Source organism: Nocardiopsis sp. iso_40 (genome assembly GCF_056173285.1).
In genome coordinates, this window is sequence record NZ_CM149666.1 from 5,329,209 (window position 1) to 5,384,356 (window position 55,148).

Genomic DNA, 55,148 nt, shown 5'->3' on the forward strand with positions numbered 1-55,148 from the left:
CCCCATGAGGAGCGCACCCATCGCGGCACCAGCGACCAGGCCAGCAGCGGTCAGCTTCTTGATCATGTTTCCCCCGGAAATCAGGCGAGGCATTGACAGAAAAAGACGCAGGCGCTTTTGCACCTGTGTCGCGGTGGACTGATGCAATCATCATCCGCCCCCCAGTTTTTGTCAACGCCGAAACCCGGAGTTCAGTTTGTCCAAATTGCCAGAGGAATTCCATTCGTCCCATAAACCAAATAGGACAATCCTGTGATTTATCAGCACGCCCGACGGGCGGGACGACGGGCAGTGCTCACCCAGAGTGATTTTTCTGTGTCCGGAGCGTGACACTCCCGCAATCGCCCGAATCACCTGACTCTCCGTGATGGGGGACACGGAGAGTGAAGAGGGGCGTCGGGTGGTCAGACCGCCCCCGGACACGACGAAGCCCCCGGTACCTCGGGTACCGGGGGCTTCGCTCCCCTGTGGCAGGTCAAGGATTCGAACCTTGGAAGGCTAAGCCGACGGATTTACAGTCCGCTCCCATTGGCCACTCGGGCAACCTGCCTGGGCTGCCGGGACGCTTGGCGTCGCCGTGCATGAACGACCATAGCGGATGATCGGCCCGAACCTGAAATCGATAAACCCGGCGCGTTCCCGGCAGGCTCTCCCGGACGGAGCGGACGGTGCGCAGCTAAGCTCTGAACCCGGCCCGGACCGGGCCGAACGAGACGCGCACGGGCGCCCGTCGGCGCCCGTGACCCATGAGACGTAGCGGGATGTGAGAGTACGTGGCCGCCGAATCCAGTTTCGACGTGGTGTCCAAGCTCGACCGTCAGGAGGTCGACAACGCCCTGAACCAGGCGGGCAAGGAGCTGGCCCAGCGGTTCGACTTCAAGGGCACCGGGACCACCATCGCCTGGCAGGGCGAGAACGGCATCGAGATCAAGAGCGGCTCCGAGGAGCGCGCCGCCGCCGCTCTGGAGGTCTTCAAGGAGAAGCTGATCAAGCGCAAGATCTCCCTGAAGGTCCTGGACGCCGCCGAGGAGCCCAAGCCCTCCGGCAAGGAGTACCGCCTTCCGATCAACCTGAAGGAGGGCATCTCCTCCGAGGACGCCAAGAAGATCTCCAAGCTCATCCGGGACGAGGGGCCCAAGGGCGTCAAGGCCCAGATCCAGGGCGAGGAGCTGCGCGTCAGCTCCAAGAAGAAGGACGACCTCCAGGGCGTGATGAACCTCATCAAGGAGAAGGACTTCGACCTGGCGCTCCAGTTCGTGAACTACCGCTAGCCCTCCCGAAGGACCGAACGGCCGCCCGCCCCCTCCCGGGGCCGGCGGCCGCAGCGCTGTCCGGGGCCGTACCCGCCCGTGCGGGCCCCGCTCGGTTCAACCCATGTCCCACCTGCGACGCAGTTCCCGCAGCCGGTGGATCCTCTCCTGGACCGGCGGGTGCGCGGCGAACAGGCGGCCCACCCCGCCCGGGAAGGGGTTCGTGGTCATCAGGTGCGCGGCGGCCAGCAGGACGCGCTCCCGGGGCAGCGGGTGGGCCCGGTTGCCCGACTCCAGTTTGCGCAGCGCGTCAGCCAGTCCCAGCGGGTCTCCGGTGATCTCGGACGCCCTCTCGTCGGCCCGGAACTCCCGCGCGCGGCCCACCCCGCAGTAGACGACCACCGCCGCCAACGGGGCGAGCAGGACCACCATCAGGCCGCCCAGCAGGTCGGGCAGGTCCGTCTCCTCCGAGTCCCCCAGCGGAATCAGGAAGGAGATCGCGGTCAGGGCCGTGATGAGCGTGGTCAGTGTCGCCGCCACCGAGCTGGTCAGGGTGTCGTGCGCGCGGATGTGCGCCAGCTCGTGGGCCAGGACCCCGCGGAGCTCGCGTTCGTTGAGGGTGCGCAGGAGACCGGTGGTGCAGCACAGGACGGCGCGGCGCGGAGTGCTCCCGGCGGCGAAGGCGTTGGGGGAGCGCACCGGGGACAGGTACAGCTTCGGCATCGGCTGGCGTGCGGTCGTGGCCAGTTCACGGACCATCCGGTAGAGCTCGGGGCGTTCGATCTCGCTGACCGGTCGGGCCCGCATCGCCCGCAGCGCCAGGGTGTCCCCGAAGAGGTAGACCAGGATTCCGGCGCAGGCCACCAGCGCGACCGCGAGCTGGACGCCCTTCCCCGCGCCGCACAGCCAGCCGGCCGCGACGGCGGCCGCCGAGACGCCGGCGAACAGTCCGACCGCGCGGATCGCGTTGACGTGCACACGCCCTCCCTCCGCTGTTCGCCGCTGCCCGGCTTTGGATGCGTACATGGTGACAAACGTGCGGGTCGGCGTCTTGCGTTCCCCATGTGACCAGCTGTCGGTCACATCCCGCTTCCGGGTCGGCGGCGGAACCCGCGGCGGAACCCTCTGTGACAATGGCCACCCGCCCCGCCCCTGACCGGGGCCCACGACCTATAGTGCGAACGTGGCCCTTGTCACTCCGCGTGCCGAGGAGGGGGATACCCCCGCCGAGGTGAGCGGAGGGCCGTGTCGTCGTAGGTTGGCAGCCGCACGGCCCGGTCGCGGTTCCGGACCGCCGAACGCCGCGCTGGGTTGGCGCACCCAGCACGTGCGGGGGGCCACGCCGTCCTCCTGTCCCCGACCCACAACCCGGCTCGCAACGGTGCGGCAGGTCCGGGGGCAGACAACCGAGCGCCGCCGCCCGTCATGACCGGCGGCTCACCAAGGAGGTCGTCGATCTCAGTGGCCAAACAGATCGAACAACTCGACCGGGTCATCATCCGCTTCGCCGGGGACTCCGGCGACGGTATGCAGTTGACCGGTGACCGATTCACCCAGGAGACCGCGTCGTTCGGCAACGACCTGTCGACCCTGCCGAACTTCCCGGCGGAGATCCGCGCCCCCGCGGGCACCCTCCCCGGCGTCTCCAGCTTCCAGTTGCACTTCGCGGACCACGACATCATGACCCCGGGGGACGCTCCGGACGTGCTGGTCGCGATGAACCCCGCCGCCCTCAAGGCCAACCTCGGCGACCTGCCGCGGGGAGCCACGGTCATCGTCAACACCGACGAGTTCACCAAGCGCAGCCTGGCCAAGGTCGGGTACACGGTCGACCCGCTCACCGACGGGACGCTGGACGCGTTCAAGGTCAGCGCGGTGGGTCTGACCTCGATGACGGTGGCGGCCCTGGCCGACTCCGACATCTCCAAGAAGGACGCCCAGCGCGCGAAGAACATGTTCGCCCTGGGGCTGCTGTCCTGGATGTACAACCGGCCGACGGAGGGGACGACCTCGTTCCTGAAGTCGAAGTTCGCCGGAAAGCCGGACATCCTGGCCGCCAACCTCACGGCGTTCCAGGCCGGGTGGAACTTCGGTGAGACCACGGAGGACTTCGCGGTCTCCTACGAGATCAAGCCCGCGCGGCTCCCCGCCGGCACGTACCGGAACATCACCGGGAACCTGGCGACCGCCTACGGGCTGATCGCCGCCTCCCAGCGGTCGGGGCTGCCCCTGTTCCTGGGCTCGTACCCGATCACCCCGGCTTCGGACATCCTGCACGAGCTGTCCCGGCACAAGCGGTTCGGGGTGCGCACCTTCCAGGCCGAGGACGAGATCGCCGGGGTCGGCGCGGCCCTGGGCGCGTCGTTCGGCGGCTCGCTCGGGGTGACGACCACCTCGGGCCCGGGCATGGTCCTCAAGCAGGAGGCCGTCGGCCTGGCCGTGATGACCGAGCTTCCCCTGGTGATCATCGACGTGCAGCGGGCCGGGCCGAGCACCGGCATGCCCACCAAGACCGAGCAGACGGACCTGCTGATGGCGCTCTACGGGCGCAACGGCGAGTCCCCGGTCCCGGTGGTCGCCCCCTCCTCCCCCGCCGACTGCTTCGACGCGACGCTGGAGGCGGCCAGGCTGGCCGTGGAGTACCGGACCCCGGTGGTGGTGCTCTCCGACGGGTACCTGGCCAACGGTTCGGAGCCGTGGCAGCTGCCCCGGGTGTCGGAACTGCCGACGATCGACCCCGCGTTCGCCGACGGGCCCAACGGTCCGGACGGCGAGTTCCTGCCGTACCTGCGCGACGAGCGGACGCTGGCCCGCCCGTGGGCGGTGCCGGGCACCGCGGGGCTGGAGCACCGGATCGGCGGGATCGAGAAGCACGCCGAGAGCGGCGACATCTCGTACACGCCCGGCAACCACGACCTGATGGTCCGGACCCGTCAGGCCAAGGTGGACGCGATCGCCCGGGACATCCCCGAGCTGGAGGTGTCCGACCCCACCGGTGACGCGGGGGTCCTCGTCCTGGGCTGGGGAGGTACCTACGGGTCCATCACCGCCGCGGTGCGCCGGGTGCGGCGCGCGGGCGGCCGGGTGGCCCAGGCGCACCTGCGCCACCTCAACCCCTTCCCGGCCAACCTCGGTGAGGTGCTGCGGAGCTACGACAGGGTCGTGGTCCCGGAGATCAACCTGGGCCAGTTGTCGCTGCTGCTGCGCGGCCGGTTCCTGGTGGACGTCATCGGTTACAACAAGGTCCGCGGACTGCCCTTCAAGGCGGAGGAGCTCGCGGACGTGCTGCAGGAGGTCATCGACCGTGACTGAGAACGCGAGCCGCGAGGGCGAGCTGGCCGGCCTGCGGCTGGTGCCCAAGTCGGACACCGAGTACAGGATGAAGGACTTCAAGTCCGACCAGGAGGTGCGCTGGTGCCCGGGCTGCGGTGACTACGCGATCCTGGCGGCCTTCCAGTCGTTCCTCCCGCAGTTGGGCGTACCGCGGGAGAACATCGTGATGGTGTCCGGGATCGGCTGCTCCTCCCGCTTCCCGTACTACCTGAGCACCTACGGCGTGCACTCCATCCACGGACGCGCCCCGGCGATCGCGACGGGGCTGGCGACCAGCCGCCCCGACCTGTCGGTGTGGGTGATCACCGGGGACGGCGACGGGCTGTCCATCGGCGGCAACCACCTCATCCACGCGCTGCGCCGCAACGTCAACATCAACGTGCTGCTGTTCAACAACCGGATCTACGGGCTGACCAAGGGCCAGTACTCCCCCACCTCGGAGGCGGGGAAGATCACCAAGTCCTCGCCGGTGGGCTCGCTGGACCAGCCGTTCAACCCGGTGTCGTTGGCGCTGGGCGCCGAGGCGGGTTTCGTGGCGCGGACCGTGGACTCCGACCGCAGGCACCTGACGTCGGTGCTGCGGGCGGCGGCGGACCACCCCGGGGCCTCGTTCGTGGAGATCTACCAGAACTGCCCGATCTTCAACGACGACGCCTTCGAGCCGTTGAAGGACCCGACCGCACGCGACCAGCGTCTGCTCCGGATGGAGCACGGCGAGCCGTTGCGGCTGGGCGAGGACCGGGGCGTGGTCGCGGGCGAGTTCGGCGGTCTGGAGGTCGTGGACGTGGACTCGGTCGGCGCGGACCGGCTGATCCGGCACGACGCGCACCGGCAGGACCCGGGGTACGCGTTCGCGCTGTCGCGGCTGGACTACCCGGCCTTCGAGCACGTGCCGGTCGGTGTGTTCCGGGACGTGCGCCGACCCACCTACGACGGTCTGGTGAACGAGCAGATCGCGGACGCGCGGGCCGAGCGCGGTGACGGCGAGCTGGCCGCGCTGCTGGCCAGCGGGGACACCTGGACGGTCGAGTAACCGGACGGTCGGCAGGGGCCCGGCCGGGGCCCCTGCCGGGCCGGGGTATTCCCCCGGGCGGCGTCGTGAAGTTCACCGGCACCGCCCGGGGTTCCTCAGGGGGTCGCCGGGCTCCAGGCAATACGCTTCCCCCATGCGTATCGTCATTGCCGGAGGACACGGGAAGATCGCTCTGCGGCTGGCCAGGCTCCTGGCCGACCGCGGTGACCGGCCCGTCGCCCTCATCCGCAACCCCGACCACAGCCAGGACGTCGTCGACGCGGGGGCCGAGCCGGTCCTCATCGACCTGGAACAGGCGACGGTCACCGAGCTGACCGAGAAGATCATGGACGCTGACGCCGTGGTGTTCGCCGCCGGCGCCGGGCCGGGCAGCGGTGCGGCCCGCAAGACCACCGTGGACCACAAGGCCGCCTCCCTGACGGCCGACGCCGCCGCGCTCGCCGGGGTGCGCCGCCTGGTGCAGATCTCCGCGATCAACGTGGACCGGCCGGTGCCGGAGGGCACCGACGAGGTGTGGGCCGCCTACGTGGCGGCGAAGAAGGCCGCGGACGACGAGCTCCGTGAGCACGACCTCGACCTGGACTGGACGATCCTGCGGCCCGGGCGGCTGACCGACGAGGCCGGAACCGGCCAGGTGGACCTGGGCGAGGAGGTGGAGCGCGACTCGGTGACGCGTGACGACGTGGCCGCCGTGATCGTTGCCCTGTTGGACGAACCGGGTACGGCCAAGCGGGTTCTCAACCTGGTGAACGGTAGGACACCCGTCGTCGAGGCCGTTCGCGCCGTCGCGGGCCGGCCGCGGGCGTAGGCGCACCGACCTGACAGGCAGGGGGTCTGCCCAGCCTTTTCGGGGGTTCCGGTCCTCTGTGGCCAGATACCCCCATAGGAGGCATGATGGGAGCGGAGCCCGGCGGAATCCCGTCACGGTGGACGCGGGCGACCGGGAACGAACCCGACGGGTGAAGCAGCTCCGCAGAGCAGATGGGTACGGTTATTCATGAGCGTCACACAGGTCGTGCGCGACAGCACGGTCGTCGAGCACGCCAAGGTCGCCGCGCAGCAGAAGCGCCGGATGTTCATCATCCAGCTCGAGGTCAACGCCTACGACGAGGCTTCCAGCAAGCTGCGCCCGGGACTGACCCGCATCCTCGAGGGCATCGAGGAGGCGGGGTGGCGCCTGGAACTGACCACCCCGAGTGAGAGCGGTGAGTCCGCGGCCGCCCGCCTGTTCATCTTCCGTCCGGACGAGTCCGCGAAGGGCGGGGGGAACGAGCAGGCCGAGGCCAGGCAGCCCCACCAGCCGGACCAGTCCGGGCAGCAGCAGCCCTACCCGCAGTACCCGACGGGTGCTCAGCAGCAGGACCCGTACGCGGGTTACGGCCAGGGCTACGGACAGCACCAGCAGCCGTACCCCGGTTACGACCCGCAGCAGTACCCGGGATACGGGCAGCAGCAGCCGGGATACGGCCAGCAGCCCGGCTACGGGCAGCCGTACCCGGGTTACGGACAGCAGCAGGGCTGGTAACCGAGCCCGTCCGCGAACGCGGGGCCCGCACGATCACCGTGCGGGCCCTTTTCTATGTCCGCCTTCGTGCGCCCACGGCGAGCCATGTCGGACAGTGTGTGATTCCGATGCATTCGCCAGAAGCGTGTCTGGGACATGCTTTCGGTTGTGTAACTCAGCCAGGAGCGAAGAGACGACATGTCCGTCATGTCTGTCGTGAAGCCGAAGAAATTCCTTGTGATCTCTGGAATCTTCCCCAAAACTACTTCGAGCACGCGCCTAGCTACGCTAAGTTAATTCCGGCGGCCGCAGCCAACCTGTTTTGCACTTCCGAAAGGTAACCACCATGACCCGTATCGCCAAGGTTTCCGGTTTCGTCCTCGCTACCGGTCTCGCCCTGGGCGCCATGACCGGTACCGCCGCCGCGGACAACAACGCCCAGATCCAGAACATCACCGTCCCCGTCTGCCTGGACGTCCTGAAGGCCTCCGGCTTCAGCGCCAGCGGCTGCAACGTCGTCGACTGGAACTCCACCTCGGGTATCTCCGTCCACGACTAGCACCCGGTCGCCGCGGCCGCCCGTCAGACCTGCCAGAACCAAACACACACAACGAATCGAAGAGGAAGCACAACATGAAGCGCATCACCGCCGTCTCCGGCCTCGTCCTCGCCACCGGCCTCGCCCTGGGCGCCATGACCGGCACCGCCGCCGCGGACAACAACGCCCACATCCAGAACATCACCGTGCCGATCTGCGCCGACGTCATCTCCTTCGCGGGCTTCAGCTCCGAGGGCTGCAACGTCATCTCCAGCACCGAGACCTCGGGCATCTCCGTCAAGAACTGGTAGTCCACGCTCCCAGAGCGCGGATGACGCGGGGCACGGTGTTCCTACACCGTGCCCCGCGTTCGTCGTCCCACCCCGGTGGAGCGGGCAGGACCGGGCGTGCACGCCCACCGCACGGTCCTGCGGTCACCCGCCGCAGACACCCTCCGGCACGCCTTCCACCGGGTCCGTCACCAGCCGCGCGTGCATCCCCGTGTCGTAACGGGAGGTCCCGTAGCGGAGCTTGGCCCGCTCGACACCCTCAGGGCGAAAACCCGCCCGCCGCGCGGCCACGCACGACCCCGGGTTGTTCAGCCGGTGGCCCGTCTCCACCCGGAACAGGTCCAGTCGGTCGAAGGCGAACTCCGTGGCAAGCCTGGCCCCGGCCGAGGCCACGCCCCGCCCCTGCTCGGCCGGGTGCGTCCAGTAGGACAGCCAGCCGAATTCGTGCCTGCGGCTGGACACCGAGACCTGCACGTGCCCGAGGGCCCTGTCCTGGCCGTCGACCACCGCGAACCCGTGCACGTCCCGCTCCTTGGCCAGGACCGCCCGCCCGGCGATCCACTCCAGGGCCTCGTCCGGGGTCCGCGGCACGTCGCTCTCCTGCCTGGCCAGCTCCTCCCAGGCGAAGGCCGTCAACAGCCGGTCGGCGTCGCCCCGGTTCCACTCCCGTACTCGGTACAATCACAGCCCCTCTCACTGACAGCTCGGGTCGCGCCAACCTAGAACCGCGCCGGGGGCGGTGCAAGCCGTTTGCCGGTGCCGTCGGCCGCCCTCCGTCCGCCGGACGGCCGCCCCTCCTGGTCACACCCGCCCGATCCCACGCCCCTGGCCGGAACCGGTCAGGGGCATGTCACGCCAGGCGTGCTGTGGTACGTCTTCCCCGACATGACGGCAACAGAGGTCTTCGAGGAACACCGCCCCCTGCTGAACGGGGTCGCCTACCGGATCCTGGGAACGGCGGACGACGCCGAGGACGTGGTCCAGGAGGCGTGGCTGCGCTGGTCCCGGGTGGATCCGGACGGGATCGACAACCCGCGCGCCTACCTGGTGACCGTGGCGTCCCGGCTTTCCATCGACCGGCTGCGCAAAGCCAGTGCCCAGCGCGAGTCCTACGTGGGCGAGTGGTTGCCCGAGCCGGTCAGCGAGCTGCCCGACGCGGCCGAGCGGGCCGAGCTCGCCGACTCCGTGGAGTTCGCGCTCCTGGTGGTGCTGGAGACCCTCAGCCCGCTGGAACGGGCCGTGTTCGTGCTGCACGAGGCCTTCCAACTGCCCTACGCGCACATCGCCCGGGTCATCGACCGGAACGAGGCGGCCACCCGGCAGTTGGCCCGGCGGGCCCGGGACCACGTACGGGAACGCCGCCCCCGTTTCGAGGCCGACCGGGCGGCGCGCCGCCGCATCACCGAACGCTTCCTCCGGGCCTGCGCGGAGGGCGACCTGGACGGGCTCAAGGGACTGCTGGCCGAGGACGCAACCCTGGTCAGTGACAGCGGCGGCAGGGCCCCGGCGCCCCTGCGGGTGATCCGCGGCGCCGACAAGGTGGGCCGTTTCCTGGCCGCGGTGTCCCGGGAACGCAACACCTCGCGCTTCCTGCGGTCCCTGGGCCTGGCGCCCACGGCACCGCTGCACACGGAGGTCACCGAGGTCAACGGCGGCCCCGCCGCGGTCCTGTCGGTGGAGGGGGTCCCGATCACGGTGCTGACCCTGGACGTCTTCGAGGGCCGGGCCCGGCACGTGTACATGGTGGCCAACCCGGACAAGATGTCGCGTCTGCGGACCGCCGGCCCGTCCTAGGGGCGGGGACACCGCCGTCGTGGGCGGGGGCGGCGCGGATCCCGGTGGATCCGGGCCGGTGGAAACCCGTCGGTAACCCAGCGCGACCCCCGACGCCGGTCCTCCTGCGGCCGAGGAGGCGGCACGCCCGCCATGGCCGCCGGGCACCCGGCAGTTCCTCGCCGACCTGGGATAGGGCGTGCGGAGTCGGCGGGTCGGAGGCACCGGGGACGGAGGGAGCGCCCGGACACGGTCCGCCGGAACGAGCCGCGAGGTGGCACGATACCCTCGTCGGACCGGTCGAACCCCACGTCCGTGGGGCAGGGAACCCGGTGCGATTCCGGGACTGACGCGCAGCGGTGAGGATGACGGACGGGCACGTCCGGGGTGGTCCCCCGGGCAGCCACTGGAGTAGAACTCCGGGAAGGCGCCCCGTACCGGTCGATTCCGAGTCCGAAGACCTGCCGGTAGCGGCGGACACCTCCGCCGAGTCATCCGCGGGCCCGCGAACAAGCCCCTGACCCGAAAGACGTGCATGTCCCTGCCCGGCACCCCGCCCTCCGCCCGAACCCCCCACAGCCGTACCCGGCGCGACCGCTGCCCCGGCGCACTGAGGCCCTGGGCCGCCGACGACGGTCTGCTGGTCCGGCTCCGGCTCATCGGCGGCCGGCTCCGCGCCCGCTCACTGCGGGCTCTGGCCTCCGTGGCCGAACGGCACGGCAGCGGCCGCGTCCACGTCACGGGCCGCGCGAACCTGCAACTGCGCGCCCTGCCCGGGAACGCGGGACGGTTGGGGTCCGAGGTGCTCCGGGACCTGGAGGGGACCGGTCTGCTGCCCTCGGCCAGCCACGAACTGGTACGCAACGTGATGGTCTCCCCGTGCACGGGGCCGAAGGACCCGGCACGCCCGGACGGTGCCGTGCCGGGCGGCGGGCGGGCCGACCTGCGGCCCGTCGCCTCGGCCCTGGACACGATGCTGTGCTCCGTGCCGCGCCGCGCGGACCTGCCCGGACGGTTCCTGTTCGTGCTGGACGACGGATCCGGGGACCTGCTCGACCGCCCCTGCGACCTTGGGCTCGTCGCCCTGGACGAGGGGATCGCACAGTTGCGGATCGGCGGGCACTGGGGCCCGGTGGTACCGCTCGACGAGGCGCCCGCCGCACTGCTGCGGTTCGCGGACGAGTTCCTGGAACGCCGCGGTCAGGGCCCCACGGCTCCCTGGCACGTCGCCGAGCTCCCGGCTCCGCTGGCCGCGCCGGCGGCCCCCGACCCTCGGCTGCCACAACCCTCGCCTCCCCTGCCGTACGGGCCGCTGCCCGGGGACGGGCTCCATCTGCGGGTCACCGACCGGGGACTGGACCGCTCCGCCGTCGAGGAGCTCGCCGAGCGGGCGACCGCCGCGGGCCACGGAGAGCTGGTCGTCACGCCCTGGCGCGGGGTTCTGGTGCCCGGGGAGGTCCGATGACCGCCCCCCGCCGACCGAACCGGCACTACGAGTACGTCGACGACGGCCCCGCGATCTACACCGACTCCTTCGCCACCATCCGTCGCGAGGCCCGGCTGGGGCACCTGCCGGACAACGCCGAACGGCTCGCCGTGCGGATGATCCACGGCACCGGTCAGGTCGGCCTCGCCGACGACCTGGTGGTCCACCCCGACCTGGTTCCGGCGGCCCGCGCGGCCCTGGAGGGCGGCGCGCCGATCCTGTGCGACGCACGCATGGTGGCCGCCGGGGTGACCGCGAGCCGCCTGCCCGGCGGCAACGAGGTGCTCTGCTTCCTCGGCGACGCACGCGTCCCCGAACTGGCACGGGAGTGGGGAACCACCCGCACGGCGGCCGCGGTGTCCCTGTGGGAACCCCTGCTGGAGGGTGCCGTGGTCGCTGTCGGCAACGCGCCCACCGCCCTCTTCCACCTGTTGGAGATGCTGGTCGACGGGGCGCCGAGACCGGCCGCGATCGTCGGCTGCCCGGTCGGTTTCATCGGTGCCGCCGAGTCCAAACAGGCGCTCACCGAGTTCGCCGACCGGCACGGGACCGACATCCCGTACGTGACGGTCCGCGGCCGTCGCGGAGGGTCCGCGATGACCTCGTCAGCTCTGAACGCACTCGCCAAGGAGGAGGAGTGAGAGGACGTTTCCACGGGGTCGGTGTGGGTCCGGGCGACCCCGAACTGATCACGCTCAAGGCGGCCCGCCTCATCCGCGCGGCCGACGTCGTCGCCTACCACGCCGGGGTCGGCAAGCGGTCGAACGCCCACCGCATCGCCGAGGACCTGGTCCCGGCCTCCGCGGTCGAGGAGCAGCTCACCTACCCGGTGACCACCGGCACGACCGACCACCCGGGCGGGTACGCGGGTGCGCTGGCCGACTTCTACGAGGAGTCCGCCGCACGGCTGGCCGTCCACCTGGACGCCGGACGCGACGTCGTCCTGCTCTCCGAGGGCGACCCGCTGTTCTACGGCTCGTACATGTACATGCACGACCGGCTGTCCGAACGGTACGAGACCGAGATCGTCCCCGGGGTCCCGGCGTTCGGCGCGGCCGCCGCAGCGGCGGCGGCACCGCTGGTCCGACAGACCGACGTGCTCACCGTGCTGCCCGGGACCCTCCCCGAGCCGGAGCTGGCCCGCCGTCTGGCGGACACCGACGCCGCGGTGATCATGAAGCTGGGCCGGACCTTCCCCGCGGTGTGCCGCGCCCTGGAGGCGGCCGGGCGGTCGGAGCACGCGGTGTACGTGGAGCGCGCCTCCATGACCGGGGAGCGGCGGCTGCCTGTCGCCGAGGTCGACCCGGCGACGGTGCCGTACTTCTCACTGATCCTGGTCACCGGGGACAGCCGCAACGGCAGGAGGTCCCGGGACCGGGCGGTGCCGGATCCCGTGTCGGGGCCGGAGCCCGCGGCCGCTGCGGCCGGGGGCACGGCGGCCGAACTGCTGGTCGTCGGCCTGGGCCCCGGCCCCGACCACTGGCTCACCCCCGAGGCCTCCGCCGCGCTGGCCGAGGTGGACCACGTGGTGGGTTACGGCCCCTACGTCGACCGCGTCCCGCAGCGCCCCGGCCTGACCAGGCACGCCTCCGGCAACACCGTCGAGATCGACCGCGCCCGCCTCGCGCTCGGGCTCGCCCGTGACGGTGAGCGCGTGGCCGTGGTCTCCGGCGGGGACGCCGGTGTGTTCGGCATGGCCACCGCCGTGTTCGAGGCGGCCGAGGACCCCGCCTACTCGGATGTTCCGGTCCGGGTGCTGCCGGGTGTCAGCGCCGTTCAGGCGGTCGCGGCCCGGGCGGGCGCCCCCGTCGGCGGTGACTTCGCGGTGCTGAGCCTGTCGGACCGGCTCAAGCCCTGGGAGGTGATCGAGCGCCGTCTGCGCGCCGTCGCAGAGGCGGACATGGTGCTCGCGGTCTACAACCCGGCCTCGCGTTCGCGGACCGAGCAGGTCGCCACCGCCCGCGAGGTCCTGTTGGAGCACCGCAAACGCGAAACCGTGGTGGTCGTCGGCCGCAACGTCGGCAGGGAGGGCGAGTCCCTGACGGTGACCACGCTGGGTGAGCTCGACCCCGCCGACATCGACATGCGCTGCCTGCTGATCGTCGGCGCCTCCGGAACCCGCCTCTCCCGTTCGGGCCGGGTATGGACACCGAGGTGGGTGAAGCCGTGACCGTGCACTTCGTGGGTTCGGGGCCCGGAGCAGCCGACCTGCTCACCGTCCGCGCCACGCGGATGCTCAACGCGGCCGACGTGGTCCTCTACCCCGGCACGTACCTGGACCCGGAGGTCCTCACCCACTGCGCCCCCGGGGCCGAACTGGTGGACACCCAGGGCCTGGACCTGGACCGGATCACCGAACACCTGGTCGCCGCGGACCGTGCGGGACGGGACGTCGTACGGCTGACCTCGGGTGATCCCTCGCTGTACTCGGCGCTGGCCGAGCAGACCCGCCGCCTCGACGCGCACGGTGTGGCGTGGAACGTCACCCCGGGGGTGCCCGCCTACGCGGCCGCCTCGGCGCTGGTGGGCCGGGAGCTGACCGTGCCGCTGGTGGCCCAGTCGGTGGTGCTGACCCGGACCAGTGCCCGTTCGACGGCGATGCCGGAGAGCGAGTCGCTGAGCGCGTTCGCGGCGACCCGCGCCACGCTGGTGCTGCACCTGGCGATCCGGCGGGTACGCGAACTCATGGCCGAGATCGAGCCCGAGTACGGCGCGCACTGCCCGGTCGTGGTCGTCTACCGGGCCAGCCAGCCGGGGGAGGCGGTGCTGCGCGGAACCGTCGCCACCATCGCCGACCTGGTGGCGGAGTCGGGGCTGCGGCAGGCCGCGGTGGTGCTGGTCGGGCGGGCGCTCGACGCCGAAGGCGGCGAGTCCTACCTGTACGACCCGGCCCGGCCCCGCTGAGCCCCGCACAGTTCCGGGGCGACCGCCTCAGTGGGTGAAGCGCTTGAGCCCGGCGGTGTCCAGGGTGAGGCCGGCCCCGGGGATCGGCACGGCCTCACCGTAGGAGTGGGCGCTTCGGTCCAGGTACTGGCCACGGACAGGGCGGCTGTGCACCACCACGGCGTTGGCGTCGCGGTCCACCAACAGGTAGACGCCGATACCGGTCTCCGCGTAGGCGGCGGGCTTCTCGACACGGTCGCGGGCGTGGGTGTCGGGATCCCAGGAGGTGACCTCGACCACGGCCAGGACGCCGTCCGGTTCGGCCCACTCCCCCGCCTGGTCGAAGTGACCGATCGGAACGAGGACACCGTCGGGGCGGGCGCGACCGTTGCGGTGGGTATCGACCTTGATGCCCAGCCCGCTGGTGAGGAGGTCCAGATCGGGACGGTGGGCCATGAACTCACGCATCAGCCAGGTGAGGATCCCCGCGTGGGCTCCGTCGGTCACTTTGTGGACCCGGACCTTCCCGCTGAACATCTCCATACGAACACGGTCGGCCTCGAACGCCTGTTCCGCGAGGTGCTCGAACAGGTCAGTCCCCATGGGGAACGTTGGCATGCCGGGCGGCGGGTGGTGCTCTGTGACGGTCATGTGGCCCCCTGAGTGATGCCGGTGGCGGGTGGTGACGACACGGACGCGATCTCCGGCACGAGCGTTCGGTGGCTCGTCGAGGAAGTCGCCGAGCGCGGTGGTTCGGGACCCTCCACACGGCCGGAATAACGCCGGGGAGGGAGCACGGGCATGCCCGTGGTGGAAATCCCGGGAGCCGGGACCGACCGGCTCACTCCGAACGTCACCGGTCGGGCACGGTCAGGCACCACTGGGTGACGGTGCGGGCGGGGGTCCAGCCGGTGAAGGTACCGATGGGCGCGGTTGTCTCCACCGCGATCCGGGTCAGTTCCCCGCCGTGGCGCCGGTAGGCGTCCGCGAGCAGCTGCTCGGTCTCCAGGGTCACCCCGTGCACCACGAGTCGGCCGCCCGGCCCCAGCGCGTCCAGGCAGGTGTCGAGCACGCCCGGCCGGGTGGCGCCGCCGCCGACGAACACCGCGTCGGGGGCGCCCAGCCCGGCCAGCGCGTCCGGTGCCCGGCCGGTGACCACGCGCAGACCCGGGACGCCGAGCCGCCCGGCGTTGCGCCCGATCCGGTCGGCGCGCCCGGGGTCGGCCTCCACCGCCGTGGCCGTGCACGCGGGGTGGGCGCGCATCCACTCGATACCGACCGAGCCCGCGCCCGCGCCCACGTCCCACAGGTGCTGCCCGGGCGCGGGAGCCAGCCGGGCCAGGGCGCAGGCGCGCAGGTCCCGCTTGGTCAGCTGCCCGTCGTGCTCGAAGGCCTCGTCGGGCAGCCCTGTGGCCAGCCCGTACCCCGCCGGTCCGGCGAGTTCCACCGCCAGTACGTGCAGTGCGGGGACCTCCCCGGGCGGGGCGCCGAGCCAGTCGTGGGCCGTGCTCTCCAGCCGTGACTCCGCGGCCGCCCCCAGGTCGCCGAGGACGGTCATCCGGCTGGCCCCGTAGCCCGCGCCGGCCAGCAGGGCGGCGACCGTCCCGGGGGTGGCGGCACCGGAGGAGAGCACCAGGACGCGGCGGCCGGGCGCCAGTTCACGCATCAGCAGCCGCGGATCGCGCCCGACCAGGGTCAGCACCGCGCACCCCTGCGCCGGCCAGCCCATCCGGGCGCGGGCCAGGGACACCGAGGAGACGGCGGGTTCGACGTGCACCGCGTCCGCGCCGAGCAGTTCGACCAGGGTGCCGCCGATCCCCGACACCAGGGGGTCACCGGAGGCCAGCGCGACGACGGCGCGGCCTTCGAGGGAGGCGAGCAGTCCCGGCAGGCCCTCGCGCAGCGGGGAGGGCCAGGCGCGGCGTTCCTGGCTGGGCACGGCCGGCAGCATGGCCAGGTGCCGGTGCCCGCCCAGTACCGTGTCGGCCGCCAGGACCAGCTCGCGCAGCCTCTCGGGCACGCCCTGCCAGCCGTCGGCGCCGACGCCGACGACGGTGATTCGGGGAGGGGACGTCTCGACCTTCATGGGCAGGACGCTATCGTGGCGGCCGAAGGTGTGAGGTGCCCCGGCTGCCCAGCCATCGGAAACGGTGGGGACGGTGCCCGGGGAGAATCTGGGAAGCCCGGTGAGATTCCGGCACAGGCCCGCTGCGGTGAGCCGAGCCTCCGGACAGGAGGACTCGGTAAGTCCGAAGACCGGCCCCGCACCCGCCCATGACCGATGGCGAAACGAGCGGGAGCCTCACATGCCATTGCGGACGTCCCACTACCCCTTCTCCGCGATCGTCGGCTGCGACGCCGACCCACTCGACGACCTGGGCCTGGCGCTCGTGCTGGCCAGCGTCTCCCCGGAGATCGGCGGTGTCCTGGTCCGCGGCCAGAAGGGCACCGCCAAGTCCACCGCGGTCCGGGCCCTGGCCTCCCTGCTGCCGCCGGTCGAGGTCTACCGGAGCGACCGTTTCTCCGTGGACCCCGCCGACCCCGCGCAGGAGTCACCGGACGGCCCCTTCCCCGCGGGCACGGCCGTGGAGAGCCGCCCGGTGCGCCTGGTCGAACTCCCGGTCGGCGCCACCGAGGACCGTGTCCTGGGCTCCCTGCACCTGGAGCAGGCGCTCACGCACGGCCAGGTCGCCTACGAACCGGGGCTGCTGGCGCGGAGCCACCGCGGCCTCCTCTACGTCGACGAGGTCAACCTGCTCCACGACCACCTGGTCAACCTCCTCCTGGACGCCGCCGCGACCGGCCGGGTGACCGTGGAGCGGGACGGGTTCTCGGTGGAGCACGCCGCCCGGTTCCTGCTCATCGGCACGATGAACCCCGAGGAGGGCGAGCTGCGCCCGCAGCTGCTGGACCGGTTCGGGCTGACCGTCGAGGTGGCCGCGCCCGCCGCCCCGGCCGCCCGGGTCGAGGTGGTCCGCAGGCGGATGGCCTACGACTCCGACGCCGCCGCGTTCGCGGAGCGCTACGGCGCCTCCGAGAAGGCCCTGGCCGAGCGGATCGCGGCGGCCCGGGAGACCGTCCGGCACGCCCGCCTGTCCAACGCCGCGCTGTTGAAGATCGCGCAGGTGTGCGCGGCGTTCGAGGTGGACGGCCTGCGCGCCGACATCGTGACCGCGCGCACGGCCCTGGCGCACGCCGCCTGGGAGGGCCGGACCTCGGTCACCCGGGCCGACATCCGCCGCGCCGCCCTGCTGGCCCTGCCGCACCGGCGCCGACGGAACCCGTTCGACGCGCCGGGGCTGGACGAGGAGCTCCTGGACCGGATCCTGGGCGACGAGGAGCCGCCGCCGGACGACCCGGAACCGCCGGGCGGCTCCGACGGCCCCGAGGACTCCGACGACCCCGCCCCCGGCCGGGACTGCGGGCCCGAGGAGGACGGCGACCCGGCCACCGACGGCCCGGAGGCGGACCCATCCCAGGGGCCGGACACGGGACCCGGCCAACCGGACCAGCCCCCCGCACAGCCCCGGGGCCCGGAGGACGCCCAGGACCCGGCCCGGGAACCGGAGGAAACCGAGGCGGCCGAGGGCGACGGGTCCCGGCCCGCGCCGGGCACCACGGTCGGGGCGAGCACCCCCTACCGCCCCCGGACGTTCACCGCCCGGGGCACCGGGATCGGTGCGGACGGCCGGCGCAGCCGCGCCCTCGGCACCCGGGGCCGCCGGATCGGGGCCGAACCCCCCGGCGGGGGCTCGGGGAGCTCGCTCCACCTGGTGGAGACCGTCAAGGCGGCGGCCTCCCGCCCGCACGGCGGCGGCCGGGTCAGCCTGCTCCCCCGCGACCTGCGCGTCGCGGTGCGTGAGGGGCAGGAGAGCAACCTGGTGCTGTTCTGTGTGGACGCCTCCGGCTCGATGGCGGCGCGCAAACGCATGGGCGAGGTCAAGACCGCCATCCTGTCCCTGCTCCTGGACGCCTACCGGCGCCGCGACAAGGTCGGTCTGGTGACCTTCCGGGGGACCGGGGCCGAACTGGTGCTGCCGCCGACCCGTTCGGTGGACACCGCCGCCGCCCGCCTGGACGAACTGCCCGCCGGGGGGCGCACCCCGCTCGCCGAGGGCCTGCTGGAGGCCGCCCGGATCCTGCGGCGCGAGCGCCTGCGCGACCCGAGGCAGCGTCCGCTGCTCGTCCTGGTGACCGACGGCCGGGCCACCGGGGGCCGGGGGTCGGTCGGCCGTTCGCTGGCGGCCGCCGACCACGTCGCCGAACTGGGTGTGGCCACCGTCGTCGTGGACGGTGAGTCCGGCCCGATGCGGCTGGGCCTGGCCGCAGCCCTCGCCACCCGCATGGGTGCCGAGCACCTCCCCGTCAGCGAGGTCAGCGCCGACGCGCTGAGCACCGCCGTGAGAGAAAGGGCCGCCTGATGCCCCAGGGCAAACCGCTCGTCGTCCCCGATGACGGGCTCACCACGCGGCAGCGCCGCAACCAGCCCGTGCTCGCCGTCCACACCGGAGACGGCAAGGGCAAGTCGACCGCCGCGTTCGGGCTCGCCCTGCGCGGCTGGAACCAGGGCTGGCGGATCGGGGTGTTCCAGTTCGTCAAGTCGGCGAAGTGGCGCATCGGCGAGCAGACCGTGCTCGAACGCCTGGGTCAGCTGCACGAGGAGACCGGCGAGGGCGGTCCGGTGGAGTGGCACAAGATGGGTTCGGGCTGGTCGTGGAGCCGCCGCAAGGGCAGCACCGAGGACCACGCGGCGGACGCGGCCGAGGGCTGGGCGGAGATCAAGCGCAGGCTCACCGAGCAGACGCACGACCTGCTCATCCTCGACGAGTTCACCTACCCGATCAACTGGGGCTGGGTCGACGCCGACGACGTCGTGGCAGCCCTGCGGGACCGGCCGGGCCGCCAGCACGTCATCGTCACCGGCCGCCGCGCCGACCCCGGGCTCGTGGAGGCCGCGGACCTGGTCACCGAGATGACCAAGGTCAGGCACCCGATGGACGCTGGCCGCAAGGGCCAGCGGGGGATCGAGTGGTGAGGACCCCGGCGGCCTCCGGGCCGACGGAGCCACCCCGACCCGCGACCCCGCCGACGCCCCTGCCGAGGCTGATGGTCGCCGCGCCCATGACCGGGCAGGGCAAGACCACGATCGCCACCGGGCTGATGGCCGCGCTGGGAGACGCCGGGTTGGCGGTGAGCGGCCACAAGGTCGGCCCGGACTACATCGACCCGGGCTACCACGCGCTGGCCACCGGCCGCCCCGGCCGCAACCTCGATCCGCACCTGGTCGGTGCGGAGCGGGTGGCGCCGCTGCTCCTGCACGGGGCCCGGGGCGCGGACGCGGCCGTCGTCGAGGGCGTCATGGGGTTGCACGACGGGCGGATCGGCACCGACGGGTTCGCCTCCTCCGCGCACGTGGCGGCCCTGACCCGCACCCCGGTGGTGCTGGTCGTGGACGTGTCCCGGATGTCCCGTTCGGTGGGTGCGCTGGTCAGGGGCATGGCGGACTTCGATCCGGCGGTCGAGGTCGTCGGCGTGATCCTGAACAAGGCCGGTTCGGCGCGCAACGTCGCCGAGATCACCCGTTCGGTCGGCCTGCCCGTCCTCGGCGTGGTCCCCCGCGACGAGCGGATCGCCAGCCCGTCCCGGCATCTCGGGCTGGTTCCGGCCGCCGAGCGGGAGGGGTCGGCCCGGGTGGTCGAACGCCTCGGTGAGCACGTGGCCGAACACGTGGACCTGGACGCCCTGCTGGAGGCGGCCCGTTCGGCGCCCGCGCTGGACGCCCGCCCCTGGGACCCGGCAGCGGAGGTGGCCGCGCCCGCCGGGGGCGACCGCCCGGTGGTCGCCGTGGCCGGGGGCCGGACCTTCACCTTCCGCTACACCGAGGCCGAGGAGCTGCTCACCGCAGCCGGGTGCGAGGTCGTCGCGTTCGACCCGCTGGAGGACACCGGGCTTCCGACCGGTACCCGGGGCGTCTACCTGGGCGGCGGTTTCCCGGAGGTGTACGCGGGCGAACTCGCCGCGAACCGGAGCCTGCTGGCCGAGCTGCGCGAGGCGGTCCGCGACGGGGTGCCGACCGTCGCCGAGTGCGCGGGCCTGCTCTACCTCGCGGAATCACTCGACGGCCACGGCATGGCTGGGGCGATCCCGGCGCACGCCCGGATGACGAAGCGGCTCACCCTGCGCTATCCCGATGCGGTCTCGCCCGGGGACACCCTGTTGACCCGGGCCGGGGAGAGGATCACCGGCCACGAGTTCCACCGCACGGCCCTGACACCCGGGCACGGGGACCGCCCGGCCTGGGAGATCGACGGTGCGCCGGAGGGTTTCGCCTCCCCGAGCCTGCACGCCTCCTACCTGCACACGCACTGGGCCGGACACCCGGAGCTCGCCGCGAGGTTCGCCGGGGCCGTGCGCACCGCCCCGGCCGTCGCCCCGGCGCCCGGGCCCTCCCCCGCCGCCCGGACCGCCGGAGCGGGCGTCGCGCCGCTGGCCGACCCGCTCCGCCACCACGGCGACGTGGAGGCGCGCGGCGGGCTGCTGGACTTCGCCGTCAACGTCCACCCCGGGCGGCGGCCCGCCTGGCTCGACCGGGCGCTGCGGGAGGGCCTGGACCACGCGGGCGTCTACCCCGACCCCGAACCCGCACGCGGGGCCGTCGCGCGTCGGCACTCCCGGGAACCCGCCGAGGTCCTGCCGACAGCGGGCGCGGCGGAGGCCTTCACCCTGGTCGCGCGGCTGCGTCCGTGGAAGCGTCCCGTCGTCGTGCACCCACAGTTCACCGAGCCGCACGCCGCCCTGGAGCAGGCCGGGCACACCGTCACCACCGTGCTCTGCGCGGAGCGCGACGGGTTCGCCTTCGACCCCGCCGCCGTTCCCGAGGACGCGGACCTGGTGATGGTCGGCAACCCCACCAACCCCACCGGTGTCCTGCACTCGGCCGAGGCGCTGCGCGGGCTGTGCCGCCCCGGGCGGCTGGTCGTGGTGGACGAGGCGTTCATGGACGCGCTGCCCGGGGAACCGGAGTCCCTGGCCGGTGAGCGGATCGAGGGGCTGGTGGTGCTGCGCAGCCTCACCAAGCACTGGTCGGTCCCGGGCATCCGGGCCGGGTACGCGGTCGGTGACGAGGCCGTGGTTCGCGAGCTGGCCCGGGTGCAGACGCCCTGGTCGGTGTCGGCGCCCGCGATCGCCGCCACCGTCGCCTGCATGGGTGGGGAGGCGGACGCGGAGGCGGAACGCCGGGCGAAGGAGTTCGACGGCTGGCGTGCCGACCTGGAGTCCGGCCTGCGCGGGGCGGGGCTGGAGTTCGTGCCCTCCCGGTCCCCGTTCGTACTGGTCAAGGCGGGCGAAGGAGTCCATGCGCGGCTGCGCGAGCAGGGCATCGCCGTGCGCCGGGCCGACACCTTCCCGGGGCTGGACGCCGCCTGGGTGCGGGTGGCCGTGCGCCCGCCGGAGACCACACGGAAGCTGCTCGCCGCCCTGGCGGGGATGTAGCGGGAGGACCGCCTGGTTCGCAAGCCGGTCCCCGGCCCGGCCGCTCGGCGAGCACTACCCGGCGAAGAATTCGACGAGGGCACGGGCGACCCGGTCGGGGGCGTTCTCCATCGGGATGTGTCCCGCTTCCGGAACCCGGACGAGTGTGCTCTCCGGAATCTCCGCGGCGCACCGCTCGGCGTACTCCACCTTCTGGAAGCCGTCGTCCTCGCCCCACACCAGCAGCTTGGGCACCGTGGACCGCCGCAGTCCGGGGACCAGGTCGAGGGTGTACCACTTGTCGGCCGCGCCCGCCAGCGCCATCCAGGAGCGTCGGACCCGCGGGTCGATGAACGGGTCCAGGTAGTCGGCGACAAGCCGCTCGGTGGCGGCACCGGCCAGCGCCGCCGTCACCGCCTTTCGGCGGGCGGCGAGGAACTCCTCGGCGGTGGTCGCCGCGACGACTGCCGGGTCCCGGAACCGGGCCACCCCGGGCACCGGCCAGGAGTCGTAGGTGACCGAGTTGACTAGGGCCAGCCGGGAGACCTCCACCCGGCCGTGGACCAGGAGGTGCTGGGCGACGGCGCCGCCGATGTCGTGTCCCGCGACCGCGACGGGCCCGGAGAGACCCAGCGCGGACACGAACTCCGCCGCCCGGTCCGCGAGAGCCGGGACGGCGGCCGTTACCGGGGTGAGTTCGCCTCCCGAACGCCCGAGCCCGGGGAAGTCGAGCGCGAAGGGCCGCAGCCCCGCCTGGCCAAGGCGGCCCAACACCGGGAGCCAGGCCCGGCTCCAGTAGGTTCCGTGCAACAGCAGCACGGCCGGGCCGTCCCCTCCCGCGGTCAGGTAACTGGCCGTCCCGCTCCCGGTCCGGACCTCGGCCCTCCGCACGCCTGTCTCGGTGGTTTCGCTCATGGGACCACTGTGGCCGGAACCGGATCACGGGCACAGAGCCCGGTAGGACACCCATGGGTACATTCGTGCCATGAGCCTGCACCGGGTCGTGGCACTGCTCAACCCGCCCCAGTCCCCCTTCGAACTCGCCTGCGCCGCAGAGGTCTTCGGCATGGCCACGCCGGACGCGCCTACCCGTTACGACTTCCGGATCTGCGCCGAGGCCCCCGGCCCCCTCCTCACCACCGCCGGGTACCCGATGATCGTCAACACGGGGCTGGACGCCCTCAGCGAGGCGGACACCGTGGTCGTCCCGGGTCGGCGACCGCCCGCCGCACCGGTGCCACCGACCGTCACCGAGGCGCTGCGGGCCGCCCACCGCGGGGGTGCCAGGATCGTCTCCGCCTGCACGGGGGCGTTCGTCCTCGCCGCGGCCGGGCTGCTCGACGGCCGCCGCGCCACCACGCACTGGCGCCACGCCGCCCGGCTCGCCTCCGACTTCCCCGAGGTGCGCGTGGACCCCGGTGTGCTCTACGTGGACCACGACGACGTGGCGACCAGCGCCGGGACCGGGGCTGGCATCGACCTGTACCTGCACCTGGTGCGGCGTGACCACGGCGCGGCGTACGCGGCCCAGGTCTCCAGGAACATGGTGCTGCCACCGCACCGGGAGGGGAACCAGTTCCAGCACGCCGCGCGGCCCGTCCCGGCCCGGGCGGAGGAGTCCCTGGCTCCGCTGCTGGACTGGGCCGCGGACCGGCTCGGCACCCGGCTGACCGTCGACCGGCTCGCCGAACGCGCCGGGGTGTCCGGCCGGACCCTCGCCCGGCGGTTCACGGAGCAGTTGGGCACCAGTCCGGGGCAGTGGCTGCTCCGCCGACGCCTCGACGCGGCGCGGGACCTGTTGGAGCGGACCGACCTTCCGGTGGAGGCCGTCGCCGCCCGGGTCGGGCTGGCCTCAGCGGTCAATCTGCGCCGCCGCTTCCGTGCGGGCTTCGGCACGACGCCCGGTGCCTACCGGCGGTCCTTTCATCTGCCGAGATGATCCCGTCCGCACAGCTCGGCATCCCACCAGAACCGCTTCCAAGAACTGTTGGTTCCCTGAGGCGAGCCCAGGTGACCGCCCTCAACGACGGCACGGAAGACGGCAGGTGCATCGGACTCGGTGTATCTGCGCCCTTTGGCCCCCGAGACCTCGTGCTTGAGGATGCTCTTCGGGTCGGGGAAGCGTCCGGTGTCCTTGCCCACGTGCTTGGCGGGGAGCTTCCACGCCTTCACCACCTTGGGCAGCGCGGCGGGGAAGAGAAGCATCCATGCCTCCATCTCGGCGACCGCGAGGACGTAGTGTCCGCGGCCCATCTGACGGTGGATCTCCTGTTCCACACGCTGATGGGCTTCCCGATAGGCAGGGCCGTCAACGGCGTCGAAGTCCTCGTGCACGTAGAGGCAGCCGACCTGAGTCCCCGGCCCCTGCTTTTCCGCGACACCCTCCGCTTTGCTGAGGATGGAGCGGACCCGATGGGTGAGGTTCGCGCCCGTTGCCCTGTGCAGACGGACGGGGTCCTTGATCTGTACAACGTTTCCGCGTTGCTCCGGATACTTCTCCTCCAGGAGGGCCTTCAGGCTCTCCCGGTCGTTACGGTCCTCACCCGCGATGACGATGACGCCCCTGGGGCGCCCTTTGCGTCGAGTCTGGCCCCGACCACTCACAGATCACCGCCCAGGACCCCCGAGAACCACAACTCCCCCAGGGGAAGGCCCTCGCTCCGTTTCACGATGGCCTCCAGCCGTTCCTGAGACACCGCCGGGATCCGAGACGCCCCGTCCTCACCCCGCTCACAGACGATGAGTTCGTCCGGTCTGAGTCTGTCAGCCAGTGCTGGCGAGTGGGTCGCTATGAGGAACTGAGTACGCTCACTCGCCTCACGTATACGTTCCACGAGGAGTTCCAGCGCTTGGGGATGGAGCCCGTGGTCGATCTCCTCGATACAGGTCAGAGCAGGGGGGTTCGGGTCGTACAGAAGCGCGAGGAGTCCGAGGAGCCGGATGGTTCCGTAAGAGGCGTCCGCCAGTTGAGTGGGAACACGAAGTCCGGACTCGTGCAGGACCACGATGACTTCACGTGCTGCCCCGGAAGGGAACTCGAAGTCGATGCCTTCGAGCTGGGGCAGTACCTCCCTGGCGTCAGCTACCAGCCGTTGCCACGCACCAAGGTCATTCCTCTTGAGCGCGAACAGGGAAAGAGCGAGGTTGGAGGCGTCTTCCGTGAGCACGGTCTCGGGAAGAGCACCGAAGGCGAACCGTGAGGGGAAGCGAGCCGAATTCACGTCCACGTCGAACACACGGAACGCTGCGAGCCCTTCGGCCAAAGCGGCGACCTCACTGCCCCCTGCGTCGTCGCTCAGACGCGGCAGGGTGGACAGACCGCTGCTGAAGCGTTGCAGGCCGATGGAGCGGGTGACCGGATCTTCGTCCTCACTCCTGCGCGTGTCCACGACCTGCGCCTTCTCACCTTGGATGGTGATGCGGCGCCCGCGCCCCTTGGTCCTCTTGAACTGGAAGCTCTCCTGGCGGGAAAGCGTGTCCTTGCCTTCCCTGCGACGCCTCGTGATCTGAAGCGCGTACTCATCGGGCGCGTTGGGGCTGCTGTGCTTCGTCCACGTCGCCTTGAGCCGGATACGGATGTTGGAGGGGGGTCGGCTCCCGCCACGGAACGCCGTGCTCTCGAAGCCGCCACGCCTTTCCAGAGCGGGCTCGATGTCGGTCTGGATGATGTCGGCCAGGAAGCGGAAGACGTCCAACAGGTTGGTCTTGCCCACGCCATTGGGCCCTACCAAGACGTTGAGAGGGCCAAGCGGGATGCTGACCTGGCGCAGACTTCGGAAGTTCTGGACTTCGAGTTCCAGCAAGCGCTTGTGCATAGCTCCCAGCGTTCGTTGTCGTCGTTCCACTCGGACCGAAGAGGGAGGTGTCGTGGGTAGGACCCGTCCCCGCTTGCGCGGAGACAGCCTTTGAACACAACCCCTAAGCACCTTAGTAGTGCGCACCCTCGCGTGCGCGGGGAGCGCCATGACGACCGTGGCTCGACCTTCCCAGCCCCGGGCTCATCCCCGCAGGCGCGGGGCTCACTGGGTGGTCAGGCGTGCCCCCTTGAGTCCAAGCCGGTCAATCCCCGCGTGCGCGGGGAGCATAGGAATCGCAGAATTACGCGACTAGTCGCGTAGGGACCATCCCCGCACACGCGGGGAGTAAGCCGTTTCACCAGGGACTTTATCCCGGAGGTCGTCACCGACACATGTTTTCCCGGGACACTTCGCTTTAGAGCTGAGCCGGTAGGCGAACTGCGGGCGGGCCGGTAGCGCCAGGAGGAGCGTGTCGACGTCGGGGGCCTCGATCATGCCGGTGGGGGTGGCGGCCCAGAACGACTGGGTGGCCTCGCCCCACCAGATGACCAGGTGGCGGTTGGAATCAGGGCTTCGCCGGAGGCGTCCGTTGAGGGTGGTGGCGGGCGACGGGTGGGCCTGGAGCTGCGCGGCCTGGGCGTGTTCGCGGGCGTATTCGGAGCGGTGGCCGCCCAGGCGGGGCAGGCGCTGGGCACGGCGCTGTCGGCAGGAGGGGTGATCACAGACCCGGCACGCGGGGCCCACCAGGGGGTTCCTCCGAGGCAGGGGCGGCAGGAGGCGGAAGTCGTCGGAGCGGCGGGGCCTCGGGATAGGGTTGAACATCAGATCCTCTTTCCTTGCATATGACCGTGTTGGGTTTGGGGGATTCAGGGCCCAGGGCAAGCGTTGGCGCGCTTTCCTGGGCCCGTCTCATGCGTGGGGCATGTGTGGTGCTGAGTGCTTGGTGGGCGCCGGTGGTTCAGAGCCCGGTGGTGTTGTTCCAGTAGCTGTGGTCCAGGTCGTGGGCGAGGTAGAGCCAGACGCTGCGGTACTCGGCGTTGCCGTTGTCGCCCCAGTCGGTGGCCAGGGCGTCGATCATGGCCAAGCCCCGGCCCGATTCGGTGTTGGGGTCCAGGCCACGAGGGTCGGGGACCAGGGGTGCGTTGCGGGTGCGCAGTCCGCCCCGGTCGCGGCAGGTCAGGTGCAGACCCTCCTTGTGGCGGTGCACGCGCAGGGTGTAGCTGCCGCCCGGGTGCCCGGAGAGGGTGTGGCGGATGGCGTTGTTGGCGAGCTCGCTGCCGAGCAGGGTGAACAGGTAGCGGTAGTCGTCTGACTCGGTGGCGGCGCAGGTGTCCAGGAAGGCGCGCACCAGCGGCATCACGGCGGGGGTTCCGGCGAAGTCGTAGCTGCGCGCCCGGTAGTTGGGGCGCTCGGGCGTCCCGGAGAAGTAGTGCCGCTGGAAGGGGCGGATGAAGCTGGCCAGCGGCACGGTGGCCTCCCCCTGGACGGGCACGGGCGCGAGGGTGGACACGGGTGCGGGTGCGGGTGCGGTTGACGGCATGACGAACACACTCCTTGGCATGGACCACTGGGTACAGAGGCACCGGCTGTACAGCTACGAGCTCCCGCGTTCTCCTCCCATTGCGCCGCGCGGAGCTCTGCCACCGCCTCATCATCTTGATAGTCAAGATTGATTTTCAATATAGACTGTCCATCAAGGCTTCGCCAGCGATTCCCCAATCTGGCCAGCCAGGTTTCTCCAAGCGCCTGAAGCCCGAAGCCGAGCCGACTAACGTTCGATCGACTGCTTCCGGACAGACAGGATGGTGCAGATGGGTTCAAGCCCGACCGTGTGGCGACGCTGGCTTGCCCACGAGCTGAAACGCCTACGGGTGGAGGCGGGCCTCAGCCGGAAGGAGGTCGCTGCCAAGCTCCGATGCACCCAGGGCAAGCTCCACTACATCGAGACGGCGGTGGTTGCCCCACGTGCTCGCGACCTGGAAGAGATCCTCTTCGATCTCTACCAAGTTCCCGAGGAGCGCCAAGAGCACTACCTACAGGCTGCGCGCAACGCGAAGAAAAAAGGCTGGTGGGAGAAGCAGGAGGATGGCACCGCGTTGCCCAAGTGGTTCTCGCTGTACTTGGGGCTGGAACAGGGAGCATCGGAGGTCTATACATGGGAAACCCAGTTGATTCCCGGACTGTTGCAGACCAGGAACTACGCGCACACCGTCATCGGCGGCGGGGTCGCAGAACAAAGCCAGGACGAGATCGAAAAGCTGGTCAACGTGCGCATGGCCCGGCAACGCATCCTCGTGGGAGACGAAGCCATCCGGCTTTGGGCTGTCCTCGACGAGGCCAGCCTTCGCCGAGAGGTCGGCGGGCGACCGATCATGCGCGAGCAGATTCAACACATCCTCGACTTGAGTCTCTACCCACGCATCACCATTCAGCTCCTACCGCAACCGAGCGGGACCCATGCAGGAATGCTGGGCAGCTTCTCAATCTTAGGGTTCCCTGCTTCCACAGACCCCGGTCTCATCTATCTCGAGTACCGGACTGGAGCGATGTATCTGGAGCAACCTTCGGAGATCAAGAACCACCAGATAGCGTTTGAACACCTTCGCATGGCTGCACTCAAGCCCGAACCCTCACGTTCCCGGATGAAGGAAATCATGGAGGACCTGCGATGAATCAGGGCTCACCCGAGCTCGACTGGCGAAAAAGTAGCTACAGCGGAGAGACAGGCGGCAACTGTGTCGAGGTCGCGCACATCCCCGCCAGCTTCCGGAAGAGCACCTACAGCGGCGCCAGCCAGAACTGCGTCGAGGTCGGCGACCTCCCCTGTGGTGCCGCCGTCCGCGACTCCAAGCACCCCACCGCCGGGCACCTCCCCTTCGACTCCTCCGAGTGGACGGCCTTCCTCCGCTCCGCCCACATCGACCGTTCGTAGTCCACGAACCGCCCTTCCCCACGGCGCCCCGACCGCACCGCCTCAGGCCGGGGCGCCGCTTCATCTACGGACGAGAGCGCGGTATTCCCCCGCGATCCGTTCCAGGTGACTGATCGCCTCGTCCCCGAAACAGGCCAGCTTCTCCAGCTCGGCGAACAGTTCGACGTACGTCGCGATGTCAGCCGCACCAGTGATCGTCGCTGTCGCGGTCTCGGTCCCGACCATGACGGCGTCCTCGTCGTAGATGTTGAAACCGTGACCGGGGAAGACGTGCACGGGTGTGGTCCAGGGGATGATCCCAACTGTGGCGTTGCCTCCCCTCGCAATGACCTTCGCAATGTCCTCGACCTGGTCAGCCATGACTTCAGCCGAACCGGCCTGCCAACGAAGCGCACTTTCGGGCAGGAGCAGGCGATGCCGCGTGGCTCCCTCGAACAGGCTTCGGCGCCGTTCCTGCCTGGCCTCTATCGAAGCCTCGATCTCCTCCTCCGAGACCTTTCGGCGAGGGTCAGCGAAAACGCACCGTGTGTACTCGCGTATCTGGAGAGCCCCCAGCACCAGGACCGGGTGGAACGAACGGATCATCGAGGCGGAGTCCGCCAACAGGGCGAGCCTGCGCTGGAGCTGGGAGACGCCCCGGGCCATGATGACCCGTGAGGACGCCTCCTCACGTAGAGCCTCAGCCAGGGCGAGCAACTCTGCTCGCTCCTCACCGGCCACCTCGTACACCCGGCACAGGGCCGCCACGTCGTCCACGGAGGGCAGGAGCAGCCCGCGCTCGATCTTGGAGACTTTGGACTGGGACATGCCCGCCGCTCTCCCCGCACGGACTCCGCTGACGGCAGCGCGTGCACGAGCCTGGCGCAACGCGCTGGCGAGCCGGTCGCGGCCTTCGGCGCCGCGACCGGCGGAGTTGTTCTGCGGGACCGTCATACGGAGCGGTTTGCTCTCCATTCCTCGGGATGGCGCGCCCACCACTGCGCGAACGGCTCGGCGGCAGCCAGCGCGGCGTCCCTGGCCTTCTGGTAACGGTCAAGGCTATCTACGAGTTCGCCGCCGATGAACTCGCCCGTCTCGCCGTAGTGCATGCGCAGGGGGTACTTGTCGTCGATCAGCCAGAAGTCGTGGTCCACAACTTCCGGAGGAAGCTCGCGCTCGGCCAGGTCCAGGACATGGATCTCTTCTCCAGCCTGGCTGTTGAGGACGTAGCCCCATTCACAGGAGTAGCGAAGGTAGTCGTTGAGCGGGGAGCGCAGAACCCGTGCTCGGTATCGGCGGATGCCGTTCTCCCTCTCCTTCCGCAGCGTCTCCAGCCAGGGGTTCTTCCGCTCCCAATCCGGTTCGGGCTCACCGTCGACGAAGCGCTGGAGGTCGCCCCCGTCGGAACCGACGTCGTACTGCTCCAGGGTCTCCAGACGGAACGCCGACCGCTTCATGCGGGTGTCGAAGAACTCCAGCAGTTCAGCCACAGTGAGCACGTGCGACCTCCGTAAGCAGGAACGAGGGCATCTCCACGGCGTTCCACCTCTCGAGGAGAGTGACCTTGCTGAGGTCTTCGTTAGGGGTAACTCCACACGACAAAAGCTATTCCATCACTATTGGAATAATTTACTCCCGACTGTCGAGCGCGCCACCAGTGGCAAGGCCATGGCGGACTCCCTCCACCAACCGAACAGCCTCCGAACCCCACACCGCTGAGCGGGCCAGCTCCCCGAAAACCCGCTTGTAGTGAATGACCGGGTCGCTATCGGTCAGACACAGTTCTGCGCCGATCGTCTCCACCAGAACCCGATCATCAGCGAAGATCCAGAACCCGTGCGAGGGGACCACGTCCATAACGGCACGCAACGGGATCACCCCGACCTCTGCCCGGCCCCGGGCGATCTCCGTGACAACGCGAGCCAGCTGCTCCGCCATCACCTCATCCGGGCACAGCCGAAGACGCAGAGCTGGCTCCCACAGCAGGATCTGGAAGGTCTTGTCCGGGAGGTCGAGGATCGCCTGACGTTCCATCCTGGCGCGCACTGCTTTGGCACCGTCATCAGGCGACCGGTGCAGACGCACCCCCCGACGGAACATGAACCGGGCGTACTCGGCCGTCTGCAGAAGCCCCGGAACACAGGCGGACTCGAAGATCCGAAAACATCGCGTGCGCTCATCAAGCTCGCTGTAGGCCCTCTGGCGCGGCTCATGCCCCGCTGTCAGCTGACGCCGCCAACTCGCATAATGCGTCTCCAGGGAACGCCGCTGCGATACCAGCCCTTCGGCGGCCCCTACTCGTCCGCACACTCGCGCCCACGAACGCAGATCCTCAGCGCTCGCGGTCTGCTTCCCATGCTCCAGCTTCGACACCTTCGAGGGATGCCATCCCAGACGCGCGGCCAACTCCCGCCCGGACAACCCGGCCTCACCTCGGAGTTCGCGCAGACGAACCCCGAGGGAGACACGAGCAGTCTGATAATCGGTCATACAGCTCTGGACGCCATGTACTCCGTGAAGGTCAGCGCGTGGTGCCACGCCGCGTCCCGGGCCCGCAGCGCAGCCAGCACCTGGTCGGGTTCCTCAGTGAGAGTCACCCCGAGGAACTGGTCACCGTCGAACTCCAGGCGCGCCATGGTGGTGCTGTCGAAGACCCAGAAGTCGAAGTCGGGCAGCTCCGCAACGATGGGGTGTTCGCGCGGCAGGTAGCGGATGTCCTCCCCCACGCCGAGGTTGTAGGGGGTGCCCCACAACTCCCAGCGCAGGTAGTCCGAAGGCGGGTCGTCGATCAGACGGACCCGTTCCATCCGCTTGCCGGTGGCGAGTTCCTCACGCATCATGCTCAGCCAGGGGACGAACCAGTCCAGGCCGATGTCCTTGCCTGCCAGCCAGTCCTGGAAGTGCTGGTCCTCGTTGAGCTTGCCGTAGTGGGTACGGGTCTCAAGCCGCCAGGCGGTGTACCGGTACTTGCGGAAGAGCGCGTTGAAATCCGCTCCGCTGACGATCTCGGTCATCTCACTCCTTGGGGGCGAAGCGGGTCAGCAGTGCGCGGGGAACCACGACGAACTCCTCGCCGTCGAGCACGTCCCTCAACTGTTCCAGCGCATCAGGGTCCGTCAGCCGATCACCCTGCACCACGATGTCACCGGTGTCGGTCTCATAGAGCGTTGGGCAGCCGCCATCCTGCGACGTCGTGCCGATTTTGCGCAACTTCATGGGGGGTCGTCCTTTCCCGCAGCACGTGGAGACTTCAGTCTTCCAAGCGCACAGTCCCCGGGCCATGCCTTCCGACCAACAGCGCGAGCAATTCCGAGCAATCCACTCCCCCGCTACCGGAGCCCTGCCTACGCTCACGCTGAACGCTCCCGCGAACTCGTTACCGCGAGGTGAAAGGCGGTTGCACCCGTGAGCTACTCGCAGAGGCCGAGCGACACCCCGCACGTCCTCGCCCCCTACGTCCGCATCGGTGTCCAGGACGACACCCTCTACCTGGGTTTCGGCTCCCTCCAGCAAGCCGTCAACGACCCGACGCTGTGGTATCCCCTGGTGCGTCTCGCCGACTACTTTCACGAACCCCGTACACGGGCCGAAGCGCTGGCCTTCCTCCAAGGCCCCTGCCAGACGGAAGAGTCCGTCGCCCAGGCGCTACTTCTCATCCTGGAGGGCGGAAACTGCCTGGTCCCCACCCACTCCTACGACCCAGCGGACCGGTACAGCAGGCACGCCCTGTTCTACGAACTCTCCGGGGCCCGAGCCGATCAGGTGCAGCACAGGCTCGCGGCGTCCCACGTCCTCCTGCTGGGCTGCGGCGGTATCGGCAACCTGGTGGCCGCCACACTCGCCACCGCCGGGGTGGGGGAACTGACCCTGGTGGACGCCGACCACGTCGAACTGAGCAACCTCACCCGCCAGTTCCTGTTCACCGAGGCCGACATCGGCCTGCCCAAGGCCGAAGTACTGGCCCGTGAACTACGGCGGCGCGACTCCGGCTGTCAGGTCCGTGCCGTGACCGGAAAAGCGGCCGATGCAGAGAGTCTTCGTGCATTGCCCGAAGCCGACCTGGTTCTGGTCTCGGCCGACTCACCCGGCATTACCGGCCTGGTCAACGCCCACTGTGTGGCTTCAGGCCAGGTGTGGCTGAACGCCTGCTACGTCAACGACATCGCGGTGTGGGGGCCACTCGTGATCCCCGGGGAGACCGGGTGCTGGGACTGTCGAAGGCTCACCGCCCGTCCTCCCGCGGACGACCTCGAACTCGCGGCACTGATCAGCGGTGTCAACGGGCGCTACCAGGCCCCGTCCAACGGCCCGGTCAACATGCTCGCCTCCTCCCTGGCCGCGTTGGACGTCCTACGCCACCTGGGCGGGTTCGGTCTACCCGCCTCACGGAACCAGCGGATGGGTGTGTGGACGCACGACCTGGAACTCGACAGGCAAGCCGCCGAGCGCGATCCTGGCTGCCCCACCTGCGCCGACGTCCGACCCGCCGCACACCGACTCCAAGGAGCACGTTGAGCACCGCACCATCCGCACCCGAGTGCGTCTTCTGCAAGATCGTGGCGGGCGACGCACCCGCCCACCGGATCTGGGAGGACGGGGACCACCTGGCGTTCCTGTCGATCTTCCCCAACACCGAGGGCTTCTCCGTGGTCATCCCCAAGGCCCACCGCACCAGCTACGTGGTGGACCTGGACCCGCAGGAGTACACGGCCCTGCACCTGGCCGCACGCGAGACCGCCCGCCTCCTCGACGCGGCCTTCCCCGACGTGGCGCGCACCGGGATCATGTACGAGGGCTACGGGGTCGACCACGCCCACGCCAAGCTCTTCCCCATGCACGGCACCGCGGGCAACGCGGGCGAGGACTGGCGCGAGGTCGCCTCACCCGTCGAGGGCTACTTCGACCGTTACCAGGGCTACCTGTCCTCACACGACCACAAGCGCGCCGACGACGCATGGCTCGCGAACGTCGCCGAACGCGTCCGCGAAGCCACTCCTGACAGGACCGGCTGACAGGAGCGAAAGCGACCCACCAGGAAGGGGCGGGGAGGACGATGCCCGTCCTCCCCGCCCCTCACGCGTCGCGTCAGTTGTTGCCGTCGTCGTTCATCGCGGCCTCCTCACGTCGAAGGTGGTCGTGTGCACGAAGACCAGGAGCGGGCCCGGGGTACTCACTGGCTTCCCAACCCATGAGAACCCTTCACGGGCGCATCTCCAACGGTGTTGCTCGACATTGCTTCCGGAGAGGACCGTACGATCGCGCAGGAAAACAACTCTCGCGAGGCACCGAGGCCCCCGAGGAACTCACCCCAGTTCAGTCACCCAGTCGAACGCTTCCGCCACCCTGTGGACCGTGGGCACACCCTGCGGGCCCGGTGGGCGCCGCACCACCACGACCGGAACGCCGAGCTGCCCGGCGGCTGCCATCTTCGGCCAGGTGTAGGTACCGCCGGAGTCCTTGGTGATGAGCACGTCCGCCCGGTGCCCGGCCATCAGCTCCAGCTCACCGTCCAGGTGGTACGGCCCCCGGCTGGTCAGCAGGCGCCAGGCACCCGGGAGTTCGAGATCGGGCACGTCCACCACCCGGGCCAGCACCGCGCGCTCGCCGAGGGCGGGCACGAGCCGGGCCAGCTCTTGGCGGCCGACCGTCACGAACGGCCGTTCCCCCAGCCCGGCCGCCAGCTCCGCCGCCTCCTCGTGGGTGTCCGCGTAGTGCCAGGCCGGGTCCGGCTCCCACCCCGGCCGCTCCAACCGCAGCAGCGGCAGATCCGTGCAGGCGGCCGCCGCGTTCGCGGTCATCCCGAGTGCGAAGGGGTGGGTGGCGTCCACCACCGCGTCGTAGTCGGCCAGTGCCGCGCGCAGACCGGGCACTCCCCCGAACCCTCCGATCCGCACCTTCCCCACCGGCAGGCGCGGCCGGGCCACCCGCCCGGCCAGCGAGGTGGTCACGTCCACACCGGCCTCGACCAGCAGCGCAGCCAGCTCACGGGCCTCGGAGGTGCCGCCCAAGAGAAGAAGTCTCATAGGAGATGGCTGCGCCGAAGGCGTCCGTTGAGGGTGGTGGCGGGCGACGGGTGGGCCCGGGCCCAGCAGGGGCAGTCCAGCAGGAGAACCCTCGCGGGCCAGCCCGAGCAGGGCGTCGACGTCCAGGTAGCGCTCCGCGAGATCCGCGAGCAGGTCGATGCGCCGCTCGCGCGCGGCGGCGAAGTCCACCCCGGACGGCCCGTAGCCCAACGTCCGGTCGAGGAAGGCCGCCCGGAAGGCGTCGCCCTCCAGGCTGCCGTGCCACATGGTTCCGAAGACGTTGCCCGAACGCGCTCCGCCCAGGAACTCCTCCGCTCCCCCGCCCACGGTGACGCGCCCGTGGTGGATCTCGTAGCCGCTCGCGGGCGCTCCCAGCGCCTCGCCCTCGGGCAGCCGCAGGGTCTTGTCGGCGGTGAAGTCGGTACGCGCGTCCAGCAACCCCAGCCCCTCCGCCGAGGACCCCGGCGCGGCCTCGACCCCCTCGGGATCGGTGACGGCGCGCCCGAGCATCTGGAACCCGCCGCAGATCCCGAGCAGCGGACGCCCCCGGCGCACGTGCTCGGTGATCGCGGTGTCCAGCCCGCGCGAGCGCAGCCAGGCCAGGTCGGCGAGGGTGGAGCGGGTGCCGGGCAGCACCACCAGGTCGGCGTCTGCGACGTCGCGCGGCCCGGAGGCGAAGACCACGTCGAGCCCGGGTTCCAGGCCGAGCGCGTCCACGTCGGTGAAGTTGCTGATCCGGGGCAGGCGCACCACCGCCACCCGCAGCGCCGCCTCCCCGTCGGCCCGCCGCCCCTCCAGGTCCAGGGCGTCCTCGGAGTCCAGCCACAGCCCGGGGTCCCACGGCAGCGTCCCGAACACCCGGCGGCCGGTGATCCGTTCCAGGTCGTCCAGGCCCGGTCGGAGCAGGCCGTGGTCGCCCCGGAACTTGTTGACCACGAAACCGGCGATCAGGTCCTGGTCGGCGGGCTCCAGCAGCGCCACCGTCCCGTACATCGCGGCGAACACCCCGCCCCGGTCGATGTCGCCGACCACCACCACGGGCATCCCCGCGTGCCGGGCCAGGCCCATGTTCACGTAGTCGCCCGCGCGCAGGTTGATCTCGGCGGGACTGCCCGCGCCCTCGGCGACGACCAGGTCGTAGCGCTCGGACAGGTCGTCGAAGGCGGCGTGCGCGGCCCCGGCGAGGTGACGGCGTCCGTCCTCCCAGTTCGCGGAGGACACGTCCCCGGCGGGGCGGCCCATCAGCACGGCGTGGCTGCGCCGGTCGCTGCCCGGTTTGAGCAGCACCGGGTTCATCGCGGGTTCGGGGACGGCGCGGGAGGCCAGCGCCTGCACCCACTGGGCCCGCCCGATCTCCGCCGGGAGGCCGTCCGGGCCGTGGCAGACCATGGAGTTGTTGGACATGTTCTGCGCCTTGTACGGCGCCACCCGCACGCCCCGGCGGGCGAAGGCCCGGCACAGGGCGGTGGTGACCACGCTCTTGCCCGCGTCGGAGGTGGTCCCGGCGACCAGCAGCCCGCTCACTCGGGCCTCCTCAACAGCGCCGTGTCCATCACCCAGCCGGCCTTCTCCTTGGCCCGCCGCCGGGCCGCCTCGACCTCGGGCAGCACGTCACCGAGCCGTCCGGCGGCCAGCTCCTCGGAGTCGGCGCCCAGGTTGGCGCCCCACCACAGGGACCAGTCCTCCAGGCCCTCGAACCCGTGCCGCCCGGTGAGCATGACGACGATGTTGTCCTGACCCGCCGCCACGGCCTCAGGCAGCCGCCGGGCCGTGGTGACGTGCACCGGGCGGCCGACCCCGTGCAGCACGATCCGGTGCCGCGCCGCCAGGATCTGCGGCGCGCTGATCCCGGGGAGCACGTCGTAGTCCAGGGCGACGTTCCCGCGCTCGGCGATCCGCGCCACGACCCGCAGGGTGGAGTCGTACAGCGAGGGGTCGCCCCAGACCAGGAAGGCCGCGGTGCCGCCTCGCTCGCCCAGCACCCGCTCGAAGGCGGCCACCCGGGCCTCGTGCCAGTCGGCGACCGCCGCCGGGTAGTCCGCCGGGTCGTCGCGGTCGCGTTCGGGGTCGGCCACGGCCACCAGCGGGACCCCGAAGGCGTCGCAGACCTCCTGCCGCAGGGCGAACAGGCCGTCGTCGTCCCGTTTGCGGACGGCGACGGCGTAGTCGCAGCCCCGCAGCGCCTCGGCAGCCTCCCCGGTGACGTGCTGGGGGCCCATCCCGATCCCCAGGATCCGCGCCCTCACTCGGACCGCTCCTCCAGATCGCCCTCGACCTCCAGGTAGACCTCGGTGAGGGCCTCCATGGTGGCCGGGTCCGGCTCCTCCCACAGACCGCGCCGGGCCGCCTCGTGCAGCCGCTCGACGATGCCGTGCAGCGCCCACGGGTTGGAGCGGCGCAGGAACTCCTGGGTCTGCTCGTCCAGCACGTACTCGGCGGCGAGCTTCTCGTACATCCAGTCGTGCACGACCCCGGCCGTGGCGTCGAAACCGAACAGGTAGTCCACGGTCGCGGCCAGCTCGAAGGCGCCCTTGTAGCCGTGGCGGCGCATGGCCGCGATCCAGCGGGGGTTGACCACCCGGGCGCGGAACACCCGGGCGGTCTCGTCCGCGAGGGGGCGGGTGCGCACCGCGTCGGGCGAGGTGGAGTCGCCGACGTAGGCCTTGGGGTCCGCCCCGCTGAGAGCGCGGACGGTGGCGATCATGCCGCCGTGGTACTGGAAGTAGTCGTCGGAGTCGGCGATGTCGTGTTCGGCGCTGTCGATGTTCTTCGCGGCGACCTTGATCCTTCGGTAGTTCGCCCGCATGTCGTCGGCGGCCGGAACACCGTTGAGGCCGCGCCCGTAGGCGAAGCCGCCCCAGGCCGTGTAGACCTCGGCCAGGTCCCGGTCGTCGCGCCAGTTGCCCGACTCCACGACCTGGAGGATCCCGGCGCCGTAGGAGCCCGGCGCGGAGCCGAAGATCCGGGTGGTGGCGCGGCGCTGGTCTCCGTGCTCGGCCAGGTCGGCATGCATGTGGGCGCGCACGTAGTTCTGCTCGTCGGGCTCGTCGAGGTCCGCGACGAGGTTGACCGCGTCGTCCAGCATCGCGACCACGTGCGGGAAGGCGTCCCGGAAGAAACCGGAGATGCGCACGGTGACGTCGATGCGCGGGCGCCCCAGCTCCTCCAGCGGCACCACGTCGAGTCGGCCGACCCGGCGGGAGGCCTCGTCCCATTCGGGGCGCACGCCCAGCAGGGCCAGCACCTCGGCGATGTCGTCGCCGGAGGTGCGCATGGCGGAGGTGCCCCACACCGACAGGCCGACCGACTCCGGGTAGGTGCCGGTCTCCTCCATGTGGCGGCGCAGCAGTGACTCGGCCATGGCCTGTCCGGTCTGCCAGGCGAGCCTGGAGGGCACCGCCCGGGGGTCGACGGTGTAGAAGTTGCGGCCGGTCGGGAGCACGTTGACCAGGCCGCGCAGCGGCGAGCCGGACGGCCCCGCCGGGATGAAACCACCGTTCAGGGCGTGCAGGACGTGGTCGAGTTCGTCGGTGGTGCGGGCCAGCCGGGGCACCACCTGCTCGGCGGCGAACTCCAGGACGCGGCACACCTCGGCGTCGTCGTGCATGCCCGCCGCGGCGGCGGGGTCCCAGTCCGCGGCCTCCATGCGCTCGACGAGGCCGCGGGCCAGCGCCTCGATCCCGTCGACCTCGTGAGTGGGCGCGTCGTCCTTCAGGCCCAGGGCGGCCCGCAGTCCGGGCACCGCCCCGCCGACCCCGCCCCAGACCTGGGCGGCGCGCAGCACGGACAGGACCAGGTTCACCCGGCCCTCACCCGCGGGGGCCTCGCCCAGCACGTGCAGGCCGTCGCGGATCTGGGTGTCCTTGATCTCGCACAGCCAGCCGTCGACGTGCAGCAGGAAGTCGTCGAACTCCTCGTCACCCGGCCGCTCGTCCAGGCCCAGGTCGCGGTGCATCTCGGCGGCGCGCATCAGGGCCCAGATCTCGCCCCGGATCGCGGGCAGCTTGGCCGGGTCCATCGCGGCGATGTTGGCGTACTCGTCCAGGAGCTGCTCCAGGCGGGCGATGTCGCCGTAGCTCTCCGCGCGGGCCATCGGGGGGATGAGGTGGTCGACGACGGTGGCGTGGGCGCGGCGTTTGGCCTGGGCGCCCTCCCCCGGGTCGTTGACCAGGAACGGGTACACCAGCGGAAGGTTTCCCAGGGCGGCGTCGGTGGCGCAGGCCGCGGACAGCGCGGCGTTCTTGCCGGGCAGCCACTCCAGGGAGCCGTGCTTGCCCAGGTGCACGACGGCGTGGGCGCCGAAACCGTGCTCCAGCCAGCGGTAGGCCGCCAGGTAGTGGTGGCTGGGGGCCAGGTCGGGGTCGTGGTAGATCGCGATCGGGTTCTCCCCGAAGCCGCGCGGCGGCTGGACCAGCACGACGACGTTGCCCGCACGGAGGGCGGCCAGCACGAGTTCGCCCTGCTCGTTCACGTACAGCTTGCCGGGCGCGGCGCCCCACGCCTCGGTCATCGCCCCCTTCAGGGCCGGGTCCAGGTCCTCGGTCCAGGCGGCGTACTGCTCGGGGGTGATGCGTACGTGGGCCTCGGTGAGCTGGACGGAGGTCAGCCAGTCCTCGTCCTGGCCGCCCGCCTCGATCAGGGCGTGGATCAGGGCGTCGCCCGCCTCGGTCTCGTCGGGCAGGTCCAGACCGGGCAGGGCGTCGGGCTCACCCAGGTCGTAGCCCTCCTCGCGCAGGCGGCGCAGCAGGCGCACCAGTGAGCGGGGGGTGTCCAGGCCGACGGCGTTGCCGATCCGCGCGTGCTTGGTGGGGTAGGCGGACAGGACCACGGCGAGCCGCTTCTCGGCGGTCGGCACGTGCCGGAGCCGGGCGTGCGCGGCGGCGATCCCGGCCAGGCGGGCGCAGCGCTCGGGGTCGGCGACGTAGCGGGGCAGCCCGTCGCTGTCGATCTCCTTGAAGGAGAACGGCACGGTGATGATCCGGCCGTCGAACTCGGGGATGGCGATCTGGGTGGCCGAGTCGAGCGGGGTGACCCCGTCCTCGGACTCCTCCCAGTCCGCGCGCGAGCTGGTCAGGCACAGGCCCTGGAGGACGGGGACGTCCAGGGCGGCCATCCGCTCCACGTCCCAGGCCTCGTCGTCGCCCCCGGCGCTCGCGGACGCGGGCACGCTGCCGCCCGCCGCGAGAACGGTGACGATCAGGGCGTCGAGGCCGCGGAGCGCCTCGTAGAGGTCGTCGGGGGCCGAACGCAGCGAACCGGCGAAGACAGGGACGCCCACGGCCCGGCCGGTCGCGTCGACGGCGTCGGCCAGGGCGTGCGCGAACGCGGTGTTGCCGCCCGCCTGGTGGGCCCGGTAGTAGAGGATGCCCACCTTGGGCAGGTCCGCCTCGCGCGGGCGCTCGCGCTCGGCGAAGCCCCACGGCGGCAGGGCCGCCGGGGGTTCGAAGCCCTCCCCGGTCAGCAGGACGGTGTCCGACAGGAAGGCGTGCAGGCGGGCGAGGTTGGCGGGGCCTCCCTCGGCGAGGTAGCGGTGGGCCTCGGTCGCCAGCCCGATGGGCACGGTGGAGTGCTCCATCAGCTCGGCGCTGGGCTGCTGCTCGCCGCTGAGCACCACCAGGGGCGTGCCCCGCTCGCGGACGGCGGCCAGGCCGGGCCACAGGTCGTGGGAGGAGCCCAGCAGGCGCACCACCACGAGGTCGGCTCGCTCGACGGTGTCGGTGAGTTCGGCGTCACCGGCGCGGGACGGGTTGGCCCACAGGTATGCGGCGCCGCTGGCCCGCGCGGACAGCAGGTCGGTGTCGGACGTGGACAGCAGAGCGATCCGGACCGTCATGGCCGGGCTCCTCCCTCGGGGTTCTCGCCCCATCGGCGGTCGGACTGCCCGAGGCCAGTGTCTGGCTGCACCCCGGATCGGGGTGTCACAGTGGCGGAACCGCCCCGGACTCGCACCGGGTTCCTGTACCACGAGCAAAGGATTCACACTTTAGCCGGGACGCTCCCGCGCCGCCTCGGCGGGGAGGTCAGGGGGCGCGGGAGGACCAGTCGGCTCCGGCCCGGCCCGGCGGTGCGGCACCCCGGCGCAGGAAGCGCACCACCGGGTGGTCGGAACCCGGGGTGACCTCGACCGGGACCCCGTAGACATCCTCGATGAGGGCGGGGGTCAGGACCTGGGAGGGCGTGCCCTCGGCGACGGCCCCGCCGTCCTTGAGCACCACGAGGCGGTCGCAGTACATCGCGGCCAGGTTGAGGTCGTGCAGGGCGATCACGGCGGTCACCGGCAGGCCGGTGACCAGTTCCAGCAGGTCGAGCTGGTACTGGATGTCGAGGTGGTTGGTGGGTTCGTCGAGCAGGAGCTCGCCGGGTTCCTGGGCCAGGGCCCGGGCGATCTGGGCGCGCTGGCGCTCCCCGCCGGACAGGGTGTGCCAGGACTGGTCGGCCCGGTCGGTCAGGCCGGTGCGTTCCAGCGCCCGCGCCACGGCCGCCAGGTCGTCCGGGCTCATCGGCGACCAGGAGCGGCGGTGCGGGATGCGGCCCAGGGCCACGACGTCGCGGACGGTCAGCTCGGTCTGGGTGTGCGCGTGCTGCTGGACGGTGGCCACCCGCCGCGCCACGGCCCGGCGCCCGACCCGGTTCAGCGGGCTCCCGTCCAGGGTGACCACGCCGGCGGAGGGGCCGAGCACCCCGGCGAGCAGCCGCAGCAGGGTGGACTTGCCCGACCCGTTGGGACCCAGCAGGCCGATGGTCTCCCCCGGACGGGGGACGAGGGTGACGCCGTCGAGCAGGATCCGGCCGCCGATTCCGAGGCTGACCCGGTCGGCGCGCAGCCCCTCCTCCGGGACCCGGGCGAGTTCGTTCAAGTCTTGCTCCTCACGCGGTACAGCACGGCGACGAAGGCGGGCACCCCGATGAGGGAGGTGACCACCCCCACCGGGATCTCCTGCGGGTCCAGCGCGGTCCGGGCGACCGTGTCCACCCACACCAGGAAGACCGCGCCCGCCAGCACGGTGACCGGCAGCAGCCTGGCGTGGGAGGAGCCGGTGAGCGCACGGGCGGCGTGTGGCAGGACCAGTCCCACGAAGCCGATCGCGCCGGCGGAGCTGACCAGGACCGCAGTGAGCAGCGCGGTGGCGCTCAGCAGCAGCACCCGGGCCCGGCCCACCTGGACGCCCAGGTTCGCCGCGGCCTCCTCACCGAAGGCGAAGGCGTCCAGGGTGGTGGTGTTCGCCAGGCAGACGGCGAGCACGAGTCCCAGCACGGCGGCGCACAGGAGCACGTCGGTCCAGCCCGCGCCGCTGAGGGAGCCCAGCAGCCAGAACAGCACCCCGCGGGTGGTCTCCGCGTCCGCGGAGGTCAGCACGGTGAACGAGGTCAGCGCCGAGAACAGCTGCATGGCCGCGACCCCGGACAGCACGACCCGGTCCATGCTGCCGCCCAGGGAGTGGCTGAGCAGCATCACCATGGCGAAGGAGAGCAGGGCGCCCACGAAGGCACCCGCCGACAGCGAGACCACGCCGGCGCCCCAGCCGAGCACGATCACGGCGACCGCACCGGTGGAGGCGCCGGAGGAGACCCCCAGGACGAAGGGGTCGGCCAGCGGGTTGCGCAGCAGGGACTGCATCACCGCGCCGCACAGGGCCAGCCCCGCCCCGCAGACCGCGGCGAGCAGGGTGCGGGGCATGCGCAGGTTCCACACGATCCCCTCGCGCAGTTGCGACAGCGGGCTCTCGCCGAGGCCGAACCGCGCCGCGACCGACCGCCAGACCTGGGCCGGGGTGATGTCGGCGGGGCCGATGGTGACGGCGACCGAGACCGACAGGGCCAGGAGCAGGAGGCCGGAGGTGATGAGCAGTGCCGGGCGGGCACCTCTCACCGGGTGTACCCGAGCTCGCGCAGGCCGTCCGCGACCAGCTCGATGCCCTCGACCGTGCGGATGGAGGGGTTCATCGCCTGGCCGCTGAGCAGGACGTACCGTTCCTCGCGCACCGCGGTGAGGTTCCGGGTGGCCGGGTTGGTCTCCAGGAAGGCGATCTTGGCCTCCGCGGTCTCGGCGGTCTGGGACTCACGGGTCAGGTCTCCGAGCACGATGACGTCCGGGTCGCGGTCCGCGACCGTCTCCCAGTTGATCTGGGGCCACTCGTCGTGGGTGTCGTCGAAGGCGTTCCGGGCACCGACGGCGCTGGTAATGGCTCCGGGGGCGCCGCAGCAGCCCGCGAGGTAGGGCGACTGGGAGTTGGCGAACCAGTACATGAGGCTCACCTCCGAGACCTCCAGGTCCTCGGTCGCGGTGTCCACCCGGAGCTGGAGTTGCGAGACCAGTTCCTCCCCGCGTTCCTGCACCCCGAAGACCTCGGCCAGGTCGTGGATCTCGCCGTAGACGGAGTCCAGGGTGAGCGGTTCGCTCCGGGAGCCGTCCCCGCCGCTCTCGTTGTCCTTGCCCGCGGCGCAGTCGGTCGGGGAGACGTAGGTGGGGACGCCCAGTTCCCCGAACTGTTCGCGGGTGGCGACGCCGCCGGTGCCGAGTGTGGAGACGAAGGAGGCGGTCACGAAGTCGGGTTCGGCCTCCAGGACCCGTTCGAAGGAGGGGTTGTTCTCGGCCAGCCGTGGGATGTCGGCGTTGGCCTCCTCCAGCCCCGTCATGATCGGGTCGGTCCAGGTGGCGGTGCCGGCCACCCGGTCCTGCAGGCCCAGGGAGAGCAGGATCTCGGTGGACCCCTGGTTGAGGGAGACCACCCGCTCCGGGGGTGCGTCGAGGGTGATCTCGTGGCCGCAGTTGTCGATGGTGCGGGGGTAACCGGATGCGGTGGCCGCTTCGGTGCTGTCGTTTTCCCGGTCTCCCGGGCCGCCGCAGGCGGTGAGGGCGAGGGCGGGGACGAGCAGGAGGGCGAAGGACGGGAGCGCGTGACGCGGCATGGGGACGCCTCGGGTTCGGGGCTCGAACGCGGAGCCCGGCACGGGTTCGCCTCCGCGCACTCGACGCGGAGGGGCCAGCAGGTCTTCGGACTCGGGTTCCTCCGGACGGGGTGCCTTCCCGGAGCGGTGCCCCAGTGGCTCGCGTACCCCGCCCGTCCCCCACACCGCTGCGCGTCAGTTCCGGATTCGCACCGGATTCCCTGACCACCTGAGTGGTACGACTGGCCCCCGCAGGGTACCAAGGGGCCTCCCTACGTCTCCGTGGCGGGCGGGGGGCAGGCGCCGAGGGCCCGTTCGGGAGGCGTCCTAGGCTTCTCCGGGCACAACAGCCGGCGTGCGCAGAGCCAGGACGGCGACGTCGTCGTGACCGTCCCCGGGGGCGTTCTCCACCAGGGCCCGGCACAGATTCTCCAGGGACCCCTCCGCGTGTTTGGCGGCGACCTCGGCCAGGGTGTCCATCCCCCGGTCGAGATGGTGGCGGGGATGCTCGACCAGGCCGTCCGTGTAGAGCACCACCGTCGTTGACGCGGGCAGCGGACACCGGTGGTCCGGGCGGTCGAAGGCCGCGTCCACTCCGAGCGGCAGTCCGGGCTCCCCCTCCAGGTAGCGGGGTTCGCGGCCCGGGGCCAGCAGGAGGGGCGGCGGGTGGCCGGCCGTGCTCCAGCACAGGTCCCAGCCGTGGTCCGCGGGTTCGATCCTGGCCAGGCAAGCCGTGGTCACGGGGTTATCGGTGATGGCGTGCAGCGTGTGGTCGAGCTGGGCCAGCACTCTGCTGGCGGGGGTGCCCCGGTCGTACAGCAGGGCGCGCAGCATACTGCGGGTCTGGGACATGGCCGCCGCGGCGACCAGATCGTGGCCGACCACGTCGCCGATCACCGCCGCGCAGGCACCGTCGGGGAGCATCAGGGCGTCGTACCAGTCCCCGCCGAGGTGGTGGCGGCCCTCACTGGCTGGGTGGTAGACGGCGGCCACGTCGAAGGGCGACAGGTCGGGCAGGCGCGGCAGCAGCAGGCGCTGGAAGCGCTCGGCCCCGGAGCGGACCTCCTCGAACAGGCGTGCGTTCTCGATGGCCATCCCCGCGGCACCGGCCAGGGCGGTGACCACCTCTTCGTCCTGGACGTCGAAGGGCAGGCCGTCGTGCCGGGTGGACAGGTACAGGTTGCCGTAGACGCGTCCGCGCACGCTGATCGCGACACCGAGCAGGGTGCGCATGGGCGGGTGGCCGGGCGGAAACCCGGCGGAGTCGGGGTGTGCGCCGATGTCCTGGACCCGCAGCGGTTCACGCTGGTGGATCATCCTGCCGAGCAGGCCCTGCCCGGTCGGGTGGTCGATCCCTGTCAGGTCCCCGATCTCCTCCTGGCTCAACCCGACCGGGATGAACTGGGACAGGCCCCCACCCTGTTCGTGGAGGACTCCGAGAGCCCCGTACCGGGCCCCCACCAGGTCCATCGCGGTGGTGACCACCCGGCGGAGCACGGCGGACAGTTCCAGGTCCTGGCTGAGCGCCAGCACCGCCTCAAGCAAGGAGTTCATCCGCCCCTGGGCGCGCACCAGCTCCTGGATCTGCTGTGTGGCGTGGTGCAGGGCCTGCTCCGGAGCCGAGCCGGCTCGCGGCCCGGACCTGTGCGAGCCGTTCTCACCTGTCACCGTGTCCTCCTCCGGCGGCACCGGGCACCCATCTGCCGAGTTCTGCCGTCTCACCCAAGTATGTCTGGTTCCCGCAGCTCGCGGGGGTCTTCCGGCACTGGACGCCCTGAACTGCGAAGGCGCACCCTGGTGAGGAGAGGGGAAGCCTCGGAAAGGACTTCGACCATGCACGGCTGGGGTTGGGGATACGAAGGAATGGGTGGCTGGGCGTTCGGTTTCATGACCGTCGGAATGATCCTGCTGTGGATCCTGATCGTCCTCGCGATCGTCGCGCTCGCCAAGTATCTGCTGCGGGAGAGCCGGTCCACCGCGTCGAAGGACGCTCGAACTCCCGAAACGGTGCTTTCCGAGCGCTTCGCGCGCGGGGAGATCGACACGAAGGAGTACCGCGAGCGCCTCGACGCGATCCGTGAGGCGGGACACGGCTGACCCGGCCCGCGGGAGCGGTCGCGGGCGCCGCCCGGATCAGACGATGACGCGCAGCAGGGGGACCCGCTGGGCGAGGGCCACCAGCACCAGGCTGATCGCGGCGGTCGCGACCGCGTAGCCCGCGGCGGCGAAGAGCGCGAGGAAGCCGTCGGGCACACCCCAGAGGTCGCGCAGGGTGTACAGCACCATGACGTGCACGAGGTAGACGCCGAGGCTCAGCCCGGACGCCGCCCGGACGGCCCGTCTGGTGGCCGTAGCGGCCGGGCCCTGCGCCATGGCCAGTCGGGTGCCCGCGGTGCGCAGCACGAGGTAGGCGCCCGCCCCGGCGAGGATCATCGGCGGGGAGAGGAAGCCGTAGAAGTACTCGCCCCCGGGGCCCCACTCCCCCGCCATGCGGGCGGCCGTCCCGGCGCCCGCGGCGGTTCCGGCCACACCCAGGACGAGCGCGAGGGCCCCGTAGCGCGTGGCCCGGGGACCGGTGTCGGCGGTCAGCAGCAGCCAACCCAGCAGGTAGTAGCCGAGGAACGGCAGGAAGCGGGTGACGGCGCTCTCCCCGCCGGCCCCCTCGACCAGTGACAGCAGCTGGTCGGCGATCCCCACCGCGAACGCCACCCCGGTCAGCCACCACAGCCCGGTGCGCGAGGTGTGTGCGACCACCGTGCGCAGGAACGGGGTGAACAGGTAGAGGCCCGCGATGACGTAGAGGAAGTACAGGTGGATCGACGGTGATCCCGAGGCGGCCTGGGCGGCGGCCTGGGCGGCGTCGATGCCCTCGCGCCAGTAGTGCCAGAGCAGGTAGGCGGCGCTCCAGACCAGCAGGGGCACACCGATCCTGGCCCACCGCTTGCGGTAGAAGTCGCCCGCGCCCTCCTCGCGCGGGCGCAGCAGCAGCGCGCCGCTGATCATCACGAACACCGCGACGCACCAGCGCACGGCGGCGTCCACGACGTTGGCCGTCCACCACGTGGGGCCGCCGAGTTCGGCCTGGAGGGTGCTCACCAACGGGGAGTAGGCGTGCACGAGGATGACCGCGACCATGGCGGCGACGCGGGCGAACTCCATCCAGGACGTGACCGGGACGGTTGGGGGTGGGGCTTGGCCGTCCACCGGGGCTCTCTCGACTCGCACCCCCTATCGATACCACTTCGTTATCTTATAGTTCAACCCGGGTTACCGGTAGGAAGGCCCGGAGGGTGGCGTTTTCCGGCCGCGCTTTTCGGCGACGCGCGTTCGTGTCGGGCAAGAAGAAGCAGAACACCATGAAGGCCACGTGGGCGCCGACCCATCGCGGGCGCACGTTGTGGACCGACTCCCTGCGGCCCGGGAGGATGCACGACGCCACCGTGGTGCGTACCGAGGGCATCGACTCCTGCTTCCGGTACTTCCCGCAGGTGGAGGTGCTGCTCGACGACGGCTACCCCGGCCTGCGACTCGACCGCCCGGGGAAGGCCATCACCCCGCCGCGCAAGCCGAACAAGAGTGCTCCGCCCGAGTTCCACGAGCGGCTGGCACCGGGCGGCCGGTTGGTGTTCTCCCATGCCGAACCGGTGCCTGGCTCCCATGGGCTGCAGGACATGTACGGGGGCGGGTTCCGCGGTCGGCGGGTGTGGCTGCACCAGTGGGCCGCACAGCCCCATGAGTGGAAGAGCCTGCTGCGCACCGCGGGCTTCGAGCACGCACAGGTGTGGGTGGGGCCAGCTCCGGAAGCGGACCATGTGGGCGCTCTCATCGGCCTGGCGCACGAGAGCCTGTAACCAGCCTCCAACACACCCAGGTACGAAACGCGTCAGGTACACGTCAGCGCGTCACACGAACGCGCCGATCGTTCCGTACCCGTACCAGCCCTACGTGCAGGTCACATCGTCCTCCAGCAGGTCGCTCATGAGCTTCCGCTGCCGTTCGGCGCTGCTGTAGGACAGGGTGGGCACGAGCGCGGGCTTGCCGTCCAGGTTCCACCGGATGGTGTGGTTCATCCATGGGTAGCCGCTGCACAGGGCGTGCTCGCAGACAACGCCCCGTCGAGCAGGAGAAGCTCATCAAGCTCAACACCCCGCTGACCAACCTGGTCATCTTCCACAACGCCCTGGGCAGCGCCGAGGTGGTGCCTGACCTGGCCAGGCAGGGGTGGATCATCACCGCTGAGGAGCTCGCCGCCCGGTCCCCTGCATCCGCGCTCACCTCCGCCGATTCGGCGCCTACACGACCGACGTGCTGGGGGTCGGACTCGAAGCGTTCAACCCCGCCTTGGACGAGATTGACTTCAGTGCCATAGAGCTTTCCGCATAATTTGACGCTGTCTACTCACCGTGTAGCAGGGAATTCCTGGTCGAAGCAATAGGAATAAAGTCCTTGGGTGGTGAGGTGTAATTAGCTAATGGCATGAGCTGTGACCTGGTTTTGTTTGTGGCCGAACCTGGCCCCGAAGGATTCACCACGCCTCGATCGGCAAGGCCTTCACTGGCCAACATGACCACAAAAGTGAAGGATGGGAAACCTTTATGCGTTCGACCCCCAGAACAGCCGCCATACTCGGGTCTACGGCTCTCGCCTTCAGTCTGCTGCCGACCACGGCTGCTCTGGCCGAGGAGGGCCCGCAGGAGCCGACCGCCCGCATCGTTGAGGAGACGACCGTCGGCAACACCAGCGAGCTGACCTACGAGGACGGCTCCGCCTTCTCCTCGACCATGCTCAGAGCCGGCGAGTTCGACTGGACGGCCTCGTTCGACATGGGCATCTTCTCGCGTGAGTACAGCACACCCAACAGCGGGACGCATCGGGTTGAGGTCGACTCGATCAGCAACTGCAACAACTCCTACGACGATCCCTACATCCGGCTGGAGCAGAAGGCGTTCATCGGCTGGAGCGAGGTGGGGACCGAGTCGTTCAGCTGCAACGGCGGGACGGTCAGCTGGAGCGGTCTGGAGTCGGACACCTACCGGTGGTTCCTGGGCATCGATGGCACCAGCAGCGGTAGTGAGTACGGGCGTTACACCAGCGGGACCACGTACTACCCCTAAAATCGGTTATTGATCGATGAACTCCCTGGTGGCGCCCGTGGCCTCCGAGTGGTGCCGACGGTCGCGTGTGCGCCACCAGGGCCAGGTCAAAGCTGCGCCGATCAGAGCTCCGACGCAGTTGAGAATGACGTCCTCCACAGAGGTGACGCGTCCTAGAGCGAGCGCGTACTGGAGGGTCTCCACGGTTATCGACACGGCTCCGGCCGCGGCGAGCACCCTGGGGAAGCTGCCCAGTCTACTGCTCAGAGCCAGAGGCAGCAGTGCTCCCAGCGGTACGAACATCGCGATGTTTCCGCCGTACTGGTAGAGCCTGGTCGGGCTCCACCCTGAGGCTGCGAGGTCGGTGAAGGGTATGAGTTCCACACCACCGCTGCTGCCGGGGTTCACCAGAGTGATGATGGAGACGAGTGTCAGCACCCCCAAGGTGAGTGTGTCGAAGGTGCTGTCCAGAACGGCTTGTTGCCATTTCCTGGAGCGCCGGAACCGGACCAGGGAAAGGGCGGCGGCGATAAGAACGGCTACCGGAGAGAGTACGAGTATGTCACTTACCAGGCTGGTCACGGACGAGAAACCCATCGGGCGAATCTATCCTGATCTGTTCCGGCGCATCAAGCTGATCTGATAAATGCAGGATGCTGTGTCTTCGGATAGCTGGTTACCGGCCGCAGCGAGTACGGTTCTTCGAAATCAGCCAAGAGGGCACGGGTACGCACAAGTCTGGATCCGTGGGCCCCTTTGTTCTGTTCGGTCCTCCGCCAGATTCGCCCCTCTTGGTGGTCAGCGCTGCCTCGCCCACTTCCTCTGTCTGGCCGGGCCCGGTCAGGGCCACGAAGACGCTGCCCCGGCGTACCACCGTGAACCCGGCCGGTTCGAGGTGATCGCTCCAGTGGCCGCCACACTGACAGCGGGGGCATGGTGGCGCCGCCATTTGGAGTCCAGGGCCTCGTTGACGAGTCAGCCGCCGTAGTGCTTGGTAGCGCGCGTGAATCCAGACACGGACCCCGGTGTCGCAGCGGTCGTGTTCGAGCGAGGGTGCTCACTGAGGTTTGATTGTTTGTTTCCTGGCCAGGTACGTACCCTCCTACCTGGAAATTCTCCACGAGGAGGGGCGTCATGGACGCCCACGACAAGCAACAACGTCGGTTGAGGGCAGCCGCCCTGTTCGAGCAGGACGAGATGCCCGACGCCCGTGTCAGCGAGATGCTCGACGTCACCGCCCGCGCGGTCAACAACTGGCGGGGCGCATGGCACCAAGGCGGCACCGACGCGCTGATGAGCAAGGGCCGCACCGGCCCCAAAAGCTATCTGGGCCCCGACCAACGCCTAACAGGCAGCTGCGGCCACCTCTGACAGCTTCGGCGACCCCACCTGCGCAGCACGGTTCCGGGTGCTGAGTGCCTGCGCCAGATGGCCCAACCATCATTCAATGGTGGTTGGGCCATCGTTCGAGCGTGCGCGGACGTACTCGCGTGTACTCGGAGGCGCTACTCAGCCGTGTCGTCGGTGGTGGCCACCCCGATGGGGCAGCTGGCCCCGGTGCCGCCGATCCCGCAGTAGCCGCCCGGGTTCTTGGCGTCGGACAGGTACTGCTGGTGGTAGTCCTCGGCGAAGTAGAACGCCCGGAGCGGGGCGATCTCGGTGGTGATCGGGCCGTAGCCGGAGCGGGTCAGGGCCGGCTGGAAGGCGTCCCGGGTGGCCTCGGCGGCCTCGCGCTGGGCCTCGGAGTGGTAGTAGATCGCCGACCGGTACTGGGTGCCGACGTCGTTGCCCTGGCGCATCCCCTGGGTCGGGTCGTGGCCCTCCCAGAACACCTTGAGGATCTCGGTGTAGGAGATCTTCGCCGGGTCGAAGACCACGCGCACCATCTCGGTGTGACCGGTCAGGCCCGAGCACACCTCCTCGTAGGTGGGGTTGGGCGTGTAGCCGCCGGCGTAGCCCACCGCGGTGGTGATGATCCCGCGTTCCGCGCCCAGTCGCCAGAAGGTGCGCTCGGCACCCCAGAAGCAGCCCATCGCCAGGTCGGCGATCTCGCTGCCCTCCGGATAGGGCGGGGTGAGCCGGGTCCCCAGCACGGTGTGCCCGGAAGGCACCGGCATCTCGGTGTCACGGCCGGGCAGGGCTTGTGCGGGGTCGACCATCGTCGTCTTTGTGCCGAACATGGCTCCAGGCTATCCGCACCGTCCAGGGCCTCCCAGTCCCCGCACCCGCCCTGTGGACGACCTCCGCGCCCGGGCCCCGGATGTTGTCCACAGGCGAGGGCGGGCGGGAGACAGGGAAACTTATTGGTCCTACGATTACGGATGTGTCGGAAACCAACCGCGGCGTCGCCCTCGGGGCGAGCGCCTTCCTCCTGTGGGGCTTCGCGGCCCTCTACTGGCCCTTCCTCTCCGCCTCCGAACCAACCGAGGTCCTCGCCCACCGCATGGTCTGGGCGCTCCTCGCGATGTGCGTCTTCCTGTTCGTCGCCCGGCGCGGCTGGTCCTGGCTGCCCCGGGTCCTGCGCAACCCCCGGAAACTGCTCCCGGTCGCCGCGGCCGCCGTGCTCATCTCGGTGAACTGGTGGGGGTTCATCTACGCGGTCTCCACCGTCCAGACCCTCCAGGCCTCACTGGCCTACTTCATCAACCCCCTCATGACGGTCTGCCTGGCGGTGGTGTTCTTCGCCGAGCGGCTGCGCGCCGCCCAGTGGGTGGCGGTCGGCTTCGGCGTGGTGGCGGTCGGGGTGATGGCCGTCGCCTACGGCTCCACGCCCTGGCTCTCCCTGCTGATGGCCTCCTCCTTCGCCGCCTACGGGGCGGTGAAGAAGTACGTGGACCTGGACGGCATGCAGAGCCTGACCGTCGAGACCCTGGTGATGTTCCTGCCCGCGCTGGGGTTCGTTGTCTACCTGGAGGCGACCGGGGCGGGCACGGCCCTCTCCGTCTCCCCGGCGCACACCGCCCTGCTGGTGGGCGGGGGGTTCGTGACCGCGCTCCCGCTGCTGCTGTTCGGCCTGGCGGCGCGCCGGGTGCCGCTGAGCATCATCGGCATGCTGCAGTTCATCGCACCGACCATGATGTTCCTGATCGGCTGGCTGATCCAGAGCGAGGAGATGCCGCTGAGCCGCTGGATCGGTTTCGTGTTCGTCTGGCTGGCCGTGTGCGTGTTCGCCTTCGACCAGATCCGGAACTCGCGGGCCCGGACCACGGCCGCACGAACGGCCGCCTCCACAGCCGTGGTCGCTCCGACCGCGACGGAGGACGTCGACCGGGGCGGCCCCGTACACCCCGAGCCCCCGGACCCCGAAGCCACCAGCTCCGCCGACCCCCGGGCGTGACCCTCTCCGGCTTCCCCGGTTTCGGCCGTTCCAAACTACTCTCAGTGACACTGTGCTAACGTCAGGTCGTGGGCGTCGGGCTCTGCCCCGCCCCGACCTGGCAGCACGTCCCGGAGGGTCCCCTTGATACCTCGCACCAGCCGAACCGGCACGCTCCGTGCCGTCTCGGCCGCGTGCGCGGCGGCACCCTCCCTGCTCTGCCTCCCGCTCCTGATCGGCGCGTTCATCACCGTGCTGTGGCTGCTCTGCTCCGCCGCCCCGGCACAGGCCGACACCGCCCCCGTGCCCCCGGCCGCCGAGAACACCTCGGCGACCCGCGGCTCCCTCCCCGCCGAAGCCCTGACCCCGGGGAGGGGTCTCGGCCTGGGCGAGGAGAGGTCCCTGGAACAGGTCGTGCCGGAGCGGGTCGCCGAACCGGTGAACACGACCCTGGGCACCGTGCACGAGCGCCTGGGCAAGCACACGGCCGACACCGCCGCTGCCGCCGCCTCCCTGCCCGAACCGGCCGTCACCGAGGTCCGGAGCGAGGTACGCGAGGTCGTCACGGAGATCGGCCGCACCGGCGACACGGCGGTCGAGCAGGGTCTGAACCACACGCTCCCGGCCACCGAGGCCGGGGCGTCCCGTCCCACCCCCGCCGAACCCGCCGGGGACGGTGCGGAGCGGCGTCCGCGGGGGGACGCGGAGGCCGAGCAGGCCGAAGCGGAGACCGACCGGAGCCCCGTCGTCCTCGACACGGCGGCCGCCCCGCACCACGCCCCCGCACCGACCGGGGGTCCGGCCGGGGCCGCCGAGACGGCGGCGGCCGACCACGGCGCAGCCGACCGCGCGCCCGAGCACCAGCGCGTCCAGCAGACCACCGGCTCACCCGCGCCCACCGCCAACGGACCGGCCGGCGCGCCCTCCGTCGCCGGTTACCTCACCAGCGCTCCCCTCCCCGCGCCCGCCGCCGACACGATGCGCCTGGCCGCGCACCGGCTGCACGCCGTGCCCGTCGACCCGGCCGACGACCCCACGGTCTCGCCCGACTAGCGAACGGTCCCGCCCCGGCGCCTTCCGCGCGCCCCGGACCGTTCCCAGCCAGCACTTCTCCTGGGAGCTGACCTGAGTCCCGTGCCGTCGTTCACGTGATTCACGTCAGCCGGTGGTCCGCCCCGGCTCCCCACGGCCGCCGCACGCGGCATCACGGCCATCCCGCAAACCAGAGCTTCACCAGGGAAGGAAAACCATGACGCAGACCAAGCGTTTCTCCGCCCGAGTCGTACTCCTCGCCACGGGCACCGCGGGCTTCGTGGCCCTCGGCGCAGGGGTCGCCGGCGCCGAGGACCTGAAGACCCCCATGCACGAGATCGCCCCCGTCGTCGAGCGGGCGCTCGTCGAGGGCGTGGCACCGACCATGAACGAGCTGGCCCCCCAGGGCCTCACCCCGGTCGCCGGGAACGCCCTGAGCGAACTCCAGGACACCGCGAACAAAACCAAGCCCGCACCGGACCTGGGCGCCGTGCTGCCCGAATCCCCGCTGGCCGACGCCGCGGCCCGGACGCAGGACGCCACCGGTCTGGACGGCGACCCGCACGACACCGTCGGCCAGGCCGCGGGGCGGGCCCTGGAGGCCTCCGCCGAGGACACCAGCGTCGCGTTGGAGGACACCGCCCGCGAGGCCGGGACGTCGGTGGAGGACACCGCCACCGAGGTCCTGCCCCACACGGTGGTGGCGGTGACCGAGCTGCGCGACGAGATGCTCACCCTGCCCGACCTGGACGCCCCCCGGGTGCCCGAACTGTCCGAGGCGCCCTCGCTCGCCGAGGTCGGCGAGGTCACCGACCTGACCGGGGGCAACGCCCTGGTCCTGGACGAGCTCGACCCGCTGGCCGGCCAGGGGGCCACCCTCCCCATGAGCCACTCCGAGGCCGCGGCGCCCACCGCTCCCAACATGTGGGACCTGGCCGCCGCCTTCGGCCTGGAGACCCCGGACCAGATCCAGGACGTCGTGGAGGCCACGGAGCTGACCGAGGACAACTACGTGAACCTCGGCGAGGAGGAGGTCCTGGGCATGGTGGGCAACCGCGCCTGGGAGGACCGCGACCTGACCGTCCCGCAGAGCTCCGCCGGGGACACCGGTATCCCGGAGGCCCCGGGTGTCCAGGACCTGACCGACGCCGTGGTCTCGGGTGTGTCCGAGCCCGGCGCCGCCGAGACCGTGTCCCTGGACGGCCCCCTGTCCGAGGCCCAGCTGCCCCGGGTCGCCGAGGGCATCGACACCACGACCGCCGAGGACCTGGTGAACGGTCTCGGCCGGGGCGACCTGCTGGGCCAGGTGGACACCAGTGACCTGGTGTCCGTCGAGGGCGGCACCGCCGAGCAGGAGACCCCCGAGGGCATGGTCGAGCACCCCACCTTCACGGACCTGCCCGGTTCCGAGGCCCTCCCCGTGATCAGCTGACGTTCCCCGAGCCGACGGCGCCGCCCCGCGAACCGGGGGCGGCGCCGTCGTCGTTTCACCTCTGCTTCCCCCATGCCCGGAGAAGACGGCGAACGTGCCGGTAGGGCGCCTGAGGAGATCACCACGCAGCCGATCCCGGGAGCAGCAGCACCCCGACCGCCCAGGCCGCCAGAAGGGCTCCCGCCGCCGCGGCCAGGACCAGGAGCCGCCGCCTCCCCCGCGCACGGGGCCGCGCCAGCCGCAGCCACCCCCGGCGCACCAGCTCGGCCGTGCGCACACCGTCCGCGAGCAGCCGGCGGAGCAGTTCCGGGGAGCGGGGGCGCCGGCCCGGGTCCTTGTCCAGTGCTGCCTCGACCAGGGGCAACAGGTCCTCGGAAACCCCTTCCAGGTCGGGTTCCTCCCAGAGGACCCGGCGTGCCACCTCCTGCGGAGTCCCCTCCCCGAAGGGCTCCCGACCGGTCGCGGCGAAGGCCAACAGCACGCCCCAGGCGAACACGTCCACCCCCGGCCCGGAACCGCCCCGCCGGTACCGTTCGGGCGCGGTCCGGCCGGGAGCCCCGGCCAGCCCCCCGGTCCGGGCCAGGACCGCTTCGTCCAACGCGCGGGCGATCCCCGGGTCGAGCACCTTCGGTCCCGTCGGTGCGAGCTTGACGTTGCCCGGCCCGAGGTTCCGGTGCACCAGACCCCGGGTATGCAGGGCGCACAGGGCCTCCAGGGTTCCGGCGGCCACCGCGAGCAGCGCCTCACCGGTCAGCGGCCCGTTGTCCGCCACCCACTCGCCGAGGGTCGGTCCGGTTACGAGCTCCGTCGCCGTCCAGGGAGGGTCCGCCTCCGGGGCGGCGGTGACGAAACGCGGGATGTAGGGGCTGTCGACCCGCCGGACCAGATCGACCTCCTCCCGGAGCCGTGCCCGGAAGCCGGGGTCCGCGGTGCAGCCGGGACGGAAAACCCTGACCGCGAAGAGTTGCGAGTCGTGTCCCAGAGCCGCGTAGACGGTGCCCAGCCCGCCCTCGCCCAGCCGTCCCACAAGCGTGTGGCCGCCCATCCGCACGGGATCGCCCGAGGTGAGCGGGGACAGCCGCAGGTTGCGGCGGG

General features: G+C 71.0%; 53 protein-coding genes, 1 tRNA gene, 2 pseudogenes and 4 riboswitches (2 of these 60 cut by a window edge). Of the genes and pseudogenes, 28 read left to right on the forward strand and 28 right to left on the reverse strand.

Annotated elements, in window-relative coordinates:
* Positions 1–66: the beginning of a hypothetical protein gene (locus AC0VYD_RS23135; RefSeq protein WP_017578673.1), read on the reverse strand. Its footprint begins 180 nt before the window's first position; 66 of the gene's 246 nt are visible here — the first part of the coding sequence; its start codon is at positions 64–66; the stop codon falls past the left edge of the window.
* Positions 67–468: 402 nt separating this feature from the next.
* Positions 469–550 (reverse strand) — tRNA-Tyr (locus AC0VYD_RS23140).
* A 223-nt stretch (positions 551–773) separates the two neighbouring features.
* Here AC0VYD_RS23140 and AC0VYD_RS23145 point away from each other — a divergent pair.
* Complete coding sequence (locus AC0VYD_RS23145) at positions 774–1,271, forward strand: YajQ family cyclic di-GMP-binding protein (RefSeq protein WP_191266749.1); 498 nt, start codon at positions 774–776, stop codon at positions 1,269–1,271.
* A gap of 96 nt (positions 1,272–1,367) precedes the next feature.
* Here AC0VYD_RS23145 and AC0VYD_RS23150 read toward each other — a convergent pair whose 3' ends face one another.
* Positions 1,368–2,228 (reverse strand): M48 family metalloprotease, encoded by an 861-nt coding sequence (locus tag AC0VYD_RS23150; protein WP_475477455.1) that lies wholly within the window; start codon positions 2,226–2,228, stop codon positions 1,368–1,370.
* 483 nt (positions 2,229–2,711) lie between these two features.
* On the opposite strand from AC0VYD_RS23150, the gene AC0VYD_RS23155 reads away from it, so the two are divergent.
* The 6 genes from AC0VYD_RS23155 to AC0VYD_RS23180 all read left to right on the forward strand — a co-directional run bounded on the left by AC0VYD_RS23155 (position 2,712) and on the right by AC0VYD_RS23180 (position 7,969).
* Positions 2,712–4,562, forward strand: a complete 1,851-nt coding sequence (locus AC0VYD_RS23155) for a 2-oxoacid:acceptor oxidoreductase subunit alpha (RefSeq protein WP_475477456.1) — start codon at positions 2,712–2,714, stop codon at positions 4,560–4,562.
* 67 nt (positions 4,563–4,629) lie between these two features.
* Positions 4,630–5,616 carry a 2-oxoacid:ferredoxin oxidoreductase subunit beta gene (locus tag AC0VYD_RS23160; RefSeq protein WP_475480351.1) on the forward strand — a complete coding sequence of 329 codons (987 nt, stop codon included), beginning with the start codon at positions 4,630–4,632 and terminating at the stop codon, positions 5,614–5,616.
* Between the two features lie 133 nt (positions 5,617–5,749).
* The gene (locus AC0VYD_RS23165) at positions 5,750–6,424 is read left to right on the forward strand and encodes an NAD(P)H-binding protein (RefSeq protein WP_475477457.1); all 675 of its coding nucleotides are present in this window, start codon (positions 5,750–5,752) and stop codon (positions 6,422–6,424) included.
* Between the two features lie 189 nt (positions 6,425–6,613).
* On the forward strand, positions 6,614–7,141 hold the full coding sequence (locus AC0VYD_RS23170) for a hypothetical protein (RefSeq protein WP_475477458.1): 528 nt from the start codon (positions 6,614–6,616) through the stop codon (positions 7,139–7,141).
* A gap of 325 nt (positions 7,142–7,466) precedes the next feature.
* Complete coding sequence (locus AC0VYD_RS23175; protein ID WP_191266771.1) at positions 7,467–7,679, forward strand: hypothetical protein; 213 nt, start codon at positions 7,467–7,469, stop codon at positions 7,677–7,679.
* Positions 7,680–7,753: 74 nt separating this feature from the next.
* Positions 7,754–7,969, forward strand: coding sequence for a hypothetical protein (locus tag AC0VYD_RS23180; RefSeq protein WP_475477459.1), 216 nt, complete (start codon positions 7,754–7,756; stop codon positions 7,967–7,969).
* Positions 7,970–8,092: 123 nt separating this feature from the next.
* Here the strand turns inward: AC0VYD_RS23180 and AC0VYD_RS23185 are convergent, their stop codons facing one another.
* Positions 8,093–8,629 carry a GNAT family N-acetyltransferase gene (locus AC0VYD_RS23185; protein WP_475477460.1) on the reverse strand — a complete coding sequence of 179 codons (537 nt, stop codon included), beginning with the start codon at positions 8,627–8,629 and terminating at the stop codon, positions 8,093–8,095.
* Positions 8,630–8,833: 204 nt separating this feature from the next.
* Here AC0VYD_RS23185 and sigJ point away from each other — a divergent pair, with 204 nt between their 5' ends.
* The 5 genes from sigJ to AC0VYD_RS23210 all read left to right on the forward strand — a co-directional run bounded on the left by sigJ (position 8,834) and on the right by AC0VYD_RS23210 (position 14,111).
* Positions 8,834–9,742, forward strand: a complete 909-nt coding sequence (sigJ, locus tag AC0VYD_RS23190) for an RNA polymerase sigma factor SigJ (RefSeq protein ID WP_475477461.1) — start codon at positions 8,834–8,836, stop codon at positions 9,740–9,742.
* Between the two features lie 260 nt (positions 9,743–10,002).
* Positions 10,003–10,204: riboswitch (cobalamin riboswitch) on the forward strand.
* Positions 10,205–10,256: 52 nt separating this feature from the next.
* Positions 10,257–11,186: a nitrite reductase gene (locus tag AC0VYD_RS23195; protein ID WP_475477462.1), complete on the forward strand. Its 930-nt coding sequence runs from the start codon at positions 10,257–10,259 to the stop codon at positions 11,184–11,186.
* Positions 11,183–11,848 (forward strand): precorrin-8X methylmutase, encoded by a 666-nt coding sequence (locus AC0VYD_RS23200; RefSeq protein ID WP_452542655.1) that lies wholly within the window; start codon positions 11,183–11,185, stop codon positions 11,846–11,848. The genes AC0VYD_RS23195 and AC0VYD_RS23200 overlap by 4 nt, the downstream gene beginning before the upstream one ends.
* Positions 11,845–13,377: a precorrin-2 C(20)-methyltransferase gene (locus AC0VYD_RS23205; protein ID WP_475477463.1), complete on the forward strand. Its 1,533-nt coding sequence runs from the start codon at positions 11,845–11,847 to the stop codon at positions 13,375–13,377. Before AC0VYD_RS23200 ends, AC0VYD_RS23205 begins: the two co-directional genes overlap by 4 nt.
* Complete coding sequence (locus AC0VYD_RS23210) at positions 13,350–14,111, forward strand: cobalt-precorrin-4/precorrin-4 C(11)-methyltransferase (protein ID WP_475477464.1); 762 nt, start codon at positions 13,350–13,352, stop codon at positions 14,109–14,111. The genes AC0VYD_RS23205 and AC0VYD_RS23210 overlap by 28 nt, the downstream gene beginning before the upstream one ends.
* A gap of 27 nt (positions 14,112–14,138) precedes the next feature.
* Here AC0VYD_RS23210 and AC0VYD_RS23215 read toward each other — a convergent pair whose 3' ends face one another.
* Both AC0VYD_RS23215 and cbiE read right to left on the reverse strand, forming a co-directional pair.
* Complete coding sequence (locus AC0VYD_RS23215) at positions 14,139–14,741, reverse strand: Uma2 family endonuclease (protein WP_475477465.1); 603 nt, start codon at positions 14,739–14,741, stop codon at positions 14,139–14,141.
* 202 nt (positions 14,742–14,943) lie between these two features.
* Entirely contained in the window at positions 14,944–16,176 is a 1,233-nt protein-coding gene (gene cbiE, locus AC0VYD_RS23220) for a precorrin-6y C5,15-methyltransferase (decarboxylating) subunit CbiE (protein ID WP_475477466.1), read from the reverse strand.
* Positions 16,177–16,230: 54 nt separating this feature from the next.
* Positions 16,231–16,368: riboswitch (cobalamin riboswitch) on the forward strand.
* 28 nt (positions 16,369–16,396) lie between these two features.
* On the opposite strand from cbiE, the gene AC0VYD_RS23225 reads away from it, so the two are divergent.
* From AC0VYD_RS23225 to AC0VYD_RS23235, 3 genes are all read left to right on the forward strand, one after another.
* Complete coding sequence (locus AC0VYD_RS23225; protein ID WP_475477467.1) at positions 16,397–18,511, forward strand: magnesium chelatase subunit D family protein; 2,115 nt, start codon at positions 16,397–16,399, stop codon at positions 18,509–18,511.
* The gene (cobO, locus tag AC0VYD_RS23230) at positions 18,511–19,125 is read left to right on the forward strand and encodes a cob(I)yrinic acid a,c-diamide adenosyltransferase (protein ID WP_475477468.1); all 615 of its coding nucleotides are present in this window, start codon (positions 18,511–18,513) and stop codon (positions 19,123–19,125) included. The genes AC0VYD_RS23225 and cobO overlap by 1 nt, the downstream gene beginning before the upstream one ends.
* Positions 19,126–19,196: 71 nt before the next feature.
* Complete coding sequence (locus AC0VYD_RS23235) at positions 19,197–21,581, forward strand: cobyrinate a,c-diamide synthase (protein ID WP_475477469.1); 2,385 nt, start codon at positions 19,197–19,199, stop codon at positions 21,579–21,581.
* 54 nt (positions 21,582–21,635) lie between these two features.
* On the opposite strand, the gene AC0VYD_RS23240 is transcribed toward AC0VYD_RS23235, so the two are convergent.
* Entirely contained in the window at positions 21,636–22,475 is an 840-nt protein-coding gene (locus tag AC0VYD_RS23240) for an alpha/beta fold hydrolase (RefSeq protein ID WP_475477470.1), read from the reverse strand.
* A gap of 70 nt (positions 22,476–22,545) precedes the next feature.
* On the opposite strand from AC0VYD_RS23240, the gene AC0VYD_RS23245 reads away from it, so the two are divergent.
* Complete coding sequence (locus tag AC0VYD_RS23245; protein WP_475477471.1) at positions 22,546–23,499, forward strand: GlxA family transcriptional regulator; 954 nt, start codon at positions 22,546–22,548, stop codon at positions 23,497–23,499.
* Here the strand turns inward: AC0VYD_RS23245 and AC0VYD_RS23250 are convergent.
* From AC0VYD_RS23250 to AC0VYD_RS23260, 3 genes are all read right to left on the reverse strand, one after another.
* Positions 23,484–24,164: a hypothetical protein gene (locus AC0VYD_RS23250; protein ID WP_475477472.1), complete on the reverse strand. Its 681-nt coding sequence runs from the start codon at positions 24,162–24,164 to the stop codon at positions 23,484–23,486. The two genes, AC0VYD_RS23245 and AC0VYD_RS23250, sit on opposite strands and share 16 nt — an antisense overlap.
* The gene (locus tag AC0VYD_RS23255) at positions 24,161–25,363 is read right to left on the reverse strand and encodes an AAA family ATPase (RefSeq protein ID WP_475477473.1); all 1,203 of its coding nucleotides are present in this window, start codon (positions 25,361–25,363) and stop codon (positions 24,161–24,163) included. Before AC0VYD_RS23255 ends, AC0VYD_RS23250 begins: the two co-directional genes overlap by 4 nt.
* 952 nt (positions 25,364–26,315) lie before the next feature.
* A complete protein-coding gene (locus tag AC0VYD_RS23260; protein ID WP_475477474.1) occupies positions 26,316–26,897 on the reverse strand; it encodes an ATP-binding protein in 582 nt (193 codons plus the stop codon).
* 262 nt (positions 26,898–27,159) lie between these two features.
* Between AC0VYD_RS23260 and AC0VYD_RS23265 the strand changes: the two genes are divergently transcribed.
* Both AC0VYD_RS23265 and AC0VYD_RS23270 read left to right on the forward strand, forming a co-directional pair.
* Positions 27,160–28,029: a helix-turn-helix domain-containing protein gene (locus AC0VYD_RS23265; protein WP_475477475.1), complete on the forward strand. Its 870-nt coding sequence runs from the start codon at positions 27,160–27,162 to the stop codon at positions 28,027–28,029.
* Entirely contained in the window at positions 28,026–28,289 is a 264-nt protein-coding gene (locus AC0VYD_RS23270) for a DUF397 domain-containing protein (RefSeq protein WP_475477476.1), read from the forward strand. The genes AC0VYD_RS23265 and AC0VYD_RS23270 overlap by 4 nt, the downstream gene beginning before the upstream one ends.
* Before the next feature lie 60 nt (positions 28,290–28,349).
* On the opposite strand, the gene AC0VYD_RS23275 is transcribed toward AC0VYD_RS23270, so the two are convergent.
* The 5 genes from AC0VYD_RS23275 to AC0VYD_RS23295 all read right to left on the reverse strand — a co-directional run bounded on the left by AC0VYD_RS23275 (position 28,350) and on the right by AC0VYD_RS23295 (position 31,484).
* Positions 28,350–29,243: a helix-turn-helix domain-containing protein gene (locus AC0VYD_RS23275; RefSeq protein WP_475477477.1), complete on the reverse strand. Its 894-nt coding sequence runs from the start codon at positions 29,241–29,243 to the stop codon at positions 28,350–28,352.
* A complete protein-coding gene (locus AC0VYD_RS23280; protein ID WP_475477478.1) occupies positions 29,219–29,767 on the reverse strand; it encodes a DUF6879 family protein in 549 nt (182 codons plus the stop codon). Before AC0VYD_RS23280 ends, AC0VYD_RS23275 begins: the two co-directional genes overlap by 25 nt.
* A gap of 130 nt (positions 29,768–29,897) precedes the next feature.
* Entirely contained in the window at positions 29,898–30,758 is an 861-nt protein-coding gene (locus AC0VYD_RS23285; RefSeq protein ID WP_475477479.1) for a helix-turn-helix domain-containing protein, read from the reverse strand.
* On the reverse strand, positions 30,755–31,282 hold the full coding sequence (locus AC0VYD_RS23290; protein ID WP_475477480.1) for a DUF6879 family protein: 528 nt from the start codon (positions 31,280–31,282) through the stop codon (positions 30,755–30,757). Before AC0VYD_RS23290 ends, AC0VYD_RS23285 begins: the two co-directional genes overlap by 4 nt.
* 1 nt (position 31,283) lies before the next feature.
* Positions 31,284–31,484: a hypothetical protein gene (locus tag AC0VYD_RS23295; RefSeq protein WP_475477481.1), complete on the reverse strand. Its 201-nt coding sequence runs from the start codon at positions 31,482–31,484 to the stop codon at positions 31,284–31,286.
* A gap of 189 nt (positions 31,485–31,673) precedes the next feature.
* Between AC0VYD_RS23295 and AC0VYD_RS23300 the strand changes: the two genes are divergently transcribed.
* On the forward strand, positions 31,674–32,783 hold the full coding sequence (locus AC0VYD_RS23300; RefSeq protein WP_475477482.1) for a TOMM precursor leader peptide-binding protein: 1,110 nt from the start codon (positions 31,674–31,676) through the stop codon (positions 32,781–32,783).
* A complete protein-coding gene (locus AC0VYD_RS23305; protein WP_475477483.1) occupies positions 32,780–33,280 on the forward strand; it encodes an HIT family protein in 501 nt (166 codons plus the stop codon). The genes AC0VYD_RS23300 and AC0VYD_RS23305 overlap by 4 nt, the downstream gene beginning before the upstream one ends.
* A gap of 291 nt (positions 33,281–33,571) precedes the next feature.
* Here the strand turns inward: AC0VYD_RS23305 and AC0VYD_RS23310 are convergent, their stop codons facing one another.
* From AC0VYD_RS23310 to AC0VYD_RS23345, 8 genes and pseudogenes are all read right to left on the reverse strand, one after another.
* A complete protein-coding gene (locus AC0VYD_RS23310; RefSeq protein WP_475480352.1) occupies positions 33,572–34,291 on the reverse strand; it encodes a cobalt-precorrin-6A reductase in 720 nt (239 codons plus the stop codon).
* Between the two features lie 159 nt (positions 34,292–34,450).
* Positions 34,451–35,815, reverse strand: a pseudogene (locus tag AC0VYD_RS23315) (cobyric acid synthase); the annotation flags it as partial.
* A complete protein-coding gene (gene cobF / locus AC0VYD_RS23320; protein ID WP_475477484.1) occupies positions 35,812–36,537 on the reverse strand; it encodes a precorrin-6A synthase (deacetylating) in 726 nt (241 codons plus the stop codon). The gene cobF and the pseudogene AC0VYD_RS23315, both read right to left, overlap by 4 nt.
* Entirely contained in the window at positions 36,534–40,124 is a 3,591-nt protein-coding gene (gene cobN, locus AC0VYD_RS23325) for a cobaltochelatase subunit CobN (RefSeq protein ID WP_475477485.1), read from the reverse strand. Before cobN ends, cobF begins: the two co-directional genes overlap by 4 nt.
* Before the next feature lie 35 nt (positions 40,125–40,159).
* Positions 40,160–40,272, reverse strand: a riboswitch (cobalamin riboswitch).
* A gap of 39 nt (positions 40,273–40,311) precedes the next feature.
* Positions 40,312–41,148, reverse strand: a complete 837-nt coding sequence (locus tag AC0VYD_RS23330; protein WP_475477486.1) for an ABC transporter ATP-binding protein — start codon at positions 41,146–41,148, stop codon at positions 40,312–40,314.
* Positions 41,145–42,161: a FecCD family ABC transporter permease gene (locus AC0VYD_RS23335; RefSeq protein WP_452542620.1), complete on the reverse strand. Its 1,017-nt coding sequence runs from the start codon at positions 42,159–42,161 to the stop codon at positions 41,145–41,147. Before AC0VYD_RS23335 ends, AC0VYD_RS23330 begins: the two co-directional genes overlap by 4 nt.
* Positions 42,158–43,201 carry an ABC transporter substrate-binding protein gene (locus AC0VYD_RS23340; RefSeq protein ID WP_475477487.1) on the reverse strand — a complete coding sequence of 348 codons (1,044 nt, stop codon included), beginning with the start codon at positions 43,199–43,201 and terminating at the stop codon, positions 42,158–42,160. The genes AC0VYD_RS23335 and AC0VYD_RS23340 overlap by 4 nt, the downstream gene beginning before the upstream one ends.
* Before the next feature lie 59 nt (positions 43,202–43,260).
* Positions 43,261–43,442: riboswitch (cobalamin riboswitch) on the reverse strand.
* Between the two features lie 65 nt (positions 43,443–43,507).
* Positions 43,508–44,848, reverse strand: coding sequence for a PP2C family protein-serine/threonine phosphatase (locus AC0VYD_RS23345; protein ID WP_475477488.1), 1,341 nt, complete (start codon positions 44,846–44,848; stop codon positions 43,508–43,510).
* A 165-nt stretch (positions 44,849–45,013) separates the two neighbouring features.
* On the opposite strand from AC0VYD_RS23345, the gene AC0VYD_RS23350 reads away from it, so the two are divergent.
* On the forward strand, positions 45,014–45,277 hold the full coding sequence (locus tag AC0VYD_RS23350) for an SHOCT domain-containing protein (RefSeq protein ID WP_225942550.1): 264 nt from the start codon (positions 45,014–45,016) through the stop codon (positions 45,275–45,277).
* Between the two features lie 36 nt (positions 45,278–45,313).
* Here AC0VYD_RS23350 and AC0VYD_RS23355 read toward each other — a convergent pair whose 3' ends face one another.
* The gene (locus AC0VYD_RS23355; protein WP_475477489.1) at positions 45,314–46,339 is read right to left on the reverse strand and encodes an acyltransferase; all 1,026 of its coding nucleotides are present in this window, start codon (positions 46,337–46,339) and stop codon (positions 45,314–45,316) included.
* 131 nt (positions 46,340–46,470) lie between these two features.
* Between AC0VYD_RS23355 and AC0VYD_RS23360 the strand changes: the two genes are divergently transcribed.
* Positions 46,471–47,031: a transposase family protein gene (locus AC0VYD_RS23360; RefSeq protein ID WP_475477490.1), complete on the forward strand. Its 561-nt coding sequence runs from the start codon at positions 46,471–46,473 to the stop codon at positions 47,029–47,031.
* Positions 47,032–47,121: 90 nt separating this feature from the next.
* Here the strand turns inward: AC0VYD_RS23360 and AC0VYD_RS23365 are convergent, their stop codons facing one another.
* Entirely contained in the window at positions 47,122–47,250 is a 129-nt protein-coding gene (locus AC0VYD_RS23365; RefSeq protein WP_475477491.1) for a hypothetical protein, read from the reverse strand.
* Between the two features lie 21 nt (positions 47,251–47,271).
* Here AC0VYD_RS23365 and AC0VYD_RS23370 point away from each other — a divergent pair.
* A pseudogene (locus AC0VYD_RS23370) lies at positions 47,272–47,563 on the forward strand (Tn3 family transposase); the annotation flags it as partial.
* A gap of 212 nt (positions 47,564–47,775) precedes the next feature.
* Positions 47,776–48,294, forward strand: a complete 519-nt coding sequence (locus tag AC0VYD_RS23375; protein WP_475477492.1) for a hypothetical protein — start codon at positions 47,776–47,778, stop codon at positions 48,292–48,294.
* Between the two features lie 6 nt (positions 48,295–48,300).
* On the opposite strand, the gene AC0VYD_RS23380 is transcribed toward AC0VYD_RS23375, so the two are convergent.
* Positions 48,301–48,855 (reverse strand): VanZ family protein, encoded by a 555-nt coding sequence (locus tag AC0VYD_RS23380; RefSeq protein WP_475477493.1) that lies wholly within the window; start codon positions 48,853–48,855, stop codon positions 48,301–48,303.
* A 552-nt stretch (positions 48,856–49,407) separates the two neighbouring features.
* On the opposite strand from AC0VYD_RS23380, the gene AC0VYD_RS23385 reads away from it, so the two are divergent.
* On the forward strand, positions 49,408–49,644 hold the full coding sequence (locus AC0VYD_RS23385) for a helix-turn-helix domain-containing protein (protein WP_475477494.1): 237 nt from the start codon (positions 49,408–49,410) through the stop codon (positions 49,642–49,644).
* 134 nt (positions 49,645–49,778) lie between these two features.
* On the opposite strand, the gene msrA is transcribed toward AC0VYD_RS23385, so the two are convergent.
* Entirely contained in the window at positions 49,779–50,453 is a 675-nt protein-coding gene (msrA, locus tag AC0VYD_RS23390; protein WP_475477495.1) for a peptide-methionine (S)-S-oxide reductase MsrA, read from the reverse strand.
* A 143-nt stretch (positions 50,454–50,596) separates the two neighbouring features.
* On the opposite strand from msrA, the gene rarD reads away from it, so the two are divergent.
* The 3 genes from rarD to AC0VYD_RS23405 all read left to right on the forward strand — a co-directional run bounded on the left by rarD (position 50,597) and on the right by AC0VYD_RS23405 (position 54,053).
* Positions 50,597–51,610 (forward strand): EamA family transporter RarD, encoded by a 1,014-nt coding sequence (gene rarD / locus AC0VYD_RS23395; protein WP_475477496.1) that lies wholly within the window; start codon positions 50,597–50,599, stop codon positions 51,608–51,610.
* A 123-nt stretch (positions 51,611–51,733) separates the two neighbouring features.
* Positions 51,734–52,642, forward strand: a complete 909-nt coding sequence (locus AC0VYD_RS23400; protein ID WP_475477497.1) for a hypothetical protein — start codon at positions 51,734–51,736, stop codon at positions 52,640–52,642.
* Positions 52,643–52,838: 196 nt separating this feature from the next.
* Positions 52,839–54,053 (forward strand): hypothetical protein, encoded by a 1,215-nt coding sequence (locus tag AC0VYD_RS23405; RefSeq protein ID WP_475477498.1) that lies wholly within the window; start codon positions 52,839–52,841, stop codon positions 54,051–54,053.
* 118 nt (positions 54,054–54,171) lie between these two features.
* Here the strand turns inward: AC0VYD_RS23405 and AC0VYD_RS23410 are convergent, their stop codons facing one another.
* Positions 54,172–55,148 carry the 3' portion of a serine/threonine-protein kinase gene (locus tag AC0VYD_RS23410; RefSeq protein ID WP_475477499.1) on the reverse strand. It continues 22 nt past the right edge of the window, so only the last 977 of its 999 coding nucleotides appear in the window; the start codon falls outside the window, past its right edge — the gene reads right to left on this strand; the stop codon is at positions 54,172–54,174.

Excerpts from the sequence above, each read along its gene's own strand:
- AC0VYD_RS23160 (WP_475480351.1), top strand. The coding sequence starts at position 4,630 with ATGAAGGACTTCAAGTCCGACCAGGAGGTGCGCTGGTGCCCGGGCTGC.
- AC0VYD_RS23165 (WP_475477457.1), top strand. The coding sequence starts at position 5,750 with ATGCGTATCGTCATTGCCGGAGGACACGGGAAGATCGCTCTGCGGCTG.
- AC0VYD_RS23170 (WP_475477458.1), top strand. The coding sequence starts at position 6,614 with ATGAGCGTCACACAGGTCGTGCGCGACAGCACGGTCGTCGAGCACGCC.
- AC0VYD_RS23175 (WP_191266771.1), top strand. The coding sequence starts at position 7,467 with ATGACCCGTATCGCCAAGGTTTCCGGTTTCGTCCTCGCTACCGGTCTC.
- AC0VYD_RS23180 (WP_475477459.1), top strand. The coding sequence starts at position 7,754 with ATGAAGCGCATCACCGCCGTCTCCGGCCTCGTCCTCGCCACCGGCCTC.
- sigJ (WP_475477461.1), top strand. The coding sequence starts at position 8,834 with ATGACGGCAACAGAGGTCTTCGAGGAACACCGCCCCCTGCTGAACGGG.
- AC0VYD_RS23195 (WP_475477462.1), top strand. The coding sequence starts at position 10,257 with ATGTCCCTGCCCGGCACCCCGCCCTCCGCCCGAACCCCCCACAGCCGT.
- AC0VYD_RS23200 (WP_452542655.1), top strand. The coding sequence starts at position 11,183 with ATGACCGCCCCCCGCCGACCGAACCGGCACTACGAGTACGTCGACGAC.
- AC0VYD_RS23210 (WP_475477464.1), top strand. The coding sequence starts at position 13,350 with ATGGACACCGAGGTGGGTGAAGCCGTGACCGTGCACTTCGTGGGTTCG.
- AC0VYD_RS23215 (WP_475477465.1), bottom strand. The coding sequence starts at position 14,741 with ATGACCGTCACAGAGCACCACCCGCCGCCCGGCATGCCAACGTTCCCC.
- cbiE (WP_475477466.1), bottom strand. The coding sequence starts at position 16,176 with ATGAAGGTCGAGACGTCCCCTCCCCGAATCACCGTCGTCGGCGTCGGC.
- AC0VYD_RS23225 (WP_475477467.1), top strand. The coding sequence starts at position 16,397 with ATGCCATTGCGGACGTCCCACTACCCCTTCTCCGCGATCGTCGGCTGC.
- cobO (WP_475477468.1), top strand. The coding sequence starts at position 18,511 with ATGCCCCAGGGCAAACCGCTCGTCGTCCCCGATGACGGGCTCACCACG.
- AC0VYD_RS23235 (WP_475477469.1), top strand. The coding sequence starts at position 19,197 with ATGGTCGCCGCGCCCATGACCGGGCAGGGCAAGACCACGATCGCCACC.
- AC0VYD_RS23240 (WP_475477470.1), bottom strand. The coding sequence starts at position 22,475 with ATGAGCGAAACCACCGAGACAGGCGTGCGGAGGGCCGAGGTCCGGACC.
- AC0VYD_RS23245 (WP_475477471.1), top strand. The coding sequence starts at position 22,546 with ATGAGCCTGCACCGGGTCGTGGCACTGCTCAACCCGCCCCAGTCCCCC.
- AC0VYD_RS23260 (WP_475477474.1), bottom strand. The coding sequence starts at position 26,897 with ATGCCGTCAACCGCACCCGCACCCGCACCCGTGTCCACCCTCGCGCCC.
- AC0VYD_RS23265 (WP_475477475.1), top strand. The coding sequence starts at position 27,160 with ATGGTGCAGATGGGTTCAAGCCCGACCGTGTGGCGACGCTGGCTTGCC.
- AC0VYD_RS23270 (WP_475477476.1), top strand. The coding sequence starts at position 28,026 with ATGAATCAGGGCTCACCCGAGCTCGACTGGCGAAAAAGTAGCTACAGC.
- AC0VYD_RS23275 (WP_475477477.1), bottom strand. The coding sequence starts at position 29,243 with ATGGAGAGCAAACCGCTCCGTATGACGGTCCCGCAGAACAACTCCGCC.
- AC0VYD_RS23285 (WP_475477479.1), bottom strand. The coding sequence starts at position 30,758 with ATGACCGATTATCAGACTGCTCGTGTCTCCCTCGGGGTTCGTCTGCGC.
- AC0VYD_RS23290 (WP_475477480.1), bottom strand. The coding sequence starts at position 31,282 with ATGACCGAGATCGTCAGCGGAGCGGATTTCAACGCGCTCTTCCGCAAG.
- AC0VYD_RS23295 (WP_475477481.1), bottom strand. The coding sequence starts at position 31,484 with ATGAAGTTGCGCAAAATCGGCACGACGTCGCAGGATGGCGGCTGCCCA.
- AC0VYD_RS23310 (WP_475480352.1), bottom strand. The coding sequence starts at position 34,291 with ATGAGACTTCTTCTCTTGGGCGGCACCTCCGAGGCCCGTGAGCTGGCT.
- cobN (WP_475477485.1), bottom strand. The coding sequence starts at position 40,124 with ATGACGGTCCGGATCGCTCTGCTGTCCACGTCCGACACCGACCTGCTG.
- AC0VYD_RS23340 (WP_475477487.1), bottom strand. The coding sequence starts at position 43,201 with ATGCCGCGTCACGCGCTCCCGTCCTTCGCCCTCCTGCTCGTCCCCGCC.
- AC0VYD_RS23350 (WP_225942550.1), top strand. The coding sequence starts at position 45,014 with ATGCACGGCTGGGGTTGGGGATACGAAGGAATGGGTGGCTGGGCGTTC.
- AC0VYD_RS23355 (WP_475477489.1), bottom strand. The coding sequence starts at position 46,339 with ATGGAGTTCGCCCGCGTCGCCGCCATGGTCGCGGTCATCCTCGTGCAC.
- AC0VYD_RS23365 (WP_475477491.1), bottom strand. The coding sequence starts at position 47,250 with ATGAACCACACCATCCGGTGGAACCTGGACGGCAAGCCCGCGCTCGTG.
- AC0VYD_RS23375 (WP_475477492.1), top strand. The coding sequence starts at position 47,776 with ATGCGTTCGACCCCCAGAACAGCCGCCATACTCGGGTCTACGGCTCTC.
- AC0VYD_RS23385 (WP_475477494.1), top strand. The coding sequence starts at position 49,408 with ATGGACGCCCACGACAAGCAACAACGTCGGTTGAGGGCAGCCGCCCTG.
- msrA (WP_475477495.1), bottom strand. The coding sequence starts at position 50,453 with ATGTTCGGCACAAAGACGACGATGGTCGACCCCGCACAAGCCCTGCCC.
- AC0VYD_RS23405 (WP_475477498.1), top strand. The coding sequence starts at position 52,839 with ATGACGCAGACCAAGCGTTTCTCCGCCCGAGTCGTACTCCTCGCCACG.